Annotated in this window: 62 protein-coding genes and 2 tRNA genes; 29 read left to right on the top strand and 35 right to left on the bottom strand. The window is 55.2% G+C overall.

Annotation, left to right across the window (positions count from 1 at the left end; all coding sequences use genetic code 11):
• The first annotated feature begins 16 nt into the window (after positions 1-16).
• The 11 genes from madB (at position 17) to ACKLKD_RS08365 (ending at position 8,986) form a co-directional block, all read left to right on the top strand.
• Positions 17-1,225 (top strand): Na+-transporting malonate decarboxylase, carboxybiotin decarboxylase subunit, encoded by a 1,209-nt coding sequence (madB, locus tag ACKLKD_RS08415; protein WP_080924491.1) that lies wholly within the window; start codon positions 17-19, stop codon positions 1,223-1,225.
• Between the two features lie 11 nt (positions 1,226-1,236).
• Positions 1,237-2,904 carry a malonate decarboxylase subunit alpha gene (gene mdcA, locus ACKLKD_RS08410; RefSeq protein WP_080924492.1) on the top strand — a complete coding sequence of 556 codons (1,668 nt, stop codon included), beginning with the start codon at positions 1,237-1,239 and terminating at the stop codon, positions 2,902-2,904.
• Between the two features lie 12 nt (positions 2,905-2,916).
• Complete coding sequence (gene mdcC, locus ACKLKD_RS08405; protein ID WP_080924493.1) at positions 2,917-3,249, top strand: malonate decarboxylase acyl carrier protein; 333 nt, start codon at positions 2,917-2,919, stop codon at positions 3,247-3,249.
• Positions 3,242-4,171: a biotin-independent malonate decarboxylase subunit beta gene (locus ACKLKD_RS08400; RefSeq protein WP_080924494.1), complete on the top strand. Its 930-nt coding sequence runs from the start codon at positions 3,242-3,244 to the stop codon at positions 4,169-4,171. The genes mdcC and ACKLKD_RS08400 overlap by 8 nt, the downstream gene beginning before the upstream one ends.
• On the top strand, positions 4,171-5,052 hold the full coding sequence (gene mdcE / locus ACKLKD_RS08395) for a biotin-independent malonate decarboxylase subunit gamma (protein WP_080924495.1): 882 nt from the start codon (positions 4,171-4,173) through the stop codon (positions 5,050-5,052). Before ACKLKD_RS08400 ends, mdcE begins: the two co-directional genes overlap by 1 nt.
• Positions 5,053-5,068: 16 nt before the next feature.
• The gene (locus ACKLKD_RS08390) at positions 5,069-6,172 is read left to right on the top strand and encodes an acyl carrier protein (protein ID WP_080924496.1); all 1,104 of its coding nucleotides are present in this window, start codon (positions 5,069-5,071) and stop codon (positions 6,170-6,172) included.
• Positions 6,169-6,873 carry a malonate decarboxylase holo-[acyl-carrier-protein] synthase gene (gene mdcG, locus ACKLKD_RS08385; protein WP_080924497.1) on the top strand — a complete coding sequence of 235 codons (705 nt, stop codon included), beginning with the start codon at positions 6,169-6,171 and terminating at the stop codon, positions 6,871-6,873. Before ACKLKD_RS08390 ends, mdcG begins: the two co-directional genes overlap by 4 nt.
• Before the next feature lies 1 nt (position 6,874).
• Positions 6,875-7,093: an acetyl-CoA carboxylase biotin carboxyl carrier protein subunit gene (locus ACKLKD_RS08380; protein ID WP_080924498.1), complete on the top strand. Its 219-nt coding sequence runs from the start codon at positions 6,875-6,877 to the stop codon at positions 7,091-7,093.
• A 246-nt stretch (positions 7,094-7,339) separates the two neighbouring features.
• Positions 7,340-7,720, top strand: a complete 381-nt coding sequence (gene madL / locus ACKLKD_RS08375; RefSeq protein WP_080924499.1) for a malonate transporter subunit MadL — start codon at positions 7,340-7,342, stop codon at positions 7,718-7,720.
• Positions 7,721-7,739: 19 nt separating this feature from the next.
• Positions 7,740-8,510, top strand: coding sequence for a malonate transporter subunit MadM (gene madM / locus ACKLKD_RS08370; RefSeq protein ID WP_080924500.1), 771 nt, complete (start codon positions 7,740-7,742; stop codon positions 8,508-8,510).
• A gap of 44 nt (positions 8,511-8,554) precedes the next feature.
• Positions 8,555-8,986, top strand: coding sequence for a HutP family protein (locus ACKLKD_RS08365; RefSeq protein WP_080924501.1), 432 nt, complete (start codon positions 8,555-8,557; stop codon positions 8,984-8,986).
• Here the strand turns inward: ACKLKD_RS08365 and ACKLKD_RS08360 are convergent.
• The 13 genes from ACKLKD_RS08360 to ACKLKD_RS08300 form a co-directional block, all read right to left on the bottom strand.
• Complete coding sequence (locus tag ACKLKD_RS08360; RefSeq protein WP_080924502.1) at positions 8,949-9,890, bottom strand: LysR family transcriptional regulator; 942 nt, start codon at positions 9,888-9,890, stop codon at positions 8,949-8,951. The two genes, ACKLKD_RS08365 and ACKLKD_RS08360, sit on opposite strands and share 38 nt — an antisense overlap.
• A 103-nt stretch (positions 9,891-9,993) precedes the next feature.
• Complete coding sequence (mtr, locus tag ACKLKD_RS08355; RefSeq protein ID WP_080924503.1) at positions 9,994-11,238, bottom strand: tryptophan permease; 1,245 nt, start codon at positions 11,236-11,238, stop codon at positions 9,994-9,996.
• 144 nt (positions 11,239-11,382) lie between these two features.
• The gene (deaD, locus tag ACKLKD_RS08350) at positions 11,383-13,314 is read right to left on the bottom strand and encodes an ATP-dependent RNA helicase DeaD (protein WP_025712528.1); all 1,932 of its coding nucleotides are present in this window, start codon (positions 13,312-13,314) and stop codon (positions 11,383-11,385) included.
• The gene (gene yrbN, locus ACKLKD_RS08345; RefSeq protein ID WP_085903200.1) at positions 13,307-13,387 is read right to left on the bottom strand and encodes a protein YrbN; all 81 of its coding nucleotides are present in this window, start codon (positions 13,385-13,387) and stop codon (positions 13,307-13,309) included. Before yrbN ends, deaD begins: the two co-directional genes overlap by 8 nt.
• 104 nt (positions 13,388-13,491) lie before the next feature.
• Positions 13,492-14,376 carry a lipoprotein NlpI gene (gene nlpI, locus ACKLKD_RS08340; RefSeq protein WP_002918241.1) on the bottom strand — a complete coding sequence of 295 codons (885 nt, stop codon included), beginning with the start codon at positions 14,374-14,376 and terminating at the stop codon, positions 13,492-13,494.
• A 108-nt stretch (positions 14,377-14,484) separates the two neighbouring features.
• Positions 14,485-16,620 (bottom strand): polyribonucleotide nucleotidyltransferase, encoded by a 2,136-nt coding sequence (gene pnp, locus ACKLKD_RS08335; RefSeq protein WP_004150944.1) that lies wholly within the window; start codon positions 16,618-16,620, stop codon positions 14,485-14,487.
• A gap of 242 nt (positions 16,621-16,862) precedes the next feature.
• Entirely contained in the window at positions 16,863-17,132 is a 270-nt protein-coding gene (gene rpsO / locus ACKLKD_RS08330) for a 30S ribosomal protein S15 (RefSeq protein WP_002918244.1), read from the bottom strand.
• Positions 17,133-17,280: 148 nt separating this feature from the next.
• Positions 17,281-18,225 (bottom strand): tRNA pseudouridine(55) synthase TruB, encoded by a 945-nt coding sequence (gene truB, locus ACKLKD_RS08325; protein WP_023291116.1) that lies wholly within the window; start codon positions 18,223-18,225, stop codon positions 17,281-17,283.
• Positions 18,225-18,626, bottom strand: a complete 402-nt coding sequence (gene rbfA, locus ACKLKD_RS08320) for a 30S ribosome-binding factor RbfA (RefSeq protein WP_002918248.1) — start codon at positions 18,624-18,626, stop codon at positions 18,225-18,227. The genes truB and rbfA overlap by 1 nt, the downstream gene beginning before the upstream one ends.
• A 102-nt stretch (positions 18,627-18,728) precedes the next feature.
• Positions 18,729-21,419 (bottom strand): translation initiation factor IF-2, encoded by a 2,691-nt coding sequence (gene infB / locus ACKLKD_RS08315; protein WP_008806629.1) that lies wholly within the window; start codon positions 21,417-21,419, stop codon positions 18,729-18,731.
• A 24-nt stretch (positions 21,420-21,443) separates the two neighbouring features.
• Entirely contained in the window at positions 21,444-22,931 is a 1,488-nt protein-coding gene (gene nusA, locus ACKLKD_RS08310) for a transcription termination factor NusA (protein ID WP_002918252.1), read from the bottom strand.
• A 27-nt stretch (positions 22,932-22,958) separates the two neighbouring features.
• Positions 22,959-23,411: a ribosome maturation factor RimP gene (gene rimP / locus ACKLKD_RS08305; RefSeq protein WP_002918364.1), complete on the bottom strand. Its 453-nt coding sequence runs from the start codon at positions 23,409-23,411 to the stop codon at positions 22,959-22,961.
• 208 nt (positions 23,412-23,619) lie between these two features.
• Positions 23,620-23,696 (bottom strand) — tRNA-Met (locus tag ACKLKD_RS08300).
• A gap of 306 nt (positions 23,697-24,002) precedes the next feature.
• Here ACKLKD_RS08300 and argG point away from each other — a divergent pair.
• From argG to ACKLKD_RS08285, 3 genes are all read left to right on the top strand, one after another.
• On the top strand, positions 24,003-25,346 hold the full coding sequence (gene argG, locus ACKLKD_RS08295; protein WP_004144895.1) for an argininosuccinate synthase: 1,344 nt from the start codon (positions 24,003-24,005) through the stop codon (positions 25,344-25,346).
• A 171-nt stretch (positions 25,347-25,517) separates the two neighbouring features.
• Positions 25,518-26,147: a winged helix-turn-helix transcriptional regulator gene (locus ACKLKD_RS08290; protein ID WP_080924507.1), complete on the top strand. Its 630-nt coding sequence runs from the start codon at positions 25,518-25,520 to the stop codon at positions 26,145-26,147.
• Between the two features lie 353 nt (positions 26,148-26,500).
• The gene (locus tag ACKLKD_RS08285) at positions 26,501-27,052 is read left to right on the top strand and encodes a YfaZ family outer membrane protein (protein WP_080924504.1); all 552 of its coding nucleotides are present in this window, start codon (positions 26,501-26,503) and stop codon (positions 27,050-27,052) included.
• 40 nt (positions 27,053-27,092) lie between these two features.
• Here the strand turns inward: ACKLKD_RS08285 and ACKLKD_RS08280 are convergent, their stop codons facing one another.
• The 7 genes from ACKLKD_RS08280 to rlmE form a co-directional block, all read right to left on the bottom strand.
• Positions 27,093-27,341, bottom strand: a complete 249-nt coding sequence (locus ACKLKD_RS08280) for a hypothetical protein (protein ID WP_165931848.1) — start codon at positions 27,339-27,341, stop codon at positions 27,093-27,095.
• 297 nt (positions 27,342-27,638) lie between these two features.
• Positions 27,639-27,725: transfer RNA gene (locus ACKLKD_RS08275), tRNA-Leu, on the bottom strand.
• Positions 27,726-27,734: 9 nt separating this feature from the next.
• Positions 27,735-28,064, bottom strand: coding sequence for a preprotein translocase subunit SecG (secG, locus tag ACKLKD_RS08270; RefSeq protein ID WP_025712530.1), 330 nt, complete (start codon positions 28,062-28,064; stop codon positions 27,735-27,737).
• A gap of 229 nt (positions 28,065-28,293) precedes the next feature.
• Positions 28,294-29,631 carry a phosphoglucosamine mutase gene (gene glmM / locus ACKLKD_RS08265; protein WP_002918370.1) on the bottom strand — a complete coding sequence of 446 codons (1,338 nt, stop codon included), beginning with the start codon at positions 29,629-29,631 and terminating at the stop codon, positions 28,294-28,296.
• Positions 29,624-30,472, bottom strand: coding sequence for a dihydropteroate synthase (gene folP / locus ACKLKD_RS08260; RefSeq protein ID WP_025712531.1), 849 nt, complete (start codon positions 30,470-30,472; stop codon positions 29,624-29,626). The genes glmM and folP overlap by 8 nt, the downstream gene beginning before the upstream one ends.
• A gap of 96 nt (positions 30,473-30,568) precedes the next feature.
• The gene (gene ftsH, locus ACKLKD_RS08255) at positions 30,569-32,503 is read right to left on the bottom strand and encodes an ATP-dependent zinc metalloprotease FtsH (RefSeq protein ID WP_004206183.1); all 1,935 of its coding nucleotides are present in this window, start codon (positions 32,501-32,503) and stop codon (positions 30,569-30,571) included.
• 99 nt (positions 32,504-32,602) lie between these two features.
• On the bottom strand, positions 32,603-33,232 hold the full coding sequence (rlmE, locus tag ACKLKD_RS08250) for a 23S rRNA (uridine(2552)-2'-O)-methyltransferase RlmE (RefSeq protein WP_008806638.1): 630 nt from the start codon (positions 33,230-33,232) through the stop codon (positions 32,603-32,605).
• 123 nt (positions 33,233-33,355) lie between these two features.
• Here rlmE and yhbY point away from each other — a divergent pair, with 123 nt between their 5' ends.
• Positions 33,356-33,649 carry a ribosome assembly RNA-binding protein YhbY gene (gene yhbY, locus ACKLKD_RS08245; protein WP_025712532.1) on the top strand — a complete coding sequence of 98 codons (294 nt, stop codon included), beginning with the start codon at positions 33,356-33,358 and terminating at the stop codon, positions 33,647-33,649.
• 152 nt (positions 33,650-33,801) lie between these two features.
• On the opposite strand, the gene greA is transcribed toward yhbY, so the two are convergent.
• Positions 33,802-34,278 carry a transcription elongation factor GreA gene (greA, locus tag ACKLKD_RS08240; protein ID WP_025712533.1) on the bottom strand — a complete coding sequence of 159 codons (477 nt, stop codon included), beginning with the start codon at positions 34,276-34,278 and terminating at the stop codon, positions 33,802-33,804.
• A gap of 235 nt (positions 34,279-34,513) precedes the next feature.
• Here greA and dacB point away from each other — a divergent pair, with 235 nt between their 5' ends.
• Complete coding sequence (gene dacB, locus ACKLKD_RS08235; RefSeq protein ID WP_025712534.1) at positions 34,514-35,947, top strand: serine-type D-Ala-D-Ala carboxypeptidase; 1,434 nt, start codon at positions 34,514-34,516, stop codon at positions 35,945-35,947.
• A gap of 51 nt (positions 35,948-35,998) precedes the next feature.
• Here dacB and cgtA read toward each other — a convergent pair whose 3' ends face one another.
• The 4 genes from cgtA to rplU form a co-directional block, all read right to left on the bottom strand.
• A complete protein-coding gene (cgtA, locus tag ACKLKD_RS08230) occupies positions 35,999-37,177 on the bottom strand; it encodes an Obg family GTPase CgtA (protein ID WP_025712535.1) in 1,179 nt (392 codons plus the stop codon).
• Positions 37,178-37,192: 15 nt separating this feature from the next.
• A complete protein-coding gene (locus ACKLKD_RS08225) occupies positions 37,193-38,158 on the bottom strand; it encodes a DMT family transporter (protein WP_004206187.1) in 966 nt (321 codons plus the stop codon).
• 93 nt (positions 38,159-38,251) lie between these two features.
• Positions 38,252-38,509, bottom strand: coding sequence for a 50S ribosomal protein L27 (rpmA, locus tag ACKLKD_RS08220; RefSeq protein ID WP_002434222.1), 258 nt, complete (start codon positions 38,507-38,509; stop codon positions 38,252-38,254).
• 20 nt (positions 38,510-38,529) lie between these two features.
• Positions 38,530-38,841 (bottom strand): 50S ribosomal protein L21, encoded by a 312-nt coding sequence (rplU, locus tag ACKLKD_RS08215; protein WP_002918379.1) that lies wholly within the window; start codon positions 38,839-38,841, stop codon positions 38,530-38,532.
• A gap of 260 nt (positions 38,842-39,101) precedes the next feature.
• Here rplU and ispB point away from each other — a divergent pair, with 260 nt between their 5' ends.
• Both ispB and sfsB read left to right on the top strand, forming a co-directional pair.
• A complete protein-coding gene (ispB, locus tag ACKLKD_RS08210) occupies positions 39,102-40,073 on the top strand; it encodes an octaprenyl diphosphate synthase (protein WP_025712536.1) in 972 nt (323 codons plus the stop codon).
• 198 nt (positions 40,074-40,271) lie between these two features.
• Entirely contained in the window at positions 40,272-40,544 is a 273-nt protein-coding gene (gene sfsB / locus ACKLKD_RS08205) for a DNA-binding transcriptional regulator SfsB (RefSeq protein ID WP_025712537.1), read from the top strand.
• A gap of 57 nt (positions 40,545-40,601) precedes the next feature.
• Here sfsB and murA read toward each other — a convergent pair whose 3' ends face one another.
• The 7 genes from murA to mlaF all read right to left on the bottom strand — a co-directional run bounded on the left by murA (position 40,602) and on the right by mlaF (position 45,408).
• Positions 40,602-41,861, bottom strand: coding sequence for a UDP-N-acetylglucosamine 1-carboxyvinyltransferase (gene murA, locus ACKLKD_RS08200; RefSeq protein WP_025712538.1), 1,260 nt, complete (start codon positions 41,859-41,861; stop codon positions 40,602-40,604).
• 53 nt (positions 41,862-41,914) lie between these two features.
• Entirely contained in the window at positions 41,915-42,169 is a 255-nt protein-coding gene (gene ibaG, locus ACKLKD_RS08195; protein WP_004144910.1) for a BolA family iron metabolism protein IbaG, read from the bottom strand.
• Between the two features lie 136 nt (positions 42,170-42,305).
• The gene (gene mlaB, locus ACKLKD_RS08190) at positions 42,306-42,596 is read right to left on the bottom strand and encodes a lipid asymmetry maintenance protein MlaB (RefSeq protein WP_025712539.1); all 291 of its coding nucleotides are present in this window, start codon (positions 42,594-42,596) and stop codon (positions 42,306-42,308) included.
• Positions 42,596-43,231 carry a phospholipid-binding protein MlaC gene (gene mlaC, locus ACKLKD_RS08185; RefSeq protein WP_025712540.1) on the bottom strand — a complete coding sequence of 212 codons (636 nt, stop codon included), beginning with the start codon at positions 43,229-43,231 and terminating at the stop codon, positions 42,596-42,598. The genes mlaB and mlaC overlap by 1 nt, the downstream gene beginning before the upstream one ends.
• A gap of 18 nt (positions 43,232-43,249) precedes the next feature.
• Positions 43,250-43,801, bottom strand: a complete 552-nt coding sequence (mlaD, locus tag ACKLKD_RS08180) for an outer membrane lipid asymmetry maintenance protein MlaD (RefSeq protein ID WP_025712541.1) — start codon at positions 43,799-43,801, stop codon at positions 43,250-43,252.
• 4 nt (positions 43,802-43,805) lie between these two features.
• On the bottom strand, positions 43,806-44,588 hold the full coding sequence (mlaE, locus tag ACKLKD_RS08175; RefSeq protein WP_080897331.1) for a lipid asymmetry maintenance ABC transporter permease subunit MlaE: 783 nt from the start codon (positions 44,586-44,588) through the stop codon (positions 43,806-43,808).
• 7 nt (positions 44,589-44,595) lie between these two features.
• Complete coding sequence (gene mlaF, locus ACKLKD_RS08170) at positions 44,596-45,408, bottom strand: phospholipid ABC transporter ATP-binding protein MlaF (protein ID WP_042929381.1); 813 nt, start codon at positions 45,406-45,408, stop codon at positions 44,596-44,598.
• A 209-nt stretch (positions 45,409-45,617) separates the two neighbouring features.
• Between mlaF and ACKLKD_RS08165 the strand changes: the two genes are divergently transcribed.
• The 11 genes from ACKLKD_RS08165 (at position 45,618) to npr (ending at position 53,513) form a co-directional block, all read left to right on the top strand.
• Positions 45,618-46,595, top strand: a complete 978-nt coding sequence (locus ACKLKD_RS08165; protein WP_025712543.1) for a calcium/sodium antiporter — start codon at positions 45,618-45,620, stop codon at positions 46,593-46,595.
• The gene (gene kdsD / locus ACKLKD_RS08160) at positions 46,592-47,596 is read left to right on the top strand and encodes an arabinose-5-phosphate isomerase KdsD (protein ID WP_370511770.1); all 1,005 of its coding nucleotides are present in this window, start codon (positions 46,592-46,594) and stop codon (positions 47,594-47,596) included. The genes ACKLKD_RS08165 and kdsD overlap by 4 nt, the downstream gene beginning before the upstream one ends.
• A gap of 14 nt (positions 47,597-47,610) precedes the next feature.
• Entirely contained in the window at positions 47,611-48,177 is a 567-nt protein-coding gene (gene kdsC, locus ACKLKD_RS08155; protein WP_025712545.1) for a 3-deoxy-manno-octulosonate-8-phosphatase KdsC, read from the top strand.
• Complete coding sequence (lptC, locus tag ACKLKD_RS08150) at positions 48,174-48,749, top strand: LPS export ABC transporter periplasmic protein LptC (RefSeq protein WP_002918413.1); 576 nt, start codon at positions 48,174-48,176, stop codon at positions 48,747-48,749. The genes kdsC and lptC overlap by 4 nt, the downstream gene beginning before the upstream one ends.
• Positions 48,718-49,263: a lipopolysaccharide ABC transporter substrate-binding protein LptA gene (gene lptA / locus ACKLKD_RS08145; RefSeq protein ID WP_002918415.1), complete on the top strand. Its 546-nt coding sequence runs from the start codon at positions 48,718-48,720 to the stop codon at positions 49,261-49,263. The genes lptC and lptA overlap by 32 nt, the downstream gene beginning before the upstream one ends.
• Before the next feature lie 6 nt (positions 49,264-49,269).
• Positions 49,270-49,995, top strand: coding sequence for an LPS export ABC transporter ATP-binding protein (gene lptB, locus ACKLKD_RS08140; RefSeq protein WP_004206203.1), 726 nt, complete (start codon positions 49,270-49,272; stop codon positions 49,993-49,995).
• A 47-nt stretch (positions 49,996-50,042) separates the two neighbouring features.
• Positions 50,043-51,476, top strand: a complete 1,434-nt coding sequence (rpoN, locus tag ACKLKD_RS08135; RefSeq protein WP_025712546.1) for an RNA polymerase factor sigma-54 — start codon at positions 50,043-50,045, stop codon at positions 51,474-51,476.
• Positions 51,477-51,498: 22 nt separating this feature from the next.
• The gene (hpf, locus tag ACKLKD_RS08130) at positions 51,499-51,786 is read left to right on the top strand and encodes a ribosome hibernation promoting factor (protein WP_004206206.1); all 288 of its coding nucleotides are present in this window, start codon (positions 51,499-51,501) and stop codon (positions 51,784-51,786) included.
• Between the two features lie 69 nt (positions 51,787-51,855).
• Positions 51,856-52,344 (top strand): PTS IIA-like nitrogen regulatory protein PtsN, encoded by a 489-nt coding sequence (gene ptsN, locus ACKLKD_RS08125; protein WP_004144926.1) that lies wholly within the window; start codon positions 51,856-51,858, stop codon positions 52,342-52,344.
• Positions 52,345-52,389: 45 nt separating this feature from the next.
• Positions 52,390-53,244: an RNase adapter RapZ gene (rapZ, locus tag ACKLKD_RS08120; protein WP_002918428.1), complete on the top strand. Its 855-nt coding sequence runs from the start codon at positions 52,390-52,392 to the stop codon at positions 53,242-53,244.
• Positions 53,241-53,513 (top strand): PTS phosphocarrier protein NPr, encoded by a 273-nt coding sequence (gene npr / locus ACKLKD_RS08115; protein ID WP_002918431.1) that lies wholly within the window; start codon positions 53,241-53,243, stop codon positions 53,511-53,513. The genes rapZ and npr overlap by 4 nt, the downstream gene beginning before the upstream one ends.
• 41 nt (positions 53,514-53,554) lie before the next feature.
• Here the strand turns inward: npr and ACKLKD_RS08110 are convergent, their stop codons facing one another.
• The 3 genes from ACKLKD_RS08110 to ACKLKD_RS08100 all read right to left on the bottom strand — a co-directional run.
• Positions 53,555-54,403: a fumarylacetoacetate hydrolase family protein gene (locus tag ACKLKD_RS08110; protein ID WP_025712547.1), complete on the bottom strand. Its 849-nt coding sequence runs from the start codon at positions 54,401-54,403 to the stop codon at positions 53,555-53,557.
• On the bottom strand, positions 54,403-55,026 hold the full coding sequence (locus ACKLKD_RS08105) for a hypothetical protein (protein ID WP_025712548.1): 624 nt from the start codon (positions 55,024-55,026) through the stop codon (positions 54,403-54,405). The genes ACKLKD_RS08110 and ACKLKD_RS08105 overlap by 1 nt, the downstream gene beginning before the upstream one ends.
• 160 nt (positions 55,027-55,186) lie before the next feature.
• The coding region (locus ACKLKD_RS08100; RefSeq protein WP_420061967.1) for a sodium ion-translocating decarboxylase subunit beta at positions 55,187-55,895 on the bottom strand (709 nt) is incomplete at its 5' end.

The following is a 55,895-nucleotide window of genomic DNA, read 5'->3' as shown; positions in this document are numbered from 1 at the left end:
CATCAGGAATATAGTTATGGATATCTTTGTTAAGCTCTTTTCGGGCATTGGCACCTTTTTTATTGAAGATCCGAAAATAGCCATTGCACGTTTTCTGTTAATTGTTCTCGGCTTTATATTAGCCTGGATGGGGTTCCGTCGAAAGCTTGAACCATTAATTATGGTGCCGATGGGCCTTGGCATGATTGCGGTTAACGCCGGGGTACTGTTTCTGGCGAGCGGGCAAACCGGGACCTTAATTCTCGACCCGATGGTCAGCGAACCTAACGAGCTGGTAAACCTGATGCAGATAAACTTCCTGCAGCCGGTTTATAACTTCACTTTTAGCAATGGCCTCATCGCCTGTATCGTTTTCTTTGGCATTGGCGCAATGAGCGACATCAGCTTTATTCTACTCCGCCCCTGGGCCAGCATTGTTGTCGCCCTGTTCGCCGAGGCGGGAACCTTCGCCGCGTTGCTGCTGGGTATTGAAGTATTTGGCCTGCCCGCCAACGAAGCCGCGTCGATTGCCACTATCGGCGGCGCAGATGGGCCAATGGTGCTCTTTGCCTCCCTTATCCTGGCACCGAACCTGTTCGTCCCCATTGCCATTATCGCTTATCTCTACCTGAGCCTAACCTATGCGGGCTATCCGTACCTGGTGCGCCTGCTGGTACCGAGAAAATACCGTGGCATGGAAGTTGAAATTGACTATCCCACCGTATCGAAGAAAGCGAAATTCATCTTTACCGTCTGCGCCTGCCTGCTGTTATGCCTGCTGTTGCCGGTAGCCGCGCCGCTGATCCTCTCCTTTTTCCTGGGAATTGCTATTAAAGAAGCTGAAATCGAACCGTTTCAAAAACTGCTCGAAACTACCATGACTTATACCGCCACCCTGTTCCTCGGGCTACTACTTGGCACCCTATGTGAAGCACAAACCATTCTCGATCCGAAGGTCGGCATCATCCTGATTCTGGGGATTGGGGCACTGGCTATCTCTGCTGTCGGCGCGCTGCTCGGAGGCTGGTTTATCTGGCTCATATCCCGAGGGCGATATAACCCGGCCATTGGTATCGCAGGCGTCTCCTGCCTGCCAACCACTGCCAAAATTGCCCAGAAAGAGGTCAGCCACGAAAACCCTTACGCCGTGATTCTGCCATTGGCTATGGGGGCAGGCGTCAGTGGCCTGATTGTTTCGGCCATCGCCACTGGGATCTTTATCTCCACGCTATTCCTGCTGAAATAATGGAGCATCATATGCTTAACAAGCACAACTGGCATCAACTCAAGGATGATACGCAGCAGCGATTAAGCCTGCTGGCACCGTATATCCATAATGGAAAGATAATCGACGCCAAGGATACCGTCGCTGCATTGGAAGCGGTAATTCGAAGCTTCGATCGCGTTAACATTGAAGGGAATAATCAAAAACAGGCGGATTTCTTCGCCGAATGCCTGTGCAAGCTTGATCCTCAGAAAATCAACGGCCTGCACATGGTGCAGTCATCCGTTCCTCTGAGCACACACCTCGATTTATTCGAAAAAGGGATTGCCCAGAAGCTCGACTTCGCCTACGCCGGGCCACAGGATGGCCGTCTCGCACAGTTGATTCAGGCTGGCAAGATAAAGCTCGGGGCGATCCATACCTATCTTGAGCTGTTCAGCCGCTATTTTGTCGATCTCACCCCGCGGGTGTCGCTGATCACTGCATTCGAGGCGGATAAAGACGGTAACCTGTATACCGGCTTTAACACCGAAGATACACCGGTGATCGCCGAAGCCACCCACTTCCGCCAGGGGATTGTCATCGCCCAGGTTAACAGAATCGTCGACAAAGTACCGCGCGTCGATATTCCCGGCGACTGGGTAAATGCGGTGATTGAAGCGCCGCGCCCGTTCTACGTCGAGCCGCTGTTTACCCGCGATCCGGGGCTGATAACCGACACCCATGTGCTGATGGCGATGATGGCGCTGAAAGGTATCTATGCCGAATATGGCGTCGAGCGTATTAACCACGGCATCGGCTTCTTCACCGCCGCCATTGAGCTGCTGCTGCCCACCTACGGCGAGGAGCTGGGGCTGAAAGGCAAAGTCTGTACCCATATGGTACTCAACCCGCATCCGACGCTGATCCCGGCGATCGAAAGCGGCTGGATCCAGTCGGTGCACTGCTTCGGTGGTGAACTGGGCATGGAGAAATATGTCGCCGAACGCCCGGACGTCTTTTATATCGGCCAGGACGGCACGCTACGCTCCAACCGAGCGTTTGCTCAAGCGGCAGGCCACTACGCGCTGGACATGTTTATCGGCGGCACCTTGCAGATTGATAAATACGGTAACAGCAGTACCGCCACCGCCAGTCGTGTCTCCGGCTTTGGGGGTGCTCCAAACATGGGCTGCGACGCCAAAGGTCGCCGCCATGCCACCGCATCCTGGCTGAAGTGCGGTGAAGAGTTCAACGTCACTCAGCAGCAGCTGATTGGCGATATGCCGCGCGGTAAACGTCTGGTTGTGCAGATGCAGGAAACCTTCCGTGAGAAGCGTCAGCCAGCGTTTGTCGACAAACTGGACGCTTGGGAACTGGCGGAAAAAGCCAACCTCGCTCTGCCGCCGGTCATGGTGTACGCCGATGACGTCACCCACATATTAACCGAAGAAGGTATCGCCTATCTGCACCGTTGCAATGGTCTGGAGCAGCGCATGGCTGCCATCCGCGCCGTTGCGGGCTACACCGATATCGGCCTGGCCGCCGACCCGGCGCAAACCCAGGCGCTACGTGACGCCGGCATCGTGAAAACCCCGGAAGATTTAGGCATTGACCGCCGCCGCGCCAACCGTCAAATGCTGGCGGCGAAAAGCATTCGCGATCTGGTTGACTGGTCTGGCGGACTCTATAACCCGCCCGCTCGATTCCGTAACTGGTAGGGGGAAAAGGACATGGCTCTACATCAAATATCACATCATTTCAGCAGCACCCGCGAAAGAGCATCTCTGCCGCAAACCGTGCACTGCGGCGTTGTTGGCTCCGGCGATCTGGAGGTTCTGCTGGAGCCGAAAGCGCTGACGGGCGGTATTGAAGTCAGCATCTGCACGCCGGTGACCGGTTTCGATCATATCTGGGAAATCGTACTGAAACGGTTTCTGGAAAACGGACCGCTGGGCAACATGCAGGTCAGCATCAACGACAACAACGCCACGCCTGCGGTCGTCGCGTTACGAATTCAGCAAGCGTTACAGCAGGCTATGCCGGGAGAAACCCATCATGAATGATCTGCGTTTTCTGGAAGCCAGCGCCCGAGTTCGCGCCAGTTCGCTGGTGGATAAAGGCACTTTTACTGAACTGATCGGCCCGGCGGATAAACGAACCAGTCCGCACCTGCCCGTGCTGAATGAAGCGGTGGAGTTTGACGACGGCATCGTTACCGGCATCGGCCTTCTCGGTCAGCACCCGGCCATTGTCATCTCCCAGGAGGGGCGCTTTATCGGCGGCGCAGTGGGTGAAGTTGGCGGCGCAAAAATGGTCGGCGCGCTGATGCTGGCGGACGAACTGGCGGCGCAGACCACCGACCCGGCCCGCCGCCCGATCGTCCTCATCTCTTTTGAAACCGGCGGCGTGCGTCTGCATGAGGCCAACGCCGGGCTACTGGCCCATGCCGAGTGTATGGACATGCTGCAAACCTTGCGCGGTCGCGTCCCGGTCGTAGCGATGATCGGCAGCAAGATCGGCTGCTTTGGCGGGATGGGTTTTGTCGCCGCCGCCACCGACATCATCGTGATGAGCGAATCGGGCCGCCTGGGGCTGACCGGGCCTGAGGTCATCGAACAGGAGATGGGCCGCAGCGAATTTGACGCATCGGATCGCGCGCTGGTGTTCCGCACTACCGGCGGTAAGCACAAGTACATTGTCGGCGACTGTAACTATCTGATTGCCGACTCGCTTGTGGCTTTCCACCAGCAGGCCGCGCTAATTGCCGACCTGCCCTGGCCGCAAATTGAAGCCATGCGCCGCATCGGCAGCGAGGCAAAAGTACGTGCCCAGATGGCGCTCACGCAAAAAATCAGCGAGTTAGAGCCATCAGATGCGCGTGATGTCTGGGCAATGGCGGGCAATACCCCCCCCCAGTCGCTGGTGGATATGGATCTCAACGCGTTCCTGAGCAACGTTAAACGCCTGCCGGTGGAGGAAGCATAATGGAAAATTTACTCGGCCAGGGCCGCGCCGCTATTGATCTGATTGTTGACGAAAATAGCTTCGAAGAGAACGCGCTAGCGGATCTCAGGCTGCCTTATGAAGATTATGGCCCGGGAGCCGTCGTCGGCAGCGCCCGCATTAACGGTGAAGTCTGCACCGTTATTGCTAACGACGCCATGACCTTTAACCCACGTTTTCCGGTGGTGTACGCCGGGGTTATCGGGCTGGAAGAGGGTTATAAAATGGCGCTGGCGGTTTATCGCACGCTGGCGATGGATAAAGACAAGCCCGTCGGCGAGAAACGTCCGCTGGTACTGATTGTTGACACTCCCGGCAACGGACCGGGCAAGCTGGAAGAGATAATTGGCATGAATAAAGCCACCGGTGCCTATCAGCTGGCGCTGGCTGAGGCGCGCCATGCCGGGCATCCAATTATCGCGATGGTCATCGGCCGTGCCATTAGCGGCGCGTTCCTCTGCCACGGTTTGCAGGCCGACCATATCCTGAGCCTGACATCGGAATTTGGCACTATGATCCACGTAATGCCGCTGAGCAGTATCGCACGCATTACGCGCCAGGACGTGGAGCGTCTGAGCGAGCTTTCCCGCACCAATCCGGTCTTCGCGGCTGGGCCGGAGTTCTTCTGGCAACTGGGCGGGGTGGAAGAGCTGATCAAGGCGATCCCGGAGATGAAAGAGGCGATCGTTCGCCATATCGCAGAAGTGCGCCAGCAGAAACAGACGGCTGGCGTGGCGTCGACAGGCCCGCAGGGGCGTGGAAGCGCAGGCGAAGAGCGCGGCGGCAGAAAAATGCGCAATGTGATTCTGGCGCAAATGCGCGAGGAGTATCGGGCGGTCGCGGCGCGTTACCTGCCAGCCTGATTTAGGAGTACGCGCTATGAACGATCCCATTGCCATGCTCGAATGGCTGGTTGACGCCCAGCAGGGTATCCCTACGTTAACAGAGATGCCGCACCGCACGCTGAGCGATAAAGGCATCGCTGGCCCCACGGCGGCTCATGTTATCGAGGAGATCCACACGCCGTTGAATCTTGCGCTGGTTACCTTTACCACCGGTAGTAGCGCATTTCAGAACATCGTCGGCGTAACGCATAACGAACTGCCGTTGCGTATCGCGGCGGGTAAGCGTGTGCTGGCGGAATGCGGCGTAACCGCTGGGCAGCATATGGTGGTGACCTACGCACCGCTGGTGAATGTGTTCACGCGTCAGGCGCTGGATGAGAGCTGTCTGCACTGGTCGTTTTTATCCCGCTCATGCCGGGACGCGCTGCTCATTGCCCTGTGTCGCCAGCAGCCGGATGTGGTGATGGGAGAGTCCTCGTTTTTACGCGCCACGCTGGAACAGGCGCTAAAGATGAACCTGCAGGCGTATTTACCTAAAACGTTGATGCTGATTACCGCAGGCACCCCCCTTGATGAAGCGCTGGTTCCGCTGTGCGCTTCGCTGGGATATGGGCTGCATGATGTCTACGGTTGCCAGGAGTTCGGCTGGCTGATCCTGGACGGCCTTCCGCTGCGGGAAGATATCTCGCTGGTCGCCGCGCCGCAGGGCGGTGACTGGCGGGAAGTTATCGTCGGCGGACTGCCAACCGGCGACAGCTTTCCCGTGGCAACGAACGGCCATCTGTGTAATTTGCAGGGCAAAATCCAGACCTGGAAGCGTCAGCGCACCACACCGGAATATGACATGGTGGTGATGGCGACTACCGCCCATCACCGGGAAATTGTGGAGCGGACGGCACGGACGATTTTACGTATCAAGGGGCGAGTTTGCCGGGTCAGTACGCAGCTACAAACCCAGGCCAGCGCCACCCATATCCGCCTCTACCCCGTTACTGTTCCAGGGGATGAAGCGGCAAAAGCCGCGCCAGTCGATATTATCGGTCCGCAGGCCACCACGCAGTTTGACGCCCTGCTTGCAGCGCAGCGGGATTTACAGCAACAGGCGAAAAACGATCCAGCATGGAGCAAACAGCGATGAGCGCCCTGCAACGCCATACTTTGTGCTGGCTGGAGAGCGCTGAACTGCGGCTGATTGCGAGGCAGTTAAACGGCGCGTTTAGTGCCCTCCCCGCCTCATTGCGGGAAGAGTTGCGGGACTATCTGCTTTCCGGATATCTCCCCGGCATCGTGCGCAGGGGCATCCGTGATGAAGCGAGCGTTTCCCTGGGCTTTTGCTTTCCGCAGCGTTGGCAAGGGCAGCGTTTACGGCTGGCGACGGTTGCTTCATTACAGGCCGTCACGCGCGTGTCAACACCGGAACAAACGGCCACCCTGCCTGCCGTCAACCGTACCAGCGCGATACGCGCCTTTAGCGCCCTGCGTCGGGCATGGCGCGGGCCGGAAACAGGGCTTGGCGTGTGGGGGTCAGTGGCACTGGAGATGACGACGCCCTGGCTATGGACGGATAGTCGCTCCGATTTAGATATTCGCATAACGCCCTGGCACGAAATGGCGATAAGCGATTGTTACTCTGTTCTGTCTGATATTGCCCAGCAATATTCAGTGCGTATTGATGGGGAAATTAATTTACCCAACGGTTTTTCTATCAATATCAAAGAGTGGTTTAGCGGGAGTCTGACCCTGCTGGCTAAAGGTGAGATCGATGTCGAATTAATGACGCGACAAGATGTCGACGGGTTAATAAAACATCTTTCAATGAAATATATTAAAGGAAATTAATATGTCTGAAGTTAAATCAAAAGTACCGGGTGTGGTCGATGAAGTTAAAGCCGCAGTGGGCGATAAAATTGAAAAAGGCCAGCCGGTTGTTATTCTTGAGGCCATGAAAATGAAAATGCCTGTCGCCTCGCCGGAGGCTGGTGTATTAAAGTCATTGGCGGTGAACGCAGGCGATCGCATAAACCCAGGCATGGTCTTATTCGAAATTTCCGCTGAGTAGAGTGTCACGTTTTTAATACTAAATAAATAGTGCGGCATTCCTTTGTGATATAACCATTATGCCTCAGTCATATCAGCGATAAACATTTCGCTGATATGACAGGCAGGGTGTGTACGAATAAATTTACTGTTGACTGTCCGCATCATAAAAACATACTGTGCTAAAAGCCCTTGTCTTACTTTATTGTCATTTCCCGGTTCGGGTAGTCTCTTATGCTTTTAGTGTGGTTATAGAAAGAGAAACATCATGATTATTTACGGATTGATGTTAATGGGATTGTGCATGTTCGCCGGGTTAATTGTCGGCGATCTTTTGGGTTTGCTGCTTGGAATTTCCGCCAATATCGGCGGCGTCGGCTTTGCCATGCTGTTTTTAGTCGTTATTTCCCAGAAGCTGACGGAAAAGGGGCTGTTGTCTAAACCCGCCGAACAGGGGGTTGGATTCTGGAACGCGATGTATATCCCTATCGTTGTCGCCATGTCCGCGAACCAGAACGTTGTGGCCGCGCTCAAAGGAGGCCCGGTGGCGCTAATTGCTGGCCTTGGCGCAGTCGTGATTGGTTTTCTGCTGATTAAGCCACTGAGCAAAATCGGCAGCAAAAGCACGATGGCACGTTCAGCAGACTAACCGGTGGAGAGCATAAAGAATGGAACAACTTACAAAGATTCTTACCAGTAACTTCACCAGCAATGCCCTGATCACCGCTTTTGTGGTGGTTGGCATTGTCTGCTGGGTCGCGGCCTGGATCTCGACCCACGTCTTTCGCGGTAAAATTCACAGTTCAGCGATCGCCATTGCCGCAGGCCTGCTGCTGGCCTGGCTCGGCGGCGAACTCACCGGCGGCAAAAAAGGGCTTTCCGACATCACGATTTTTAGCGGTATTGCGCTGATGGGCGGCGGCATGTTCCGTGATTTTGCCATTATCGCCACCGCCTTTGGCGTGAAGCTTGACGAGCTGAAAAAAGCGGGCCTCGCGGGCGCGCTGGCGCTGATCGTCTCCACCGTACTCTCCTTCTACCTGGGAGCAATTGTTGCCTGGGCCTTCGGCTATACCGATGCGGTCAGCATGGCGACTATCGGCGGCGGCGCGGTGACCTTTATCGTCGGCCCGGTTACCGGTGCGGCGCTTGGTGCAAGCTCCGATGTGATCGCGCTCAGTATCGCTGCCGGGGTGATTAAATCTATCGCCATCATGATTGTCACGCCGCTGGTTGCCAAAGCCGCCGGACTGAACTCTCCCGCTGCAGCCATTGTATATGGCGGGTTGATGGGTTCTACTAGCGGCGTGGCGGCAGGGCTGGCGGCGACTGACCCGAAACTTGTCCCTTATGGCGCAATGACAGCCACCTTCTATACCGGCCTGGGCTGCCTGCTGGCGCCGTCTGCGCTCTATCTCTCTTTAGCCCCGTTCTTTTAACCGCATGCGCCTGTTGTTTTGTGCAACAGGCGCCAGGGAGACTTATGTATTCATTTCAACGTATGAAGCCCGGGCAAATTGCGATACAGGCCTCACTATGCACCCAGGAGGAAGAGGAGATTTTCCGGCAAAAGTTACTGGCCGATAAACCCGAACACCGAATCGGCTTTGCGTTTATCAGCGGCACCTCTGACGAGCTGCGAAACAAGCTGCAGCGCTGCGTCATCGGCTGTGCGTTAAAGAATCAGATCATCACCAGGCAGGAGTCGGCCATTTTCACCTTATGCTCACTCAGCCGCCAGGCGCTGACCCACGCGTTAACCAACACCATCACCGGTGATCATATCCGTCTGAAAATCGCCTTAGTCAGCACCTCCCGGTGGCTCGTCGTCGCCATGTACGGCGAAGCTCAGGTTTATCAGCGGATTACCCAGGAAATCATGGGGCTTTGTCTACATCGTTATTCTCTCGCATAAGCTGCCTGGCATACATACGGCATTCTGCGAGAAGAGATAGCAGTCCAGGATGATTTTCCTGACTACGGGGAAAAACGAGCGAAATTTCTTGTTCCATGCGATAAGCTTCCTGCAAAGGTAACAGGCGTATCCCACTCCTAAAAAGCCCGCGCATGCGACCGGGTATGAGAGTGTAACCCACTCCGGCATTTACCATGCTCATTAACGAAAAAATGTCGTGTACCCGAACCGCAATATCCGGTTCAAAGCCAGCGATACGGAAGGCCTGCTGAAAACCTCTCCAGGTAGCGAACCCTTCACTCAAGGCAATAAATTTTTTACTCTGTAAACGGGAGAGATCAACGGGGATTTGTAGCGTATCCGCATCCTGCACAGGAACCGCTAAATAAATCGAATCTGAAAATATCGTCCAGGTTTCAAATAAATTTGAATTATACTCATCAGGCGTAGAGATTAATGCCGCATCGATATTGCCTTCATTTAGCGCTTCTAATAATTTCTTATTAGAGTTCATGATAAACTCAATTGAAAGCTCAGGGCGCCGCTTCTTCAATCCCTGTACTATCTGCGGTGCCGTTTTTAATACTAGTGAATAGAGTAGGCCTAAGCGTAATGCAGGAGAATGGTATCCTGAAGCCTCACGCGTCAGATAAATACAGCGTTCCATTGCATTGATCACCTCGCGGGCCTGCTTTTGCATTACCCATGCGCCGGGGAGGGGATGTAAATTCCGGCCATTGTGTGTGAAAAGATCGCAGCGTAAATTATCCTCCAAAGAATGCAAGGCACGATGTACGCTAACCGGAGAAATATGCATGATTTCTGCCGTCTTAGAAATATTCATGGTATCCATATATCCCAGAAAAATCTCCAGTTTGCGCAAAGTTATGTCCTGCTCAGGCATATAAACATTCCCTTATTTAAAATAACCTTTATCTGATAATAAGAGAATGTATGCATATATATATTGAGCCAGATCGGTAATTCTGGCTCAGATAAAATAAAACTTACTGATAAACCGGCAGCAGATTGACGCTCGACAGGATATGTACAACCGCATTGCCGAAGCCAAACAGCAGGATCAGCACAATCATCGGCGTTCCGCCCCACACGCGGAACAGTGGGCTACCGAAGCGTTGGCGTGAGGCGCGGGCCAGCAGCGCCGGCACAATCGCCGCCCAGATGGTCGCCGCCAGGCCGGCATAGCCGATGGCGTAAAGGAAACCATCTGGTTTCACCAGCCCGCCGATCATCGGCGGGATAAAGGTCAACAGCGCGGTTTTAAAGCGCCCCATCGCGCTATCGTCAAAGCCAAACAGATCCGCCAGGTAGTCGAAAAGCCCCAGCGTCACGCCGAGAAACGAACTGGCGACGGCAAAGTTAGAGAACACCACCAGCAGCAGATCCAGGCTCCGGCTGTTCAGTACGCCGCTCAGCGCCTGCACCAGCACATCAATGTTGCCGCCCTTCTGCGCGATATCGATAAACTGCGGACGCGGGATGTTCCCCATCGTCACCAGCAGCCATACCACGTACAGACCCAGCGCCAGCAGCGTACCGTAGGTTAAGCAGCGGATGATGGTCCGCGGATCTTTACCATAGTATTTCATCAGGCTCGGCACGTTGCCGTGGTAGCCAAATGAGGCCAGACAAAACGGCAGCGTCATCAGCAGATAGGGCGCGTAGGAAGCGTTCTTTTCCGCGACGTTAAACAGCGTCGTCGGCTCGACGTGCCCCAGCAGGCTGCCGAAAGTCAGAAAAAAAGTGATCACCTTGGCGCCGAGCACAATGGCCGTCATACGACTCACCGCTTTGGTGCTCATCCAGACGATAAACGCCACCAGCAGCGCAAAGCCGAAGCCCGCCGCGCGCGCCGGCACGTCCAGCGACATCTCGCTAAAAGTGTGGTGGAGGATCGAGCCGCTGGCTGAGATATAGGCATAGGTCAGGATATACAGTACAAAGGCGATCGACACGCCGTTCACCAGGTTCCAGCCCTTGCCGAGCAGGTCTTTGGTGATGGTGTCGAAGCTGGAGCCGATGCGGTAGTTAAGGTTGGCCTCCAGGATCATCAGACCGGAGTGCAACATGCAGAACCAGGTGAAGACCAGCGCCGCCAGCGACCAGAAGAACCACGCGCCGGACATCACCACCGGCAGCGAGAACATACCCGCGCCGATAATCGTGCCGCCGATAATCACCACGCCGCCAAACAAGGACGGACGGGCTGCCGTAGTGGTTAGTGTCGCCATTTACCGAAATCTCCAGTCGAAAATACTTCGCTCACGTTGAGCATGACGCACTGTACCAGTACACGAGTACAAAAGAAATAAAAAAAGCCCCAATCATGACGATCGGGGCTGTATTATTTAGTTTACGCTAACGGGCTGCGTTAATTACGCATCGCCACCGAAGCGACGGCGACCGGCAGAGTCATCACGGCGCGGCGCGGATGCATCATCACGACGCGGCGCACGGCCTTCACGACGTTCGCCGCTGAAACGACGACCATCACCACGACCGCCTTCACGACGCTCACCACCGAAGCCACGGCCGCCTTCACGACGCTCACCGCCGAAGCCACGACCGCCTTCACGACGCTCACCGCCGCCACGACGTTCAGTGCGCGGCTGCGCATCGCCCAGCAGCTGCATGTTCATCGGTTTGTTCAGGATGCGGGTACGAGTAAAGTGCTGCAGCACTTCGCCCGGCATCCCTTTCGGCAGTTCGATAGTGGAGTGAGAAGCGAACAGCTTGATGTTACCGATGTAACGGCTGCTGATATCGCCTTCATTGGCAATCGCGCCAACGATATGACGTACTTCAACGCCGTCATCGCGACCCACTTCAATGCGATACAGTTCCATATCACCTACGTCACGACGTTCACGCTTCGGACGATCTTCGCGATCGCCGCGCGGAGCGCGATCGTTACGGTCGCCACGACGCTCGAAGCGATCGTCGCGGTCACGGAACTCACGCTTAGGACGCATCGGCGCGTCCGGCGGAACGATCAGCGAACGTTCACCCTGAGCCATCTTCAGCAGCGCAGCAGCCAGCGTTTCCACGTCCAGCTCTTCGCCTTCCGCCGTCGGCTGGATTTTCGCCAGCAGCGCACGGTACTGATCCAGATCGCTGCTTTCCAGCTGCTGCTGAACTTTCGCGGCGAATTTTTCCAGACGACGCTTGCTCAGCAGCTCTGCGTTCGGCAGTTCCACTTCAGGAATGGTCAGCTTCATTGTGCGTTCGATGTTGCGCAGCAGACGACGCTCGCGGTTCTCAACGAACAGCAGCGCGCGGCCAGCACGACCGGCACGACCGGTACGGCCGATACGGTGAACGTAGGATTCTGAATCCATCGGGATGTCGTAGTTCACCACCAGGCTGATACGCTCAACGTCCAGACCGCGGGCTGCAACGTCAGTCGCAATCAGGATATCCAGACGACCGTCTTTCAGACGCTCCAGGGTCTGCTCACGCAGCGCCTGGTTCATGTCGCCGTTCAGCGCTGCGCTGTTATAGCCATTACGCTCCAGCGCTTCAGCCACTTCCAGGGTCGCGTTTTTGGTACGAACGAAGATTATCGCCGCATCAAAATCTTCCGCTTCCAGGAAACGCACCAGCGCTTCGTTTTTACGCATGCCGTAGGCAGTCCAGTAGCTCTGGCTGATGTCTGGACGCGTAGTGACGCTGGACTGAATGCGCACTTCCTGCGGCTCTTTCATAAAGCGGCGGGTAATGCGACGAATCGCTTCCGGCATGGTGGCGGAGAACAGCGCGGTCTGATGCCCTTCCGGGATCTGCGCCATAATGGTTTCTACGTCTTCGATAAAGCCCATGCGCAGCATTTCATCTGCTTCATCCAGTACCAGGCCGCTCAGTTTAGAGAGGTCCAGGGTGCCGCGCTTCAGGTGGTCCAGCAGACGACCCGGGGTACCGACGACGATCTGCGGCCCCTGACGCAGGGCGCGCAGCTGCACGTCATAACGCTGGCCGCCGTACAGGGCAACCACGTTCACGCCGCGCATATGTTTAGAGAATTCCGTCATTGCTTCAGCAACCTGTACCGCCAGCTCGCGGGTCGGCGCCAGCACCAGAATCTGCGGTGCTCTTAGCTCAGGATCAATGTTGTTCAGCAGCGGTAAAGAGAACGCTGCGGTTTTACCGCTACCGGTCTGGGCCATACCCAGAACGTCGCGGCCGTCCAGCAGATGCGGAATGCACTCAGCCTGGATCGGAGATGGTTTTTCGTAACCCAGATCGGTGAGCGCTTCAAGGATAGGAGCCTTCAGGCCCAGATCTGCAAAAGTGGTTTCGAATTCAGCCATGTAGTACGTGTGCCTCAAAATTAATGGCGGCCAGTCTACATAACTCATCGTGAAAATTTACGGTAATTTTCATTGAAAAGTGTGAACCGGCTCAAAGTAGGTGTATTAACGAACAACAACGCCCTCACCCGCGAAGGTGATGGCAAGCAAAAAACTATGGGCTGATGTGTTCGTCAGCTATTGCTGGTCCGATTCTGCCAGGTCATCTTGCTCCTGGCCCAAGAGCGATAATTCCAACAATGCGTATCGGTGCTCAACGTAGTTGTGTACGTTGTTGGCGACCGCCAGTTTGAACAGTGCCGTAGCGCTGTCCTTGTCCCCCAGACTTAGGTAGTACTTACCTAAATAGAAGTTGGTTTCACTGAGATGCTCAGCGAGCGAGGTGTTATCCGTTGCGTCTGCCTTCAGACGAGTCATCAGCTCTTTTTCGCTAATGTCGCCAAGGTAGAACTCGACAATGTTCCATCCCCATTGTTCTTTGTCCGACTTGTTTAAGCGCTCTCTGAGTGCTTCAAGCGCCCGCTTCTCGTCGAGTTTACGCTCGGCGATATAAAGCCACAGGCTACGGAAAGGATCATTGGGATCGTCTTGATAAAACGCCAGCAGATCATCTTGCGCTAACTTAGCCCGGCCGCCGTAATACAGGGCGATGCCGCGGTTCAAGTGCGCGTAGTTGTAAGTTGGATCAAGCTCAAGTACAGAATCAAACGCTTCATAGGCAGCATCAAAATTGCCTGCCTGCGTTAAGTAAATGCCTAAGTAGTTAAATACTTCAGGCATATCGGGTCGGATTGCCAGCGCTTGTGAAAAATCATTTCGCGCTAATGCCCTCAGACCGAGACTATCATACAACACTCCGCGCTCATATAAAAGCTGTGCGCGTTCGTCATCGGATAAAGCCCGACTGGCAAGAATTTGTTCCATGCGTGCCAGAATCACTTCTTGCTGTAAAGTCGGTTGCAATGGTACTGCGAGGACGGCGTCCTTACGCCAGGCGGTGCTACTGCATCCTGCCAGCGTGAGAGCTGTCGCCACGAAACACCAGCGCAAAAAAGGCTTCATTTCCCACTCCCGAAGACAACGATTGGATGAACGTCCTGTTCCCCGGCTGCAAACGAGGCGTCCTGCCCGTAAAACGCCCTCCGCAAAAGCGGAGGGCTAACGGCAACCTTACTCGCCCTGCTCGGCGGCCGGAGCTTCCGGCGCTGCGGCAGACGGAGTCTGTTCAGTTGCTTCTTTAATGCTCAGACGGACACGGCCCTGACGGTCAACTTCCAGAACCTTAACCGGCACTTCCTGACCCATCTGCAGATAGTCAGTCACTTTCTCAACGCGCTTGTCAGCGATCTGCGAGATGTGAACCAGACCTTCTTTACCGCCGCCGATGGCAACGAATGCGCCAAAGTCAACGATACGGGTCACTTTACCATTGTAGATACGGCCAACTTCGATCTCAGCGGTGATCTCTTCAATACGACGGATAGCGTGTTGCGCTTTATCACCGTCGGTCGCTGCGATCTTCACGGTACCGTCATCTTCGATTTCGATGGTGGTGCCGGTTTCTTCGGTCAGGGCACGGATAACAGAGCCGCCTTTACCGATAACGTCTTTGATCTTGTCCGGGTTGATCTTGATGGTGTGGATACGCGGTGCGAATTCAGAGATGTCGCCGCGCGGCGCGTTAATCGCCTGTTCCATCACGCCCAGGATGTGCAGACGCGCACCTTTAGCCTGGTTCAGAGCAACCTGCATGATTTCTTTGGTGATACCTTCAATTTTGATATCCATCTGCAGCGCAGAGATACCATCGCGGGAACCCGCGACTTTGAAGTCCATATCGCCGAGGTGGTCTTCGTCACCCAGGATGTCAGACAGCACGACGAAGTTGTCGCCTTCTTTCACCAGGCCCATGGCGATACCCGCCACAGCGGCTTTTACCGGCACGCCGGCGTCCATCAGCGCCAGAGAAGCACCGCAGACAGAAGCCATGGAAGAAGAACCGTTAGATTCGGTGATTTCCGATACCACGCGAACGGTGTACGGGAATTCTTCAATAGTCGGCATCACGGCCAGTACGCCGCGCTTCGCCAGACGACCGTGACCGATTTCACGACGCTTCGGAGAACCCACCATGCCAGTTTCGCCTACGGAGTACGGAGGGAAGTTGTAGTGGAACAGGAAGGAGTCGGTACGCTCGCCCATCAGTTCGTCGATGTTCTGCGCATCGCGTGCGGTACCCAGAGTCGCGGTAACCAGCGCCTGCGTTTCGCCGCGGGTGAACAGTGCGGAACCGTGAGTACGCGGCAGTACGCCGGTACGAACGTCCAGACCACGGATCATATCTTTTTCGCGACCATCAATACGCGGCTCGCCTGCCAGTACGCGGCTACGAACCACGTTTTTCTCGATAGCGTGCAGAATCTCACCCAGCTCGTTAGCGTCCAGGGTTTCATCTTCAGCAACCAGCGTGGCGATGGTTTCAGATTTGATCACGTCAACCTGAGCGTAACGCTCTTGTTTGTCGGTGATACGGTAAGCATCGCTCAGGCGGGATTCAGCCAGCGCAGCAACGCGCGCGTTCAGCGCTTCGTTGACGGCTTCCGGCTGCCAGTCCCAACGCGGTTTTCCGGCTTCTTTCACCAGGTCGTTGATGTTCTGAATAACAATCTGCTGCTGCTCGTGGCCAAAGACCACCGCGCCCAGCATCTGGTCTTCGCTCAGCAGTTCAGCTTCGGATTCAACCATCAGCACAGCCGCTTCGGTACCGGCAACCACCAGATCCAGTTTGCTGGACTTCAGCTCTTCCTGGGTTGGGTTCAGTACGTACTGGTCGTTGATGTAACCCACGCGCGCGGCGCCGATGGGGCCATTGAACGGAATACCGGACAGAGACAGCGCCGCGGAAGCGCCGATCATCGCGACGATATCCGGGTTAACCTGCGGGTTAACGGAAACAACGGTAGCGATAACCTGAACTTCGTTAACGAAGCCTTCCGGGAACAGCGGGCGAACCGGGCGGTCAATCAGACGCGCGATCAGGGTTTCGCCTTCGCTTGGACGGCCTTCACGACGGAAGAAACCACCCGGGATTTTACCGGCAGCGTAGGTACGCTCCTGGTAGTTAACAGTCAGCGGGAAAAAGTCCTGGCCTGGCTTCGCTTTTTTCTGACCCACAACGGTCACGAATACCGCGGTGTCATCCATGCTAACCATCACAGCGGCCGTTGCCTGGCGCGCCATCATGCCGGTTTCCAGGGTCACGGTATGCTGGCCGTACTGGAATTTACGAACGATCGGATTAAGCAAAATTCTATCCTTTTTATCTATAAATCACGCCATATCTACGACATAGCGTCTATTGACCCGATCCTCTGCATCCTCGCGACTAATGACAACCTTTACCCGCCCCTGCGGATGAAGCCTCTCATTAGCCGCGCGAACCTCTGCATGAAGATCATTACTAGCAACAATACATGAGTTTTGAATGAATTGCTGCCGCCCGGTCGAAAAAAGGGGCCGTCAGGCCCCTTTTTCTGAAACTCGCAGAATTAGCGACGCAGACCCAGACGCTCGATCAGCGCAGAGTAACGTGCAACATCTTTACGTTTCAGGTAGTCGAGCAGTTTACGACGCTGAGAAACCATGCGCAGCAGACCACGACGGCTGTGGTGATCTTTTTTGTGCTCTGCAAAGTGGCCCTGCAGGTGGTTGATCTGTGCGGTCAGCAGTGCAACCTGAACTTCGGTAGAACCGCTGTCGTTTTCGCCACGACCAAACTCAGAAACGATTTTTGCTTTAGCTTCAACGCTTAGAGACATTTTAGAACTCCAAAAATTAAAAGAAAGAAAGGGTGCCGATCTCTAATTCAGCGACCCCTGATGCAACGCCCGAAAATGTTAAAACACGTTAGCGGACGTTAAGCGGCGATATTCTACTCGTAGCAGGCTTTTATCGCAAGAAAAGCGCTTACGCCGGGTATTCCACCACCAGACGACGCGGCGCCACGCGGCCTTCATCGTCAATTTCGCCCATGCCGAGAAACTTGCCGGATTCGCTTTCCATCACCCGCACCAGGCCGTTAAGCGGCGCGCCTGACTGGCGTACCGGGTTACCGTTCTTAAAGTAGACTGCGGAAGTTTCCGGAATCGTCACCAGCGGGTAATCTGAAGCCGGGCTGTCCATCGGCATCAGCAGCGGATCGAGCAACTGCGCGGCAGGAATATCCTGCGCCGCCGCCTGATCGACCAGCGCCTGCAGCTGCTCAAGGGTCACCATCCGCTCAACCGGGTATTTACTCACCGCCAGGCGACGCAGGAAAATCACGTGCGCGCCGCAGCCGAGCTTCTCACCTAAATCATCGATAATCGTCCGGATGTAGGTGCCTTTCGAGCAGTGGATCTCCAGCTCCAGCTCATCGCCTTCATGGCGAATAAACAGCAGCTCGTAGACCGTAATCGGCCGGGCTTCCCGCGGGACCTCAATCCCCTGGCGAGCATATTCGTACAACTTCTTACCCTGATATTTCAGCGCCGAATACATCGATGGCACCTGCTGCGTCTCGCCGCGGAAGCTGTCCAGCGCTGCCGCCAGCTGTTCGTCGCTAAAGGTCAGCGGACGCTCTTCCACCACCTGGCCATCGGCATCGGAGGTATCGGTGCGCTGGCCCAGTTTGGCGATCACGCGGTAGCGTTTATCGGAGTCCAGCAGATACTGGGAAAACTTGGTCGCTTCGCCAAGGCAGATCGGCAGCATACCGGTCGCCAGCGGATCCAGCGCGCCGGTATGCCCGGCGCGGTTGGCGTTATAAATACGCTTTACTTTCTGCAGCACATCGTTGCTGGAGGCACCCTGAGGCTTGTCCAGCAACAACACGCCGTGCACGTCGCGACCGCGACGACGAGGACGACTCATCAGTCCTCCTTGCTGTCGTCCGGGTTCACACGGCGCTCATCGTCGTGTTTCACCACGCTGGTAACCAGGTTGGACATGCGCATCCCTTCCACCAGTGAGTTGTCGTAGAAGAAAGTCAGTTCCGGTACGATGCGCAGACGCATCGCTTTACCCAGCAGAGAGCGGATAAAGCCAGAGGCTTCCTGCAGCGCTTTGATGCCCGCTTTCACCGCGGCTTCATCTTTGTCGTTCAGGAAGGTGACATACACTTTGGCATAGGCCAAATCACGGGACATTTCCACACCGGAAACAGTGGTCATCATGCCCAGACGCGGATCTTTAATTTCACGCTGCAGGATGATGGCAATCTCTTTTTGCATCTCCTGGGCCACGCGCTGCGGGCGACCAAATTCTTTCGCCATAATAAATTCTCCAGAATAAAGACAAAAAAGGGGCCAAAAGCCCCTTTTTAAAATGATTGCCGGGTGGCGCTTCGCTTCCCCGGCTGCTTAGCCATCCGATGATTAATCGATGCTACGCTGAATTTCGATGATTTCGAACACTTCAATCATATCGCCAACGCGAACGTCGTTGTAGTTCTTCACACCGATACCACATTCCATGCCGTTACGGACTTCGTTAACGTCATCTTTGAAGCGACGCAGGGATTCCAGCTCGCCTTCATAGATAACCACGTTGTCGCGCAGAACGCGGATTGGGTTGTGACGTTTGATCGTCCCTTCGGTAACCATACAGCCCGCGATGGCGCCGAACTTCGGCGATTTAAAGACATCACGCACTTCAGCCAGACCGATGATCTGCTGTTTCAGTTCCGGAGACAGCATGCCGCTCATCGCCGCTTTCACTTCGTCGATCAGGTTATAGATGACGGAGTAGTAACGCAGATCCAGGCTTTCCGCTTCGATAACTTTACGCGCAGAGGCATCAGCACGAACGTTGAAGCCAACCAGAATCGCGTTGGACGCAGCCGCCAGGGTGGCGTCGGTTTCGGTGATACCACCTACGCCGGAACCGATGATCTTCACTTTCACTTCGTCGGTAGACAGTTTCAGTAAGGAATCGGAAATCGCTTCGACAGAACCCTGTACGTCCGCTTTCAGCACGATATTCACTTCGTGAACTTCGCCTTCGGTCATGTTCGCGAACATGTTTTCCAGCTTAGATTTCTGCTGACGCGCGAGCTTAACTTCACGGAATTTGCCCTGACGATACAGCGCCACTTCACGTGCTTTCTTCTCGTCACGAACCACGGTCACTTCATCACCGGCAGCCGGCACACCGGACAGACCGAGGATTTCCACCGGAATGGACGGACCCGCTTCCAGCACTTCGCGGCCCAGTTCGTCACGCATCGCACGCACGCGGCCATACTCAAAGCCACACAGGACGATATCGCCCTTATGCAGGGTACCTTCGCGAACCAGAACGGTAGCCACCGGACCACGACCTTTATCGAGGAAGGATTCGATGACCGCGCCGCTCGCCATCCCGTTACGAACCGCTTTCAGTTCGAGAACTTCAGCCTGCAGCAGGATCGCGTCCAGCAGGTCGTCGATGCCGGTACCGGCTTTCGCGGAAACGTGGACGAACTGGCTCTCGCCGCCCCACTCTTCCGGCAGGATGCCGTACTGGGACAGTTCGTTCTTCACGCGGTCCGGATCGGCTTCTGGCTTATCGATTTTGTTCACCGCAACCACAACCGGTACCTGCGCCGCTTTAGCGTGCTGGATAGCTTCGATAGTCTGCGGCATCACGCCGTCGTCTGCCGCCACCACCAGAACCACGATATCCGTCGCCTGCGCACCACGAGCACGCATGGAGGTAAACGCGGCGTGGCCCGGGGTATCCAGGAAGGTGATCATGCCGTTGTCGGTTTCGACGTGGTAAGCACCGATGTGCTGGGTAATACCACCCGCTTCACCGGAGGCAACCTTGGTCGAACGGATATAGTCCAGCAGCGAGGTTTTACCGTGGTCAACGTGACCCATGATGGTCACAACCGGTGCGCGCGGTTCAGCCGCAGCGCCGGTGTCACGGTCGCTCATTACTGCTTCTTCCAGTTCGTTTTCACGACGCAGGATAACTTTGTGGCCCATCTCTTCGGCAACCAGCTGCGCGGTTTCCTGGTCGATGACCTGGTTGATGGTCGCCATCGCGCCCAGCTTCATCATCGCTTTGATGACCTGAGAACCTTTCACCGCCATCTTGTTAGCCAGTTCACCAACGGTGATGGTTTCGCCGATGATAACGTCACGGTTAACGGCCTGCGCCGGCTTCTGGAAGCCCTGCTGCAGAGCGGAACCTTTACGGTGCTTACCGCCTTTACCACCGCGAACGGCCGCACGGGCTTCTTCACGGTCAGCTTTAGATTCAGCGTGTTTGTTGCCTTTCTTCGCCGGACGCGCCGCTTTGCTGCTACGGCTACGGCCACGGCCGCCTTCGACTTCACGATCGTTATCATCTTCAGCCTGACGAGCATGCTGTGACGTGGTGACGTGATAGTCGCTGCTATCTTCCGGGCTGTCTGACGTTTCAGACCAATTTTTTTCGTTTTCTTCTGCCATACGGCGTGCTTCTTCCGCTACACGGCGCGCTTCTTCTTCAAGTTTGCGGCGTGCTTCTTCTTCCGATTTGCGCTTCAGTTCCGCGGCTTCGTTCTCACGGCGGATCTTTTCAGCCTGGGCGGTTTTGGTCATTTCGTCGGTATGTTGATTGCTCACTTTGTCTTTTTCCGCAGCTTCACGTTTCGCTTTATCAGCGACTTCACGTTTAGCTTGTTCTGCGGCCTCACGTTCAGCTTTTAATTGCGCCTCGCGTTTTGCTGCTTCTTCAGCTTCACGACGGGCCTGCTCTTCCGCTTCACGCTGCGCCTGCTCTTCCGCGGCCAGGCGTTCAGCCTCTTGCGGATCGCGTTTCACAAAGGTGCGTTTCTTGCGGACTTCGATTTGTACCGATTTACTCTTTCCACCGGTACCTGGAATATTCAACGTACTGCGCGTTTTACGCTGCAACGTCAGCTTGTCTGGCGCCGAGCCGTGTTCACGGTTCAGGTGCGTCAACAAAGTTTGTTTCTCTTGCGCGGTCACAGAATCATCAGCCGATTTGCGAATACCTGCGTCAGCAAATTGCTGTATCAGGCGATCCACAGAGGTCTGAATTTCTGAGGCCAGCGCTTTAATAGTCACATCTGTCATGCTGTTCCTTCCTGCTACAGTTTATTACGCTTCGTCGCCGAACCAACAAATGTTGCGAGCGGCCATGATGAGCTCGCCAGCTTTCTCGTCGGTCATCCCTTCGATATCAGCCAGGTCATCAACGCCCTGCTCGGCGAGATCTTCCAGCGTACAAACACCACGGGCAGCCAGTTTGAATGCCAGGGCACGATCCAAACCTTCCAGATTCAACAGATCATCGGCAGGTTTGTTATCGCCCAGGCTCTCTTCCTGAGCTAGCGCCAGCGTAGTCAGTGCGTTTTTCGCACGCTCACGAAGTGCTTCAACGGTGGCTTCATCCAGACCGTCGATTTCCAGCAGTTCTTTCATCGGCACATAGGCCAGCTCTTCCAGCGAGGAGAAGCCTTCTTCAACCAGCACTGTCGCGAAATCTTCATCAATATCGAGATATTTGGTGAAGGTATCGATAGCGGCATGCGCTTCCGCCTGGTGCTTAGCCTGCAGATCGTCAACGGTCATCACGTTGAGTTCCCAGCCGCTGAGCTGCGAAGCCAGGCGGACGTTCTGGCCGTTACGGCCAATCGCCTGCGCCAGGTTGCCCGCTTCTACCGCGATATCCATGGTGTGTTTATCTTCATCCACCACGATGGACGCGACATCTGCCGGCGCCATGGCATTAATGACGAACTGCGCCGGGTTATCATCCCACAGGACGATATCGATGCGTTCGCCGCCCAGCTCAGTCGACACAGCCTGCACGCGCGCACCGCGCATACCGACGCAAGCGCCAACCGGGTCGATGCGCTTGTCGTTGGTTTTCACCGCGATTTTGGCACGAGAACCCGGATCGCGAGCCGCCGCTTTGATCTCCAGCACTTCTTCACCGATTTCCGGCACTTCGATGCGGAACAATTCGATCAGCATCTCAGGTTTGGAACGGGTCACGAACAGCTGGGCGCCACGCGCTTCCGGACGGACAGCGTACAATACGCCGCGAATGCGGTCGCCCGGACGGAAGTTTTCACGCGGCAGCATATCTTCACGCAGGATCACGGCTTCAGCGTTGTTACCCAGATCCAGAGTGATGTTGTCGCGGTTCACTTTTTTCACCACGCCGGTGATGATCTCACCTTCGTGCTCGCGGAACTGATCGACCACCATCGCGCGCTCGGCTTCGCGGACTTTCTGCACGATAACCTGTTTAGCGGTCTGCGTGGTGATACGGTCGAAGGTAACAGATTCAATCTGATCTTCGACATAGTCGCCGACGTTCATGCTTTCATCTTCAAAACGCGCGGCTTCGAGAGTGATCTCACGCGTCGGCTGGGTGACTTCTTCAACTACCAGCCAGCGACGGAAAGTATCGAAATCGCCGCTCTTGCGGTCGATTTCTACGCGAACGTCGATCTCTTGTTCGTATTTTTTCTTGGTGGCCGTTGCCAGCGCGCTTTCCAGCGCTTCGAAAATTTTCTCACGCGGCAGCGCTTTTTCGTTGGAAACGGCTTCAACAACAGCCAAAATTTCTTTGTTCATCGGGGCCTTTCACCTCAATCCAGACTGTTAAAAGTGGGGAACCAGGTTCGCCTTCTGGATGTTACTCAGCGCGAACACTTCATCTTTGCCTTCGACGGTTACCGTGATCATCTCACCGTCTACCGCTTTGATAATGCCCTGCCATTTGCGGCGGTTCTGAACCGCCATGCGCAGCACCAGCGCAACTTCTTCGCCAGTGAAACGTTGATAGTGTTCGGCGGTGAACATCGGACGGTCAAGACCAGGCGAAGAGACTTCCAGGTTGTAAGCGACAGTGATCGGGTCTTCGACATCCATGACGGCGCTTACCTGGTGGCTCACATCAGCACAATCATCAACGTTGATGCCATCTTCACTATCAATATAGATGCGCAGTGTGGATGTGCGACCGCGAATAAATTCGATGCCGACCAGCTCAAAGCCAAGCGCTTCAACCGGCGCTGTGAGCATCTCTGTCAATTTTTGCTCTAATGTGGACAAACCCACCCCCAAGACATAAAAAAAGGGCGTATAGCCCAGTTATTCTGAAGTCAGATAACAAAAAACCCCGATAAATCGGGGCTTTAGATAACTGAACCCTGAGATCGCCATGGCGATCTGGAACACCTTCCGCAAGAATTCTTTCAAATCCGGCTACGAAGGACACTTAGTCCTCACAGTATATTTGAAAAAGTACTTAATGGGAAAGTGGTTGCGGGGGCCGGATTTGAACCGACGACCTTCGGGTTATGAGCCCGACGAGCTACCAGGCTGCTCCACCCCGCGCCTGAAACGTGGCATATTTTACTCTTTTTGAGTAAAAGACGCAAATACTGCTGGGATTTGGTACCGAAGACGGGACATAAAATCGGGATGAATTGTAACGGCAATTAGTATATTTTGTCAACATACATTTATCGCCCCCGATTGCCGTTTATGCTGGTATTTCAGTCTTTTTTAGCAAAAAGATGATGAAGCCCTTCCTGTCGCCAGTAAAAGATGGTTAAATGAATACTCACAATTAATGCATAAAAATGCAGTTAAGGTTGTTGGGTCGAACTCACCACAGTCTATCGAGCAGGGTTTTATTTTATGACGACGATTCTCAAGCATCTCCCGGTTGGTCAACGTATTGGTATCGCTTTCTCTGGTGGACTGGATACCAGCGCCGCGCTGTTATGGATGCGCAAAAAAGGCGCCGTGCCTTATGCATATACCGCTAACCTGGGTCAACCGGACGAAGACGACTACGATGCGATCCCGCGCCGCGCGAAAGAGTACGGCGCTGAAGGCGCCCGTCTGATCGACTGCCGCAAACAGCTGGTCGCAGAAGGGATCGCGGCGATTCAGTGTGGCGCTTTCCATAACACCACCGGTGGGTTGACCTACTTCAACACCACGCCGCTAGGCCGCGCGGTCACCGGCACCATGCTGGTAGCCGCAATGAAAGAAGACGGCGTCAACATCTGGGGCGATGGCAGCACCTATAAAGGCAACGATATCGAACGTTTCTATCGTTATGGCCTGCTGACCAACGCTGAACTGCAGATTTACAAACCGTGGCTGGACAGCGACTTTATCAATGAGCTCGGCGGTCGTCACGAAATGTCCGAATTTATGATCGCCTGCGGCTTTGATTACAAGATGTCGGTCGAGAAAGCCTACTCCACCGACTCCAATATGCTCGGCGCGACCCATGAAGCGAAAGATCTCGAATTCCTGAACTCCAGCGTCAAGATCGTCAACCCGATTATGGGCGTGAAGTTCTGGGACGAAAACGTGAAGATCCCTGCGGAAGAGGTGACCGTTCGCTTTGAGCAGGGCCATCCGGTGGCGCTGAACGGCAAAACTTTCGCCGATGACGTCGAGATGATGCTGGAAGCCAACCGCATCGGCGGTCGTCACGGCCTGGGCATGAGTGACCAGATCGAAAACCGGATTATCGAAGCGAAAAGTCGCGGCATCTATGAAGCCCCCGGGATGGCGCTACTGCATATCGCCTACGAGCGTCTGCTGACCGGTATCCATAACGAAGATACTATCGAGCAATATCACGCCCACGGTCGTCAGCTGGGCCGCCTGCTGTATCAGGGCCGCTGGTTCGACTCCCAGGCGCTGATGCTGCGTGATTCTCTGCAGCGCTGGGTCGCCAGCCAGATCACGGGTGAGGTTACCCTTGAGCTGCGTCGCGGTAACGACTACTCAATCCTCAATACGGTATCTGACAACCTGACCTATAAAGCAGAGCGTCTGACCATGGAAAAAGGTGATTCCATGTTTACCGCTGAAGACCGTATCGGCCAGCTGACTATGCGTAATCTGGATATCACCGATACCCGCGAGAAGCTGTTCGGCTACGCGCAGTCTGGCCTGCTGAGCGCCTCCTCAGCAACCGGTTTACCACAGGTTGAGAATCTGGAAAACAAAGGCAAATAATCGCCTGACGATGTTTGCTCTCCGCCGGCGGCCCCCCGCCGGCTTTTTATTTTTTGTTACCCGTCAGCGCCAGAAAAATCGAAAAGAGGCATTTTTTCCTTATCGCCCGGTCAGCAAAATTGTTGACTATAATAGCCTCAATTGATTAATTCATATCTGGTGATAAACATCATGAATATTAAACCGCCGATCAGGCCGCAAAAGGCCATTGACCGACTGATCGATGTGCTTGAGCCACACGCGACGCCCGTTAACGCGATCGCCAGAAAAAGACTCACCTGGGAATATAAAGGCAAAACCCAGCTCTTTATTTTTAAAAAAGGTGAGCTGTCGATTATTCGTAATTCCGATAAGCTATTGATGGTGACCGTCTATGAACCACACCTTTTCGGCGTGGCGGAAATGCTGCAGCCCAGCCGCAGCCATAGCCTGCGGGCGGAGGTCTCTTCCGAGCTGCTACGTATCGACTATGATCGGGCTTCGGCGCTATTTCGCCAGCATAATCTTTGGGAGGAGGTCACCAGCCTGCTGGCCTATCATACATCGTATATGGTGTATCGTGACGATCTGGTCCTGCAACAGCGAACCTATTCAGTGATCCGTAACCATCTGCTGGAAATGATGCTATTAACCGCAGAGACCCGACAGCGCGTGTCTATTCTTGAATATATTCAGGACCGGACCCATCTGTCGCGTAGCAGTATTCTCAATGTCTTGTCAGCATTAAAGAAAGGCGGTTATATTACCTTTGCCCGCGGTGGCTATTTACAAAATATCGTCTCACTTCCTGAAAAATTCTGATTCGCGCTGCGCCCTATCATTTATTGTTATTCGCTACAGCAGCAAAAATATTTAAATTTAAATCAATAAACGCTAACGGTAAAAAAAGAAAAATTTTATGCTGAATGCCTGAATTTACCGGAGGACAACATGTCTCTGAGCTAAACCAGCAGGCCACCACACATACGGCGCAAACCGTCTGGCCTGTACAGGCCCAGGATATGCAACCGGAAATCGGCCAGGCGTGAGCAGCGGTAGCGTGAGTTAATCCCCTCACCTGCCGCCTGCCTCGACCATAATGATGAGATCCAAGAACCCGTTAATTTTGCCCGAACGCCCGTATCGGGCTTTTTTTTATCTGAAGGAATTCAACAATGAAGTCTATTGCTGCAAAAATGGTGGCCGTGATGATCGCTTTGGGGACCAGCAGCGCCGCCTGCGCATCCGTGAACCTGCATGGTGAAGCCGGTGCCGAGTTCACCAACCTGTCCGCCAGCTTTGGCGCCGGGGAACCGGGGATGTCATTCAATACCCAGTGGGCCCACAGTGACAATGACGGAGATAGCGTAGGGCTGGGCATGGGTTACAACTTTACCCTTGGCCCCTTTCTGATGACCCTGGGCGGTAAGGGGGTCTACCTGAACCCCAAAGATGGTGATGAAGGTTACGCCATCGCCGCCGGTGGCGGCGCAGAACTCCCCCTCGGTCAGTACTTCACGCTCTTCGGCGAGGGTTATTACTCGCCGGACTCAATGTCCAGCGGCGTTGAGGATTATGTGGAGGCCAATGCCGGGGTACGCCTTAACGTGCTCCCGTCGCTGAATATCGAAGCCGGCTATCGCTATATTGATATGGCAGGGAAAGAGGGCAATCGCGACAACACCCTGGCAGATGGCGCTTACGCCGGGGTTAACTTCCGCTTTTAACTCTTCGCAGGGATTGCCGTCCGGCAGTCCCTGTCTTATCTCAGCTGGCCAACGGCACGGTCTTCAACACGCGGTTGATCTCCTGCAAACCAGCCACATTATTCTCTTTCCGATAAACCTCATTCATGGACGCCATCTGCTCCAGACGGGTCAAAGCGCCATATACCTGATACGCCTCGCTATGTCTGTCGAACACATCGCGAGGCACCACATCCTGCAAATAATGACTTTTCAACGAATGGTTAAGACGCCCGATCAGTGCCGTATTGTCCTGGAAATAGCGAGTCACCACCTGGGCATTGTTCGTCGTAATCCCAGGCTCACTGTGCGATACCGGTACGGTAAGCGCATTAATGGTCTCTACCGTTTGGGATGGCGATGTTGAACTACACCCCGCTAAACCGAGCACGCCGGCGACGATAAGCAACCCGATCTTGTTCATTGTGTCACTTCACCTCTGTTAATTTGACGAGGCGACTTTAACGACAGTAAAAGGAGGGAACCAGCGAAGAGATGTTTATAAATAAACGGCCAGCGAGGATAAAAACAAAAAAAGACGCTTTTCAGCGTCTTTTTTCTGGAATATTGGTACCGAGGATGGGACTCGAACCCACAAGCCCGTTAGGGCACTACCACCTCAAGGTAGCGTGTCTACCAATTCCACCACCTCGGTACAGAATACTTAGTGCGGGATATCGCTGCTCGGCTGAGCCGGCGCAGTTGGCTGAGTTTGCTCCGTTTTCGGTGCGCTCAGGTTATCCCACTCACTTCCTTTATTGGTCTTGTTGCTGTTGATGTTACCCAGCGCCAGACTGATGATGAAGAACAGCGCAGCCAGGATGCCGGTCATACGGGTCATGAAGTTACCAGAACCGCTGGACCCAAACAGTGTGCCGGAAGCGCCTGCACCGAAGGAGGCTCCCATATCAGCGCCTTTACCTTGCTGCAGCATAACCAGACCTACAAGGCCAATCGCTACAATAAGGAAAACAACCAAAAGAGCTTCGTACATAATCAACCTGTTCCTTGCGGATTCGCCGCATACCAAGTGCTTCGACCAATAAAGCGGGACGTTTTAACGTTTCCCACTGAAGCGGGTGTGAATACTAACCAAAGCGAATGACCTTCGCAAGGGCAATTTCGACACATTGTATCAACTGCAGAAAAAAACAGCAAAAAGCCGGTTTTCGATCATAAAAAAGGCGGCAAGCGCCGCCTTTTTAACCACTTAGCCGGCAACGCTAAACGCTTTTTACCGCTTCGGCGATACGGTGCGCGAACTCGTGCACCTGATCTTCATGCTCACCTTCGACCATGACGCGGATCAACGGCTCCGTTCCCGATTTACGCAGCAGGACACGGCCGCGTTTACCTAACGCCGCTTCCACTTCAGCGGTCACCGCTTTCACATGTTCGTTTTCCAGAGGGTTACCGCTGCCCTCGGTAAAACGCACATTCACCAGCAGCTGAGGGAACATCTTCATGCCACTGCACAGGTCATGCAGGCTCATATGATTACGTACCATCGCCGCGACCACCTGCAGGCTGGCAACAATGCCGTCACCGGTAGTGGTTTTATCCAGCAAGATCACATGACCGGAGTTTTCCGCGCCGATACGCCAGCCTTTTTCCTGGAGCATCTCCAGTACATAGCGGTCACCAACCTTGGCGCGGGCAAATGGGATGCCTAACTGCTTGAGCGCCAGCTCCAGCCCCATATTACTCATCAGGGTACCAACGGCGCCACCGCGCAGCTGACCCTGACGCAGCCCTTCCCGGGCAATGATGTAGAGGATCTGGTCGCCATCGACTTTATTGCCTTCATGGTCAACCATGATCACGCGATCGCCATCGCCGTCGTAGGCAATGCCCAGATCGGCTTTTTCCGCCAGTACCCGCGCCTGCAGCGCCCGCACGTCGGTGGCCCCGACCTCTTCGTTGATGTTAAGGCCGTCAGGCTCGCAACCCATCGCGATAACCTGGGCACCCAGTTCGCGGAAAACATTAGGAGCGATGTGGTAGGTTGCACCATGTGCACAGTCCACAACCACTTTCAGCGTACCCAGGCTCAGTTCGTTGGGAAAGGTGCCCTTACAGAATTCAATGTAGCGCCCCGCCGCATCGACGATACGGCTGGCTTTACCCAGCTCAGCCGAATCCACGCAGGTGAGTTCTTTCTCCATTTCGGCTTCAATCGCCTCTTCGACATCATCCGGCAGCTTGGTACCCTCAATGGAGAAGAATTTAATGCCGTTGTCGTAGAAAGGGTTATGAGAAGCGGAGATAACGATCCCCGCCTCAGCGCGAAACGCACGCGTCAGATAGGCGATGGCCGGTGTCGGCATAGGTCCGGTGAACGACGCAGAGAGCCCCGCCGCCGCCAGTCCGGCTTCCAGCGCAGACTCCAGCATATAACCCGAAATACGGGTATCCTTGCCGATAATAATTTTACGCGAGCCGTGGCGCGCTAACACTTTGCCTGCCGCCCAACCCAGCTTAAGTACAAATTCCGGCGTGATCGGCGCATCGCCGACGCGGCCACGAATACCATCGGTGCCAAAATACTTGCGGTTACTCATAACGTTTTTTTCCCTTAGCGGCGAGAGTGGCTTCCACCACGCGCAGCGCTTCTACCGTTTCTTTGACATCATGGACGCGAATAATCTGCGCGCCCTGCATTGCTGCAATGACGGCACACGCCAGGCTGCCGTTCAGCCGCTCTGACGGCCCGACGTTCAGCAACTGACCTACCATCGACTTCCGCGACATACCGACCAGCAGCGGCAGACCAAAGTGATGAAACTCCCCCAGTCTCGCCAACAGTTGGTAATTATGGGAGAGATTTTTACCGAAACCGAATCCCGGGTCGAGCAGCAATTTTTCTTTTGCGATCCCCGCCTGCTCGCAGCGCACAATGTGTTCGGTAAAAAAGCGCTCAACATCCGCGAAGACGTCTTCATACTTCGGCGCCTCCTGCATGGTTTTCGGCTGTCCTTGCATATGCATCAGACAGACCGGCAGCCCGGTATCCGCGGCGGCCTGCAGCGCGCCTGGTTCAGTTAGCGAACGTATATCGTTAATGATATGCGCCCCAGCCCGGGAAGATTCACGAATAACCTCCGCCTTGGAGGTGTCTACCGAGATCCACACTTCAAAACGCTGAGCGATCGCTTCAACGACCGGGATCACTCGCTCCAGCTCCTCTTCCACACTGACCTCCGCCGCCCCTGGCCGCGTCGATTCACCGCCGATATCAATGATGGTCGCGCCGGCGTTGATCATCAGATTGGCATGCTTCACCGCCTCAATTAGCGAATTGTGTGCGCCGCCATCGGAGAAAGAGTCCGGCGTCACATTAAGGATGCCCATCACGTGGGGATGAGAGAGATCGAGGGTTGAGCCCTGGGCTACAAGTTTCATCACAAAATCCCTGAGACTGAAGAGGTTAAAAAAGAAAAACCCCGGAGCGGGCGCCCCGGGGTTTTAAGGTTAAAACAAGACATCAACAGCGGTAGCTTACTTGTCGCCCAGCTGCTCTGACATGGTGTTGCCCGGGTTCGGCGTACGCGGTTCATCAACCGGACGCGGCGCACGAGGCGTGCCATTGTTGTCAGAGTTATTAGAAGAACCCGGTTCTTCCCAACCCGCTGGCGGACGAACATCGCGACGAGCCATCAGGTCGTCAATCTGCGGCGCATCGATGGTCTCATACTTCATGAGCGCATCTTTCATCGCGTGCAGAATGTCCATGTTGTCGTTCAGCAGCTGGCGAGCACGACCGTAGTTACGCTCGATCAGCGATTTCACTTCCTGGTCGATGATACGTGCGGTTTCATCGGACATATGCTTCGCTTTCGCTACGCTACGACCGAGGAAGACTTCCCCCTCTTCTTCTGCATACAGCAGCGGACCGAGTTTGTCGGAGAAGCCCCACTGGGTCACCATGTTACGCGCCAGGTTCGTCGCCACTTTAATGTCGTTGGACGCACCGGTAGAAACATGTTCCGGACCGTAGATAATCTCTTCCGCCAGACGACCGCCGTACAGGGTGGAGATCTGGCTTTCCAGTTTCTGACGGCTGGCGCTGATCGCGTCGCCTTCCGGCAGGAAGAAAGTCACGCCCAGCGCACGACCACGCGGGATAATCGTCACTTTATGGACCGGATCGTGTTCCGGCACCAGACGGCCGATAATCGCATGGCCCGCTTCATGGTAAGCGGTCGATTCTTTCTGCGCTTCCGTCATCACCATGGAGCGACGTTCCGCACCCATCATGATTTTGTCTTTCGCTTTCTCGAACTCAACCATCGATACCACGCGTTTGTTGCCGCGGGCAGCAAACAGCGCCGCTTCGTTGACCAGGTTGGCCAGGTCCGCACCGGAGAAGCCCGGGGTACCGCGCGCAATGATTGCCGCATCGATATCCGGCGCCAGCGGTACGCGACGCATGTGCACTTTCAGGATCTGCTCACGACCGCGAACATCCGGTAAGCCAACCACCACCTGGCGGTCAAAGCGGCCCGGACGCAACAGCGCAGGGTCAAGAACATCCGGACGGTTAGTCGCCGCGATAACGATGATACCTTCGTTACCTTCGAAGCCGTCCATCTCAACCAGCATCTGGTTCAGGGTCTGCTCACGTTCATCGTGACCACCGCCAAGGCCTGCGCCACGCTGGCGGCCGACGGCGTCGATTTCATCGATGAAGATGATGCAAGGCGCTGCTTTCTTAGCCTGTTCGAACATGTCACGCACACGAGATGCACCAACACCAACGAACATTTCTACGAAGTCAGAACCGGAAATGGTAAAGAACGGTACCTTCGCTTCACCAGCGATCGCTTTCGCCAGCAGCGTTTTACCGGTACCCGGAGGACCGACCATCAGGACGCCTTTCGGGATCTTACCGCCCAGCTTCTGGAAACGGCTCGGCTCACGCAGGTATTCCACCAGCTCGCCGACTTCCTCTTTCGCTTCGTCACACCCGGCAACGTCTGCAAAAGTGGTTTTGATCTGGTCTTCCGTCAACATACGGGCTTTGCTTTTGCCGAAGGACATCGCGCCCTTTCCGCCGCCGCCCTGCATTTGCCGCATAAAGAAGATCCAGACGCCGATCAACAGCAGCATTGGGAACCAGGAGATGAAGATGGAAGCCAGCAGGCTCGGCTCTTCTGGTGGTTCGCCAACAACTTTGACGTTTTTAGTCAACAGGTTATCGAGCAGCTTCGGATCGTTAACCGGAATGTAAGTCGTGTAACGGTTACTATCTTTCTTGGTAACGTTGATCTCACGTCCGTTGATACGCGCTTCGCGAACCTGGTCCTGATTGACCTCTTGCAGGAAGGTAGAATAATCCACCTTGCGGCCATTCGACTCGCTGGGCCCAAAGCTCTGAAATACTGACATTAGCACAACGGCAATGACCAGCCAGAGTATTAGGTTTTTCGCCATGTCACTCAAGGGATTAACCTCTTATTACAACTGTGTTAAAAACAGCGTCAGGATACTCTATATCCAGTTTCTTTCAAACTTTCGTTTGAAATCTGCCGGTTATGGTTTACGCCCGGTCGCTACAATATACACTTCACGCGAACGAGCGCGGGAAGAGTCCGGCTTACGAACTTTGACCTTCGTAAACAGGGAGCGAATTTCTCTAAGATACTCATCGAAGCCTTCGCCCTGGAACACCTTCACTACAAAACTACCACCTGGCGCCAATACATCACGAGACATTTCAAGCGCCAGCTCAACCAGATACATGGCCCGGGGAATATCCACCGCCGGTGTTCCGCACATATTTGGTGCCATATCGGACATGACAACTTGTACTTTACTGTCACCTACGCGCTCAAGTAACGCTTTCAGGACTAATTCATCACGAAAATCGCCCTGAAGGAAGTCCACACCAACGATTGGATCCATTGGTAAAAGATCGCAAGCGATGATGCGGCCGCTGTTGCCGATCTGCGTGACCGCATACTGCGACCAGCCACCGGGAGCAGCGCCGAGGTCGACGATAGTCATCCCCGGTTTAAAAATTTTGTCACTTTGCTGTATTTCATCAAGTTTAAACCAGGCACGGGAACGTAACCCCTTTTTCTGTGCCTGTTGAACATATTTATCGCTAAAGTGTTCCTGAAGCCAGCGGCTCGAGCTGGCAGAACGCTTTTTACCTGTCATTTAACATTCCCGTTCGGGTTCATCGTACTTAACTGCGTAAAAATCGACGCGGTAGTTTGGCGATATATGGGAGATGGCGGTAGAATGACCCGTTTTCAATCCCAACGTAAGCAAAAAAATACGATGAATCTGAGTACTAAACAAAAACAGCACCTGAAAGGTCTGGCACATCCGCTCAAGCCGGTAGTTATGCTTGGCAACAATGGTTTGACCGAAGGGGTACTGGCCGAGATTGAACAAGCGTTAGAGCACCATGAGCTCATCAAGGTGAAGATCGCCTCGGAAGATCGCGAAACTAAAGCCCTGATCGTGGAAGCTATCGTACGCGAAACCGGCGCCTGCAACGTACAGGTCATCGGTAAAACGCTGGTTCTGTATCGCCCGACTAACGAGCGTAAAATCTCGCTGCCACGCTAAGAATATCCTGGTTCAAGACACAACTTTGTGTAAAACGAGGGTTTTCTGCGGTCAGGCGAGCAAAATGCCATGCTCCGGATGTTGATAAAAGGCCGCTATGCGGCCTTTTTCCTTTCTTTACAATCTATCAACATCGTAGCGGGAAATACGCCTTAAAGGTACTCGACCTTAATAATTTCGTATTCCACTTCACCGCCTGGCGTGCGGATGGTCACGACGTCGTCCTGCTCTTTACCGATCAGGCCGCGGGCAATGGGCGAGTTCACGGAGATCAGATTCTGCTTAAAATCGGCCTCATCATCACCCACGATACGGTAGGTCTGTTCTTCATCGGTATCAAGGTTGAGCACACTGACGGTAGAACCAAAAATCACCCGGCCATTGTTCGGCATTTTGGTGATATCGATAACCTGTGCATTGGACAGCTTCGCTTCGATATCCTTAATACGCCCCTCGCAGAAGCCCTGCTGCTCACGCGCGGCGTGGTACTCAGCATTCTCTTTCAAATCGCCGTGTTCACGGGCCTCAGCAATAGCGGCAATGATTTCAGGGCGACGCACAGACTTCAGGTAATCCAGTTCTTCGCGCAGTTTCTCAGCGCCACGTAAGGTCATCGGAATCGCTTGCATTAGTTATACCTCTTTATCATTCCTTCAGGGAACGGACGGTTCCGCTCCGCCACCTGCCCTGCCCACAGGCAGGACACGAGCAAAAAGAAACCGACCCGGGAAACACTCCCCAGGTCAGCAGCAATTTTTCATTTGATAGGTATTTTACCCCGAAGTTCCTTACGGGTCATCGTTTACTTTACCGGGCGTTGCACCGTAGTATGACGGCCTGGCTTCAGGTTGTTAGCGCGAGATTATGCGATTTCCCAGATTTATCATCGGATTGACTGCCGGTATAGCGCTTAACGCGCAGGCAGCGAATATTGACGAGTACATCAACCAGCTTCCCGCCGGTGCGAACCTTGCCTTTATGGCGCAGAAGGTCGGTGCATCGACGCCGGAAATTGACTATCACAGTCAGCAAATGGCGCTTCCGGCCAGTACGCAAAAGGTCATCACCGCGCTGGCGGCGCTGCTGCAACTGGGGCCCGATTTTCGCTTCACCACCACGCTGGAAACCAAAGGCTCTCTGGACGGCGGTGTGCTGAAAGGGGATCTGATCGCCCGCTTCGGCGGCGACCCGACGCTCAAGCGGCAGGATATTCGCAACATGGTGGCGACGCTGAAAAAAGCCGGCGTACAGCGTATCGAAGGCAATGTGCTCATCGATACTTCGGTTTTCGCCAGCCACGATAAAGCGCCGGGATGGCCATGGAACGACCTGACGCAGTGCTTCAGCGCCCCACCTGCGGCGGCGATTGTCGACCGCAACTGCTTCTCCATTTCGTTGTATAGCGCGCAGAAGCCTGGCGATTTGGCCTTCATTCGCGTTGCGTCCTATTATCCAGTCACCATGTTCAGCCAGGTACGGACGCTGGCACGCGGCTCCTCAGAAGCGCAGTATTGCGAGCTGGACGTGGTACCGGGGGACCTGAACCGCTATACCCTCACCGGCTGTCTGCCACAGCGTAGCGAGCCGCTGCCGCTGGCCTTCGCCATTCAGGATGGCGCCAGCTACGCCGGGGCGATCCTCAAAGCGGAGCTGACTCAGGCGGGGATCAGCTATAGCGGCACGCTGCTGCGCCAGACGCTGGCCAATGATCCCGGAACGGTATTAGCCACCACCCAGTCGGCCCCTCTGCACGATCTGCTGCGGATCATGCTGAAGAAATCAGACAACATGATTGCCGACACCGTTTTTCGTACTATCGGCCACGCCCGCTTCGGCGTACCAGGCACCTGGCGGGCAGGATCCGATGCCGTACGCCAGATCCTGCGTCAACAGGCTGGGGTCGATCTCGGCAATACGATCATCGCCGACGGCTCTGGCCTGTCGCGCCACAACCTGATCGCTCCGGCAACCATGATGCAGGTGCTGCAGTATATCGCTCAGCACGATACCGAGCTCAACTTCATCTCCATGCTGCCGCTGGCGGGCCACGACGGATCGCTGCAATATCGCGCCGGTCTCCATCAGGCGGGCGTGGATGGTAAAGTCTCAGCGAAAACAGGGTCGCTGCAGGGGGTTTACAACCTCGCAGGCTTCATCACTACCGCCAGCGGACAAAAAGTAGCCTTTGTGCAATATCTCTCCGGCTATGCGGTGGAACCCGCCGACCAGCGCAACCGCCGCATTCCGCTGGTGCGCTTTGAAAGCCGGCTGTATAAAGATTTGTACCAGAACAACTAAAACAAAAGGGCCGCATCAGATGCGGCCCTTTTTGATCCAGAGAAGTCAGGATTAGCGTTTGTAGATGAATTCGACGCCTTCTTCGTCGTCTTCATCCCAGTCGTCATCCCAGTCTTCGTCATCTTCCGCTTCGGCTTCGGCCTCTTCAAGCTGCTGACGGTGATAGTCGTCCCACATAAACTCGACTTTCTCCGGCTTCTGCTCTTCTTCCGCCTGGACGATAGGGTTTTCGATGATAAAGGTCATTACGTCCCAGCACAGATCTTTAACACCCTGCTGGCTGGCCGCAGAGATCAGGTAGAATTTCTCTTCCCAACCCAGCGCTTCGGCAATTGCCTTCGCTTTGGCTTCAGCTTCCGCTTTGTCCATCAGGTCAATCTTGTTGAAGACTAACCAACGGGGTTTAGAAGCTAGCTTCTCACTGTACTTCTCCAGCTCGCCGATGATAATGCGCGCGTTCTCAACAGGATCGGAGCCGTCAATCGGATCGATATCGATGAGGTGCAGCAGTACGCGGCAGCGCTCAAGGTGCTTGAGGAAGCGGATACCGAGGCCTGCGCCTTCCGCTGCGCCTTCAATCAGCCCCGGGATATCGGCGACCACGAAGCTCTTCTCGTTGTCCATACGTACCACGCCCAGGCTTGGCACCAGGGTGGTAAACGGATAGTCAGCCACTTTCGGCTTGGCAGCGGAGACCGCGCGGATGAAGGTGGATTTACCGGCATTCGGCATTCCCAGCATCCCGACGTCGGCCAGCAGCATCAGCTCCAGTTGCAGGTCGCGCTTATCCCCCGGGGTACCCATGGTCTTCTGACGCGGGGTACGGTTAACGGATGATTTAAAACGGGTGTTGCCCAGCCCGTGCCAGCCACCTTTCGCCACCATCAGACGCTGACCGTGTTTGGTCATATCGCCCATGGTCTCGCCGGTGCCCTGGTCGATAACCCGGGTCCCGACCGGCACTTTTACCGTCACGTCTTTACCGCGCTTACCGGTACAATCGCGGCTTTGACCATTCTGCCCGCGTTCAGCGCGGAAAGATTTTTCAAAACGGTAGTCGATCAGGGTGTTCAGGTTCTCGTCCGCTTCCAGCCAGACGTCGCCGCCGTCACCGCCATCGCCGCCGTCCGGACCGCCTTTCGGAATATATTTTTCGCGGCGGAAGCTCACGCAACCATTACCGCCGTCACCTGCTACGACCAGGATCGTTGCTTCATCTACAAACTTCATTTTACTCTCCGTAAATCATTCGCCTGAGCGGGGCAGCGGTACTACCGCCTCTCGCTTACGCCAACGCCCCCAAAGGCGATGGCCGATGGCGGAATACATCGCGCCCGCAACCACGACAAACGCACCGAGATAACCAATCAGGTTTAACATCGGTCTGGCGAAAACATCGGGCCAGGCCATTGATAATAAATCAGAAAACAGTAGCGTAAACAGTGGCGTCAAGGTGATTAACGCGCTGACCTGCGCCGCCTGCCAGCGCGCCATGGCTTCCGCCAGCGCCCCGTAGCCGACCAGGGTATTGAGCCCGCAAAAAATCAGGCATGCCAGTTGCCAGCTGCTTAACCGGGAAATCACTCCGGGCTCAGCAAGCGGCAGTAATGCAATCGTACATAAAGTGTACAGCAAAAATAGTATCTGCTGTGATGCCAGACGGCGCAATAACACCTTTTGCGCGACGCCATAGCTTACCCACACCGTTGCGGCAGCGACGCCGAAAATTACCCCCCACGTGTAATCCGTGAGACGGGTAAAGATTTCAATCAGGCTGGTGTTGAAGAACATCACCAGCCCGCTGAGCAACATCAACGCACCCACCACCTGGGTGCCGCGCATGCGCTCTTTCAGGATTACGACGCTAGCCACCATCATGCCCACCGGCGATAGCTGGCCGATGACCTGAGATGCCGTGGGGCTGAGGTATTGCAGGGAGGAACTGAACAGAATGAAGTTACCGAACAGGCCGCCGGTGGCAATCGCTAATAACACCAGCCAGCGCGGCTTGCGGAAAATCCGCAGCGGCGGCAGCTTGCCTTTAATCGCGAGGATAGCACCAAGCCCAATGCTGGCCATCAGAAAGCGATAAAACACCACCGTAGGCGGCGCCATCACTTCAAGAACCTGCTTCATCGCAATCGGCAACGCTCCCCAACACATGGCGGTGGTGAGCGCCAGAATAATGCCAATCCCAGCCTGCTGCTTCATGCCTGTTTCCCTGCAACAATTTTCCAGTAGACGAATGTAAAAAGCCCCGCAACGTGTTGCGGGGCTTTCATCCGTTACCGGGACGCGAAAAACTTATTCAGCAACGATGCTGATGAATTTACGGTTTTTCGGGCCTTTAACTTCGAACTTGACTTTACCGTCAGTCAAAGCGAACAGAGTGTGGTCACGGCCGCAACCAACGTTGGTGCCAGCGTGGAATTTGGTACCACGTTGACGAACGATGATGCTACCTGCCAGAACTGCTTCACCGCCGAAACGTTTTACGCCCAGACGTTTAGCTTCTGAATCGCGACCGTTACGAGTCGAGCCGCCAGCCTTTTTATGTGCCATTTAAATCTACTCCTCAGGTCTTAGGCGCTGATGCCAGTGATTTTCACATCAGTGAACCACTGACGATGGCCCTGCTGCTTACGATAGTGTTTACGACGACGAAACTTAACGATTTTAACTTTCTCGCCACGACCGTGGGCAACAACTTCAGCTTTGATTACGCCGCCCTCAACGAAAGGAACGCCGATCTTGATTTCTTCACCGTTTGCGATCATCAGCACTTCAGCGAATTCAACAGCTTCGCCAGTTGCGATGTCCAGCTTTTCCAGGCGAACGGTCTGACCTTCGCTTACTCGGTGTTGTTTACCACCACTTTGGAAAACCGCGTACATATAAAACTCCGCTTCCGCGCACCTCTTTGTGTGATTCAGAGTGCGCTATAAATATTCACAATAGGGCGCGAATATTACGCAAAACGCGAGCCTTTGACAAGAGCGATCAGCGATCAATGCAGAAAAAAAACACAACTCTCACGACAACGTTTATCTACGGCAATTTTTAAGTACAATCATATCTTCTTTTAATTCTGTCTTAATCCTTCTGTGATCCCACCTGGATTCATGGTAACAGGACATTTGGCCCGGCTTTTGCGATGAATTTAGAAAAAATCAATGAGTTAACCGCGCAAGATATGGCGGGTGTCAATGCGACGATTCTTGAGCAACTCAACTCCGATGTTCAGCTTATCAATCAGTTAGGCTATTACATCGTCAGTGGCGGCGGCAAACGCATTCGCCCGATGATTGCTGTGCTCGCCGCACGCGCGGTGGGCTATCAGGGGAGCGCGCATGTCACTATTGCTGCGCTGATTGAATTTATTCATACCGCCACCTTGCTGCATGACGACGTCGTCGATGAGTCAGATATGCGTCGCGGCAAAGCCACGGCCAATGCGGCGTTTGGCAATGCCGCCAGCGTGTTAGTGGGCGATTTTATCTATACCCGCGCCTTCCAGATGATGACCCAGCTGGGCTCACTGAAGATCCTCGAAGTTATGTCGGAAGCCGTGAACGTCATTGCCGAAGGCGAAGTGCTGCAGCTGATGAACGTCAATGACCCGGATATTACGGAAGAGAACTACATGCGCGTCATCTACAGCAAGACGGCGCGCCTGTTTGAGGCAGCCTCCCAGTGTGCGGGCCTGCTGGCCGATTGCTCTGCGGAAGAAGAGCGCGCGTTGCAGGATTATGGCCGCTATCTCGGCACCGCTTTCCAGCTGATCGACGATTTACTCGACTACAGTTCCGACGGCGAGCGGCTCGGTAAAAACGTCGGCGATGACCTGAACGAGGGTAAACCGACGCTGCCGCTGCTGCACGCCATGCACCACGGAACGCCCGATCAATCGGCGATGATCCGTGGGGCGATCGAACAGGGTAATGGCCGTCATCTGCTGGATGCCGTGCTGGAAACGATGGCCACCTGCGGTTCGCTGGAGTGGACGCAGAAGCGTGCCGAAGAAGAAGCGGACAAAGCCATTGCCGCGTTGCAGATCCTCCCGGACACGCCCTGGCGTGAAGCCTTGATCGGACTGGCGCATATCGCGGTCCAGCGCGATCACTAGTACTGCTCTCCCTTCCCGCGCAAAGCGCGGGAAAGTTCCAATAAAACCCCACTTCTCACCCTAAACTTCCGAATACCTTGATACATTCTGAATATTCCGGCTCTTTAACAGAACTTGTTAGAACCTTACATAGTACGCGGGTATAGTGTCACTATCGCCCATGTGGGACGATCTGGACCTTAAACACCAGGAGAATTTATGGATAAGTTCATCGACTGGCATCCCGCAGATATTGTTGCCGGATTACGTAAACGGGGAACATCGCTGGCAGCAGAGTCGCGACGGCACGGCCTGAGTTCTTCAACGCTGGCGAACGCCCTGACCCGCCCCTGGCCGAAAGGCGAATTGATTATCGCCACGGCGCTGGAAACGCAGCCATGGGTCATCTGGCCATCGCGCTACCACGACCCCGTGACTCATGAGTTTATTGACAGAACGCAGATGATGCGTCAGAAGAAGATGAACAAGTGATGTGATTGATTGACAGTGACCCCGGACCATCGTCACGGGGTCACTGCCAGGACGCGGTTACTCGCCCTTCACGCGCTGAATATTGGCACCCAGCGCCTGCAGTTTATCTTCGATACGCTCATAGCCACGATCGATGTGGTAGATGCGATCGACGATAGTAGTCCCCTCAGCGATGCAGCCTGCCAGCACGAGGCTCGCCGATGCGCGCAAATCGGTCGCCATTACCTGGGCGCCCGAAAGCTGCTTCACGCCGTGACAGATAGCGGTATTGCTCTCGATCTCCGCGTGCGCGCCCATACGGATCAGTTCCGGAATGTGCATGAAGCGGTTTTCAAAGATCGTTTCGGTGATCACGCCGGTCCCTTCCGCTACCAGGTTAAGCAACGTGAACTGAGCCTGCATATCGGTCGGGAACCCCGGGTGTGGTGCAGTACGTACGTTAACCGCTTTTGGACGGTTGCCGTGCATATCAAGGCTGATCCAGTCTTCGCCCGTTTCGATGTCAGCCCCGGCGTCGCGCAGCTTCGCCAGTACGGCATCCAGGGTATCTGGCTGCGCGTTACGGCAAAGGATCTTACCGCCAGAAATCGCCGCCGCGACCAGGAAAGTACCGGTTTCGATACGGTCCGGCAGTACACGGTATACGCCGCCACCCAGACGCTGCACGCCTTCGATAGTGATGCGGTCGGTGCCCTGACCGGTAATTTTGGCGCCCAGCGCGTTAAGGAAATTCGCGGTATCGACGATCTCTGGCTCGCGAGCGGCGTTTTCAATAATCGTCGTCCCCTCCGCGAGGGTCGCCGCGCTCATGATGGTGACGGTGGCGCCGACGCTCACCTTATCCATCACGATATGCGCGCCTTTCAGGCGACCGTTAACCGAGGCTTTGACATAACCTTCTTCCAGTTTGATCTCGGCACCCAGCTGCTCCAGCCCACTAATGTGCAGATCGACCGGACGCGCGCCAATGGCGCAACCGCCTGGCAGAGACACTTGTCCCTGACCAAAACGCGCCACCAGCGGGCCCAGCGCCCAGATAGAAGCGCGCATGGTTTTAACCAAATCGTATGGAGCACAGAATACGTCGACCGGGCCGGCGTCAATCCATACCGAACCATTACGCTCAACCTTCGCGCCCAGCTGGCTCAGCAGCTTCATGGTGGTATCGATGTCTTTCAGCTTAGGTACGTTCTGGATCTCTACCGGCTCTTCAGCAAGCAGCGCGGAAAAGAGGATTGGCAGGGCGGCGTTTTTTGCACCGGAGATGGTGACTTCGCCCTGTAGGCGAGTCGGCCCCTGAACACGGAATTTATCCATTGATTCTGTTCTCTATTAAAAATTCACATACGCTGCAGGGGATCCCCCACAGCTTAGAAGCCATTTAGTTTGCGGTCTCGCGCCCACTCCTGCGGAGTAAAGGCCTTGATCGACAGCGCATGGATGCGGTTGTCAGCAATATATTCCATCAGCGGCGCGTAGACGCTCTGCTGCTTTTTAACCCGACTCATGCCATCGAACATCTCACCCACAGCAATAACCTGAAAGTGGCTGCCATCGCCAGAGACGTGGACTTCCTGGAGGGGGAGTGCGTTCATCAGCACGGTCTGAATTTCATGATTTTCCATGGGCTCAAATTTATCTGATAGTGAAAACAGCCCAACATCTTAGAGGAAAGTGACGCGGTCTTAAACAAGCAAAAAGCCCCGGCGAAAAGATTGCCGGGGCTTTCGGAATAGCTTCAGCGCTAACGCACTGAAAAGATTATGGGATCATATCGACAGGCAGGTTGTAAAGACCGATCAGCGTTTGCAGATTCTCGCTCTTACCGACCAGTTGCGCTTCCCGGCCCTGACGGCGTATCAGCGCCACAAAATGCACTAACAGCGCCAGACCCGCCGTGTCCACCCGAGTGATATGGCTAAGATCGATGATCACAGTCCCTTCAGTCGCCTTAGCCCGCGCCTCCCAGAGTGGGACCAGCAGATCCTGGTCCAGCTCTCCGTGCAGCGCCAGCGTCTCACCCTCGCGAGTCCAGCTTAACTGCCCGGTCATTATTTTTTCTGTTCCAGGGTGATCGGCTGCGCGGAGATCGCTTTCAGTTGCGCAGTCAGGCCGTCAACGCCCTTGGTACGCAGCAGGTCGCTCCACTCATTCTGTTTGGTGGTGATCATGCTGACGCCTTCGGCGATCATATCGTAGGCCTGCCAGTTGCCGGTCTGGGTGTTTTTACGCCACTGGAAGTCCAGGCGCACCGGCGGACGGCCGTTCGGATCAACGATGGTCACGCGGATAGGCACGATAGTGGCGTCGCCCAGCGGCTGCTCCGGGGCAATCTGGTAAGTCTGACCATGATACATCGCCAGCGCCTGGCCGTAGGCTTGCTTCAGGTATTCACGGAAAGCGGCAAAGTAAGCTTCACGCTGTGCCGGGGTCGCTTCTTTGTAGTAGCGGCCAAGTACCAGCGCGCCTGCATATTTCACCTGCACATACGGCAGCAGCTCCTGGTCGACGATGTCGCGCAGATAGTTAGGGTTGGCTTTGATCTTCGGCTGTTCATTCTTCAGGCGATCGAAGGTTTTCTGCGCTGCTTCATTCATCAGCTTATACGGGTTGGACTGGTCTGCCGCCTGGGCGGCGGTCAGTGGGGCAATCACCAGCATGGCGACCATGAGTAAGCGTTTAAACATATCGTGTTTCTCCTGAAATTAATGCGTCGTGCCGGCTGCCGGCGTCACGTCAGTATGACCTTCTGCCTCGGCCTTATCATTGCCAGAATTCTGATTGTCGCCACCCTTGCTGTTATAAAGGAACTGACCGATCAGATCTTCCAGCACCATGGCGGATTTGGTGTCCTGGATCGTACCGCCGTCTTTAAGGATAGCCGTCCCGAGGTCCGGATCTTCAAAACCGACGTTCAGCGCCAGGTACTGCTCCCCCAGCAGACCAGAGGTGCGAATCGCCAACGAACTGGTATCCGGGATATGGTTGTAGCGCTGATCGATATCGAGCTCTACGCGCGGCAGATAAGTTTTTGGATCAAGGGTGATATCCGCCACACGGCCGACAACCACCCCCCCGATGCGCACCGGCGAACGCGCCTTGAGGCCGCCAATGTTATCGAAGGTTGCATAAAGGCGGTAAGTTGGCTCGGTACGTAGCGAAGTGACGTTCGCCGCTTTCAGGCAGACAAACAGCGCCGCCAGCAGCGCCACCAGTAAGAATACCCCTACCCAGATTTCATTTTTTTTCGTTTGCATGAACTCAATTCCCAAACATCAGCGCAGTCAGCACAAAATCCAGCCCCAGAACCGCCAGCGACGCATGCACCACGGTGCGCGTTGTCGCCCGGCTAATCCCGGCGGAAGTGGGGATAGCGTCATAACCATTGAATAACGCAATCCAGGTTACCGTAATGGCAAATACCAGACTCTTAACCAGGCAGTTAACCAGATCCATTCGCCAGTCGACGGCGTTTTGCATCGCGGTCCAGAAAAAACCACCGTCAATACCCTTCCAGCTCACGCCCACCAGCGCACCGCCCCAGATCCCCACCGCGACGAAGATAATCGTCAGCAGCGGCAGCGAAATGACACCGGCCCAGAAACGTGGGGAAATGACGCGACGCAGCGGATCCACCGCCATCATCTCCATACTGGAGAGCTGCTCCGTGGCCCGCATCAGGCCAATCTCGGCGGTCAGCGCCGACCCGGCTCGCCCGGCAAACAGCAGCGCGGCGACTACCGGTCCCAGCTCGCGCAGCAGCGACAGTGCCACCAGCATGCCAAGACTGGTCTCTGCACTGTAGGTGGTTAAGACCAGATATCCCTGCAGCCCAAGCACCATACCGATAAACAGGCCCGAGACAATGATAATCAGCATCGACAAAACGCCAACGTTGTAGAGCTGACGAACCAGCAGCGGCGCGTGCTTGCGAAACTCTGGTTTGCCGACAACGGCGTTGAAAAGCATTAATCCGGCGCGTCCAAACGTCGCGGTAGTTTTAATACCGCGATGCCCTAGCGCGGCCAGCGCATTAAACAGCATGAGTCGCTCAACTCCCTATGCCTAATAAATCATGGTGATAGTCGCCAGCCGGATAACGGAACGGCACCGGACCGTCGGCAATACCATCAATGAACTGACGAACCCGAGGATCGGCATTCTCCCGCAGCGACTGAGCGCTACCGTGGGCGACAATCTTTTTATCCGCCACGATATACGCGTAGTCCGCAATGCTAAGCACCTCAGGCACATCGTGCGAAACCACGATGCAAGTGACACCCAACGTACTGTTGAGTTCAGAAATTAGCTTCACCAGCACGCCCATGGTGATGGGATCCTGTCCGACGAACGGTTCGTCGAACATAATCAGATCCGGCTCCAGGGCAATGGCCCTTGCCAGCGCGGCGCGGCGCGCCATCCCACCGGAAAGCTCGGACGGCATTAACTTCGCCGCACCGCGTAGCCCCACCGCTTCCAGCTTCATCATCACCGTCGTATGCAGCAGCGCAGGCGGCAGATGCGTATGTTCCCGCAGCGGATAGGCAACATTATCAAAGACATTGAGATCGGTGAACAACGCGCCGGACTGGAACAGCATGCTCATCCGCTTACGCACCGTGTAAAGCCGTGAACGCGTCATCTGCGGCACGTTCTCGCCATCGAACAGGATCTCTCCCCTGTCCGGCGGGATCTGCCCGCCGATCAGGCGTAACAGGGTAGTCTTGCCGATCCCCGAAGGTCCCATAATCGCAGTAATTTTACCGCGCGGCACCGACAGCGAGATGTCGTCAAAGATCACACGATCGCCGCGAGAAAAGCGGATATCGCGCACTTCAACTAAATTCGCCTGAGTTTGGCTCATAAAATCATCCTTACTAAACACCTGACGGGCAAGCATGGCCCTTTCTTGCGCCACAATCACAACATTTTTACAGAATCTTACCTGCACAGGTTAGCGAAAGCTGGCATTTGTTTTACTTTTGGCACACATAAAGTCAAAATTAAGAATTCGTTACGCTGCGTAGGGATAACCCAGCGAGGCGACGATTATACCTGAAGAAAGGACTTTAGATGCTCTTAGCGACGGCTCTGTTAATTATTGGTTTACTGCTGGTTGTCTACAGCGCCGATCGTCTGGTCTATGCCGCTTCTATTCTGTGTCGCATGTTGGGGATCCCGCCGCTGGTTATTGGTATGACAGTGGTCAGTATCGGCACCAGCTTGCCTGAGATCATGGTCTCTACCGCGGCCTCGCTGCATGGGCAGACCGATCTGGCGGTCGGCACTGCGCTCGGCTCCAACATCACCAATATTTTACTGATCCTCGGTCTCGCCGCCTTACTCAGGCCATTTACCGTGCATTCTGATATTCTGCGCCGCGAATTACCGCTAATGTTGCTAGTGAGCGTCCTGGCGGGACTGGTGCTCTACGATGGACAACTGTCCCGTCTCGACGGGCTATTTTTGCTGGCGCTGGCGCTTTTGTGGCTGCTGTTCACTATCAAAATCGCGCGTCTGGCAGAGCGTCAGGGAAGCGATAGCCTGACCCGGGAACAGCTGGCGGAATTGCCGCGCGAAGGGTCACTGCCGGTCGCCTTGCTCTGGTTAGGGGTGGCGATGATCGTCATGCCGATGGCCACCCGTATGGTGGTGGATAACGCGACGGTACTGGCGAACTTTTTTGCTATCAGTGAACTGACCGTTGGCTTAACGGTTATCGCTATCGGCACCAGCTTACCGGAGCTGGCCACCGCCATCGCTGGTGCGCGGAAAGGGGAAGATGACATTGCCATCGGCAATATCATCGGCGCAAACATCCTCAATATAGCGCTGGTGCTGGGGTTACCCGCGCTGATTGCGCCGGGGACCTTTGCCGCAGAAGCCTTTACCCGCGATTATGGCGTGATGCTGCTGGTCAGCCTGATCTTCGCGGTGCTGTGCTGGCGCCGCCAGCAACAGCCGGGCCGACTGATTGGCGCGCTGCTGGTCGGCGGTTTTGTGGTTTGGTTGGCGATGCTGTTCTGGACAGCACCGCTCTTCGTTGAATGACTCGGGATTACATCATGTCGCAAATAGATTTGCCCACGGATTTTGACTTTCAACAGGCAGGCCGTCAGGTGCTGGAAATTGAACGTGAAGGTCTGGCCCAGCTCGATCAATATATAAATGAAGATTTTACCCATGCCTGCGAAACCATTTTCCGCTGCGGCGGGAAAGTCGTGGTGATGGGGATGGGCAAATCCGGCCACATCGGACGCAAAATGGCCGCCACTTTCGCCAGTACCGGCACTTCGGCATTTTTTGTCCATCCCGGCGAAGCCGCGCACGGTGATTTAGGTATGGTGACGCCGCAGGATGTCGTGATTGCGCTGTCGAACTCTGGCGAATCGAATGAGATCCTGGCGCTGATCCCGGTTCTGAAACGCCAGCAGGTGAAACTTATCTGTATGACCAGCCGACCGGAGAGCAGCATGGCGCGCGCGGCGGACATTCATCTGTGCGTGAAAGTACCCAAAGAGGCCTGTCCGTTAGGGCTGGCCCCCACCTCCAGCACCACTGCCGCACTGGTGATGGGCGATGCCCTCGCCGTTGCCCTGCTGGAAGCCCGCGGCTTTACCGCGGAGGATTTCGCCCTCTCGCATCCGGGCGGCGCACTTGGTCGTAAGCTGTTGCTGCGCGTCAATGATATTATGCATACCGGTGATGAGATCCCGCACGTCGGCTTACAGGCCACCCTGCGCGATGCGTTACTGGAAATCACGCGTAAAAATTTAGGTATGACGGCCATCTGCGATGACAAGATGAATATCATCGGCATTTTCACCGATGGCGACCTGCGCCGGGTTTTTGATACTGGCGTCGATATGCGCGATGCCAGCATTGCCGACGTCATGACCCGGGGGGGGATCCGTATCCGTCCCGGCACTCTGGCGGTGGATGCGCTCAACCTGATGCAATCCCGTCATATTACCTGCGTGCTGGTTGCCGATGGCGACCATCTGCTGGGTGTGGTACATATGCACGATCTGCTGCGCGCGGGCGTAGTGTAAGTAAGGAAAAAATAATGAATAATGCTGATGCTCAGTTAGCGACCTGCTACGGGCCGGTAAGCCAGGCGTTTCTCGATCGCGCGGCGAAGATCCGTTTGCTGATCCTCGATGTCGACGGTGTATTATCCGACGGGCTTATCTATATGGGTAACCAGGGCGAGGAACTGAAGGCGTTCAACGTCCGTGATGGCTATGGTATTCGCTGTGCGCTGACCTCGGGCATTGAAGTGGCGATTATTACCGGACGAAAAGCTAAACTGGTAGAAGATCGCTGTCAGACGCTGGGCATCACGCATTTGTATCAGGGGCAGTCGGATAAACTGCTGGCGTTCCGCGATCTTACCGACAAACTGGGCGTAGGCGCGGACGAAGTCGCCTACATCGGTGACGATCTCATTGACTGGCCGGTGATGGCCGAAGTGGGCCTCAGTGTCGCCGTCGCAGATGCACATCCGCTACTGTTGCCGCGCGCCGATTACATCACCCGGATTAATGGCGGCCGTGGCGCGGTACGTGAAGTCTGCGATTTGTTACTATTGGCGCAGGGCAAGTTGGATGAGGCCAAAGGGCAATCAATATGAGTAAAACCAGACGTTGGGTTATCATTTTACTGTCGCTGCTCGCGCTGATCCTCATCGGCCTGAATCTGGCGAATACGGACGACACGGCCCAGCCGGAGGTCAATCCAAACGACCCGACGTATAAAAGCGAACATACCGACACCGTGGTGTACAGTCCGGAAGGTGCCCTGAGCTATCGGCTGATTGCCGAACACGTGGAATACTTTTCCGATCAGGAGGTCTCCTGGTTTACCAAACCAGTCATGACCACCTTCGATACCAATAAGGTGCCGACCTGGTCGGTCAGGGCAGACAAAGCGAAGCTGACGAATGACCGGATGCTCTATCTTTACGGGCACGTTGAGGTGAATGCGCTCGCGCCGGATTCTCAACTGCGCAAAATTACGACGGATAACGCCCAGATAAATCTGGTAACGCAGGATGTTACCTCCGATGACATGGTGACGTTATACGGCACCACATTTAATTCCAGCGGCCTGAAAATGCGTGGAAACCTTCGCAGTAAAAATGCCGAGCTGATTGAAAAGGTGAGAACCTCTTATGAAATTCAGAACAAACAAACTCAGCCTTAAGATTGCGCTCGCCGGCGCGTTACTGGCCGCCAGCCTGCCAGCTCTGGCCAAGACGGGTGATACCGATCAGCCGATCCACATCGAGTCCGATCAGCAGTCGCTGGACATGCAGGGCAACGTCGTCACCTTCACCGGTAACGTGGTCGTGACCCAGGGGACGATCAAAATTAACGCGGATAAAGTGGTGGTCACCCGTCCGGGCAATGAGAAAGGCAAAGAGGTGATCGAAGGTTTTGGTAACCCGGCCACTTTCTATCAGATGCAGGATAATGGCAAACCGGTAAAAGGCCGGGCGTCGAAAATGCGCTACGAGCTGCAGAACGATTACGTCGTGCTGACCGGTAACGCTTATCTGGAACAGCTCGACAGCAACATCAAGGGCGACAAGATCACCTATCTGGTGAAAGAGCAAAAAATGCAGGCCTTCAGCGACAAAGGTCGACGCGTCACCACCGTTCTGGTGCCGTCTGAGCTGCAGGACAAAAGCGGCAACCAGCAAAAGAAGAGTAACTAATTCGTTATGGCAACCTTAACTGCGAAGAATCTCGCTAAAGCTTACAAAGGCCGCCGCGTGGTGGAAGATGTCAGTCTCACCGTTAATTCCGGGGAGATTGTCGGCTTGCTCGGCCCGAACGGCGCCGGTAAAACCACCACCTTCTACATGGTGGTCGGTATTGTGCCGCGCGATGCGGGCAATATTATTATCGATGACGAAGACATCAGTTTGCTGCCGCTGCACGCGCGCGCGCGCCGGGGCATCGGCTATCTGCCGCAGGAAGCCTCCATTTTCCGTCGCCTGAGCGTCTATGACAACCTGATGGCGGTCCTGCAGATCCGTGACGATTTGAGCAGCGAGCAGCGGGAAGATCGCGCCAAAGAGCTGATGGAAGAGTTTCATATTGAGCACCTGCGCGACAGCCTCGGTCAGGCGCTCTCCGGTGGTGAACGCCGCCGCGTCGAGATCGCCCGCGCGCTGGCGGCGAACCCGAAATTTATCCTTCTGGATGAACCCTTTGCCGGCGTTGACCCGATCTCCGTTATCGATATTAAACGCATCATTGAGCACCTGCGCGACAGTGGCCTCGGCGTGCTGATTACCGACCATAACGTCCGTGAGACCCTCGCGGTCTGCGAACGGGCGTATATTGTCAGTCAGGGACACCTTATCGCTCATGGTACACCGCAGCAGATCCTCGAAGATGAGCAGGTTAAGCGCGTGTATCTTGGGGAAGACTTCAGACTCTGATAGGGTAGAGGTTACAGACGTTTTAGCCGGAGATATTTACCCTGAACATGAAGCAAGGTTTGCAATTAAGGCTTAGCCAACAGCTTGCCATGACGCCGCAGCTGCAGCAGGCGATTCGTTTGCTGCAGTTGTCCACGTTAGAACTCCAGCAAGAGCTCCAGCAAGCGCTGGAAAGTAACCCGTTGCTTGAGCAAACCGATCTTCACGACGAGGTAGAGGCAAAAGAGGTGGAGGACCGCGAGTCCCTCGATACCGTCGACGCGCTTGAGCAAAAAGAGATGCCCGACGAGCTGCCCCTCGATGCCAGCTGGGATGAAATTTATACCGCCGGCACGCCGTCGGGTAACGGCGTCGACTATCAGGACGACGAGCTGCCCGTCTATCAAGGTGAAACCACCCAGACGCTTCAGGATTACCTGATGTGGCAGGTTGAGCTAACGCCTTTCACCGACACCGACCGCGCCATTGCCACCTCCATCGTCGACGCCGTCGACGATACGGGCTACCTCACCGTTCAGATTGAAGATATCGTCGACAGCATCGGCGATGACGAGATCGGTCTGGAAGAGGTGGAAGCCGTTCTGAAGCGTATTCAGCGTTTTGATCCGGTTGGCGTCGCGGCGAAAGATCTGCGCGACTGCCTGCTGATCCAGCTGTCGCAATTCGCCAAAGAGACGCCGTGGCTGGACGAGGCCCGGCTGATTATCAGCGAGCATCTCGATCTGCTGGCCAACCATGATTTCCGCACCCTGATGCGGGTGACGCGCCTGAAAGAAGAGGTGCTGAAAGAGGCGGTGAACCTGATCCAGTCGCTGGATCCTCGCCCTGGTCAGTCCATTCAGACCAGCGAACCAGAATATGTCATTCCCGACGTACTGGTCCGCAAGGTTAGCGGCCGCTGGGCCGTGGAGCTCAATGCCGACAGCATACCCCGGCTGAAAATCAATCAACAGTATGCAGCAATGGGCAACAGCGCCCGCAATGACGCCGACAGTCAGTTTATTCGCAGCAATCTGCAGGAAGCCCGCTGGCTGATCAAAAGTCTGGAAAGCCGTAACGATACGCTGCTGCGCGTTAGCCGCTGCATCGTTGAACAACAGCAGGCTTTTTTCGAGCAGGGTGAAGAGTATATGAAGCCGATGGTGCTGGCCGATATCGCCCAGGCCGTCGAGATGCATGAATCGACGATTTCCCGTGTGACCACGCAAAAATATCTGCACAGTCCGCGCGGTATTTTTGAACTGAAGTATTTCTTCTCCAGCCATGTGAATACCGAAGGCGGCGGCGAAGCCTCGTCGACGGCCATTCGCGCGCTGGTGAAGAAGCTCATCGCCGCGGAAAACCCCGCGAAGCCGTTGAGCGACAGTAAGCTCACCTCCATGCTGTCCGAGCAGGGTATCATGGTGGCGCGCCGCACTGTCGCGAAGTACAGAGAGTCTTTATCCATCCCGCCGTCAAACCAGCGTAAACAACTGGTCTGACACAACCGATAAGGAAGACACTATGCAGCTCAACATTACAGGACACAACGTCGAGATCACTCCCGCCATGCGCGACTTCGTCACCGCGAAGTTCAGCAAGCTGGAGCAATTTTTCGACCGGATCAATCAGGTCTATATTGTGTTAAAAGTAGAGAAAGTGACGCAAATTGCGGACGCGAATCTGCATGTCAACGGTGGCGAAATCCATGCCAGTGCGGAAGGGCAGGATATGTATGCAGCTGTCGATGGTCTTATCGATAAGCTGGCAAGACAGTTAACGAAGCACAAAGATAAACTAAAACAACACTAATTGTCCGGGCCCCCTGCGACCGCCGTCAGTGAATATCGACGACGGCCGCGGGGGCGCTCAGGTGAAATTATGATGAACAACGATTCGGCTCTACAACTGAGCAACGTCCTGAACCAGGAATGTACCCGTAGCCAGGTTCACTGCCAGAGCAAGAAGCGCGCTCTGGAAATCATTAGCGAACTGGCCGCCAAACAGTTAAGTTTGCCGCCGCAGGTGGTATTCGAAGCGATCCTCACCCGCGAAAAAATGGGCAGTACCGGAATTGGCAATGGTATTGCCATTCCCCACGGAAAACTGGAAGAGGATACGCTGCGTGCTGTCGGCGTTTTTGTCCAGCTGGAAACCCCCATCGCCTTCGACGCGATCGACAATCAGCCTGTCGACCTGCTGTTCGCGCTGCTGGTGCCGGCCGATCAGACAAAAACCCACCTGCATACGCTCTCCCTGGTGGCCAAACGGCTGGCGGACAAAGCCATTTGTCGTCGCCTGCGCGCGGCGCAGAGCGATGAAGAGTTGTATGAGATCATCACCGAAGCAGGAAGCAGCGATGACGCATAACGGCAGTCGCACCTTATCCTTTATCGTACTGAGGAGAAACGGTACATGGTACTGATGATCGTCAGCGGCCGCTCGGGCTCGGGGAAATCCGTCGCTCTGCGAGCGCTGGAAGATATGGGCTTTTACTGCGTGGATAACCTGCCGGTCGTGCTGCTGCCCGACCTGGCGCGGTCGCTGGCTGACCGTAATATCTCCGCGGCCGTCAGCATCGACGTGCGTAACATGCCGGAATCCCCGGAGATCTTTGAGCAGGCGATGCAGAATCTGCCGGAATGCTTTTCTCCGCAGCTGCTGTTTCTCGATGCCGACCGCAACACGCTGATCCGCCGTTACAGCGATACCCGTCGCTTACATCCGCTCTCCAGTAAAAATCTGTCGCTGGAAAGCGCCATCGACGAAGAGAGCGATCTGCTGGAACCACTGCGTTCCCGCGCGGATCTGATCGTCGATACGTCCGAAATGTCGGTGCATGAGCTGGCCGAGATGCTGCGTACTCGCCTGTTAGGCAAACGCGAGCGTGAACTGACGATGGTCTTCGAATCCTTCGGCTTTAAGCACGGCATCCCGATCGATGCTGATTACGTCTTTGACGTACGTTTCCTGCCCAACCCGCACTGGGATCCGAAACTACGCCCGATGACCGGTCTGGATAAGCCGGTGGCCGCCTTCCTCGACCGGCACACCGAAGTGCACAACTTTATTTATCAGACCCGGAGCTATCTTGAGCTATGGCTACCGATGCTGGAGACCAACAATCGCAGCTATCTGACGGTGGCCATTGGTTGTACCGGCGGGAAACATCGTTCAGTTTATATTGCTGAACAACTGGCTGACTACTTCCGCTCCCGCGGCAAGAACGTACAGTCTCGTCATCGGACGCTGGAAAAACGTAAATCATGACCGTAAAGCAAACCGTTGAGATCACCAATAAGCTGGGCATGCATGCCCGCCCGGCGATGAAGCTGTTTGAGCTGATGCAGAATTTCGATGCCGAAGTACTGCTGCGCAACGACGAAGGTACCGAGGCGGAGGCAAACAGCGTGATTGCCCTGCTGATGCTGGACTCGGCGAAAGGGCGTCAGATAGAGGTAGAGGCCAGCGGTCCGCAGGAAGTTGAGGCGCTGGCCGCGGTTATTGCGTTGTTCAACGCCGGGTTTGACGAGGATTAGTCTTTACTACACAAGGGTGTAGCAATCACCCCTTGTGTATATCAAAACCTACCCTGCACCTCTTCAAGCACTCTATTACGCAGGCAGCCGATCTTTTCAATTTCCACTTCAATCGTATCGCCATCTCGCAGGAACAGCGGCGGGGTGCGCTTTTTCCCCACGCCGCCCGGTGAGCCGGTCAGGATAACATCGCCCGGCGTCAGCAGGCAGAAGGTGCTGATATAGGCAATCAGCTCCGGGACGCTATGGATCATGCTGGCGGTATTGTCGTTCTGCACTTCCATACCGTTGAGCCGGGTTTTGATGGCCAGCGCGTTAGGGTCGGCGATTTCATCCCGCGTCACCAGCCAGGGGCCAAAGCCGCCGGTCGATGGCCAGTTTTTGCCGGCGGTAAACCAGGCGTGCTGCCAGTCGCGGGCCGAGCCGTCCATATAGCAGCTGTAACCGGCAACGTGCTCCAGCGCCCGCTCGACGGGAATATTGCGCCCGCGTTTGCCGATCACCAGCGCCAGCTCGCCTTCATAATCAAACTCATGGCTGGCAGCCGGTTTAATGATCTCGCCCAGATGCCCGCACTGGGAATCCGGGAAACGGATAAACAGCGTTGGATCGGGATCCTGCTCGTCAAACTCCAGCCTTTTGGCCTGGTAGTTCATCCCGACGCAGAGGATCTTCTGTGGGTCGGGGATCAGCGGCAAAAATTCGATCTCATCAAGGGCATAGTCGATCGCCATATGCGACAGCATTTCTGCCGGGATATTGTCCATTGCCGCCAGAAAGGATTTCAGCGACGGATATTGCAGAAAATGCCGGGTTAAATCGACAACGCCATCCCCCCGCAACAAACCATAGCGGGGAATATTGCTTACACAAAAACTGATTAACTTCATTAATAACTCTCTGGATATTCTTCAGAAAACAGAGGTCCTGCCGGAAAGTGGACTAAAAAACCGGTGGTGGTCAGTAGTTCACTCAGCCCGCAGAACCCAATGCACCGGGGGGCGGCTTCATCGTCGAGGGATGTTAACACGGCGTACCCTTTCTCCCCCAGTACGCCGCCCTGCCAGAGTATTCTCTGGGCCTGATCCTGCAGCCATGGCGACTCGCTTCGCCAGGCCAGAATATGCAGCAGCGTCTGCCTGACAGCCGTATCATCGCCGTGTCCATCGCGACGCAGGCGTGACCAGACCGGCAGCGCCACGCTGCGCACGGTCTCAACCAGGGCGGGCAGATCTGCCGTCAGACCGGGGGCATGACGAAAGCGCCGCAGCACATCGTCACAAAGCGGGTTCTGCGCCAGGGGCTGCTGGCGGGCAAGGCGCAACCCGGCAGCGGCGTAGACCGGCTCCGTAAGTACTACAGCGGTTCGATCGGTGTCATTGACCGGTAGCTGGAGCATTTTCAGGCCAGAGGCCAGCTTGCAGACCTGTTCCAGCGACTGATGAAGGTAGCCTGCCAGCGAGGTCCTGGTGACCCGGGAGGCGGTATATTCAGGTATTGCTGTTTCAGACATCTCTTTCTCCTTGTAGGGTATTCCCGGCTTGCAGACGGCTGTGAACCCGTAGCCTGGCTCAGCGCAGCGCAAGCCGGGAGAACGTATTTCCCGGAGGCGATGCTGCGCATCTGTCCGGGCTACAGATCCATGCAATCCGGTAGCCCGGACAGGTACCGGTTTACATCGCCAGCACGTACTTGAGCATCACCCCGGCGGCGATCGCCGAGCCGATCACCCCGGCCACGTTCGGGCCCATCGCATGCATCAGCAGGAAGTTCTGCCCGTCCGCGTCCAGACCCACCTTGTTCGACACCCTGGCCGCCATCGGCACCGCCGACACCCCGGCAGACCCAATCAGCGGGTTGATTTTGTGTTTACTGAACACGTTCATCAGCTTCGCCATCAGCACCCCGGCCGCGGTCCCCACGCAGAAGGCAATCACCCCCAGCACCAGGATCCCCAGCGTCTGCGGCTGCAGGAACTTGTCCGCCACCAGCTTGGCCCCCACCGACAGCCCGAGGAAGATGGTCACGATGTTGATCAGCGCGTTCTGCACCGTGTCGCTCAGCCGCTCCACCACCCCGCTCTCGCGCATCAGGTTGCCGAAGCAGAACATCCCCAGCAGCGGCGCGGCGTCCGGCAGCAGGAGCGCCACCAGCAGCAACAGCACCGCCGGGAACAGGATCTTCTCCCGCCGGCTCACCGTGCGCAGCTGCACCATGCGGATCTTCCGCTCTTTGTCGCTGGTCAGCGCCTTCATGATCGGCGGCTGGATCAGCGGCACCAGCGCCATGTAGGAGTAGGCCGCCACCGCGATGGCCCCGAGTAATTCCGGCGCCAGCTTGCCCGACAGGTAAATCGCCGTCGGGCCGTCGGCGCCGCCGATA

Source organism: Klebsiella sp. 10982 (assembly GCF_048589245.1).
GTDB lineage: Bacteria > Pseudomonadota > Gammaproteobacteria > Enterobacterales > Enterobacteriaceae > Klebsiella > Klebsiella quasivariicola.
The sequence above is the reverse complement of the archived record's forward strand: the minus strand, read 5'-3'. Positions and strand labels throughout refer to the sequence as shown.

Coding starts and splice junctions, on each gene's coding strand:
- npr (WP_002918431.1), top strand. CDS start 53,241: ATGACCGTAAAGCAAACCGTTGAGATCACCAATAAGCTGGGCATGCAT.
- ispB (WP_025712536.1), top strand. CDS start 39,102: ATGAATTTAGAAAAAATCAATGAGTTAACCGCGCAAGATATGGCGGGT.
- rbfA (WP_002918248.1), bottom strand. CDS start 18,626: ATGGCGAAAGAATTTGGTCGCCCGCAGCGCGTGGCCCAGGAGATGCAA.
- yhbY (WP_025712532.1), top strand. CDS start 33,356: ATGAATCTGAGTACTAAACAAAAACAGCACCTGAAAGGTCTGGCACAT.
- ACKLKD_RS08225 (WP_004206187.1), bottom strand. CDS start 38,158: ATGAAGCAGCAGGCTGGGATTGGCATTATTCTGGCGCTCACCACCGCC.
- cgtA (WP_025712535.1), bottom strand. CDS start 37,177: ATGAAGTTTGTAGATGAAGCAACGATCCTGGTCGTAGCAGGTGACGGC.
- rpsO (WP_002918244.1), bottom strand. CDS start 17,132: ATGTCTCTAAGCGTTGAAGCTAAAGCAAAAATCGTTTCTGAGTTTGGT.
- mlaE (WP_080897331.1), bottom strand. CDS start 44,588: ATGCTGTTTAATGCGCTGGCCGCGCTAGGGCATCGCGGTATTAAAACT.
- ACKLKD_RS08105 (WP_025712548.1), bottom strand. CDS start 55,026: ATGTCTGAAACAGCAATACCTGAATATACCGCCTCCCGGGTCACCAGG.
- infB (WP_008806629.1), bottom strand. CDS start 21,419: ATGACAGATGTGACTATTAAAGCGCTGGCCTCAGAAATTCAGACCTCT.
- nlpI (WP_002918241.1), bottom strand. CDS start 14,376: ATGAAGCCTTTTTTGCGCTGGTGTTTCGTGGCGACAGCTCTCACGCTG.
- greA (WP_025712533.1), bottom strand. CDS start 34,278: ATGCAAGCGATTCCGATGACCTTACGTGGCGCTGAGAAACTGCGCGAA.
- rpoN (WP_025712546.1), top strand. CDS start 50,043: ATGAAGCAAGGTTTGCAATTAAGGCTTAGCCAACAGCTTGCCATGACG.
- ftsH (WP_004206183.1), bottom strand. CDS start 32,503: ATGGCGAAAAACCTAATACTCTGGCTGGTCATTGCCGTTGTGCTAATG.
- mlaF (WP_042929381.1), bottom strand. CDS start 45,408: ATGAGCCAAACTCAGGCGAATTTAGTTGAAGTGCGCGATATCCGCTTT.
- hpf (WP_004206206.1), top strand. CDS start 51,499: ATGCAGCTCAACATTACAGGACACAACGTCGAGATCACTCCCGCCATG.
- ACKLKD_RS08285 (WP_080924504.1), top strand. CDS start 26,501: ATGAAGTCTATTGCTGCAAAAATGGTGGCCGTGATGATCGCTTTGGGG.
- ACKLKD_RS08290 (WP_080924507.1), top strand. CDS start 25,518: ATGAATATTAAACCGCCGATCAGGCCGCAAAAGGCCATTGACCGACTG.
- glmM (WP_002918370.1), bottom strand. CDS start 29,631: ATGAGTAACCGCAAGTATTTTGGCACCGATGGTATTCGTGGCCGCGTC.
- ACKLKD_RS08360 (WP_080924502.1), bottom strand. CDS start 9,890: ATGCCTGAGCAGGACATAACTTTGCGCAAACTGGAGATTTTTCTGGGA.
- mlaB (WP_025712539.1), bottom strand. CDS start 42,596: ATGACCGGGCAGTTAAGCTGGACTCGCGAGGGTGAGACGCTGGCGCTG.
- ACKLKD_RS08400 (WP_080924494.1), top strand. CDS start 3,242: ATGAATGATCTGCGTTTTCTGGAAGCCAGCGCCCGAGTTCGCGCCAGT.
- deaD (WP_025712528.1), bottom strand. CDS start 13,314: ATGGCTGAATTCGAAACCACTTTTGCAGATCTGGGCCTGAAGGCTCCT.
- ACKLKD_RS08165 (WP_025712543.1), top strand. CDS start 45,618: ATGCTCTTAGCGACGGCTCTGTTAATTATTGGTTTACTGCTGGTTGTC.
- argG (WP_004144895.1), top strand. CDS start 24,003: ATGACGACGATTCTCAAGCATCTCCCGGTTGGTCAACGTATTGGTATC.
- mdcC (WP_080924493.1), top strand. CDS start 2,917: ATGGCTCTACATCAAATATCACATCATTTCAGCAGCACCCGCGAAAGA.
- mdcA (WP_080924492.1), top strand. CDS start 1,237: ATGCTTAACAAGCACAACTGGCATCAACTCAAGGATGATACGCAGCAG.
- madM (WP_080924500.1), top strand. CDS start 7,740: ATGGAACAACTTACAAAGATTCTTACCAGTAACTTCACCAGCAATGCC.
- kdsC (WP_025712545.1), top strand. CDS start 47,611: ATGAATAATGCTGATGCTCAGTTAGCGACCTGCTACGGGCCGGTAAGC.
- mlaD (WP_025712541.1), bottom strand. CDS start 43,801: ATGCAAACGAAAAAAAATGAAATCTGGGTAGGGGTATTCTTACTGGTG.
- dacB (WP_025712534.1), top strand. CDS start 34,514: ATGCGATTTCCCAGATTTATCATCGGATTGACTGCCGGTATAGCGCTT.
- mlaC (WP_025712540.1), bottom strand. CDS start 43,231: ATGTTTAAACGCTTACTCATGGTCGCCATGCTGGTGATTGCCCCACTG.
- madB (WP_080924491.1), top strand. CDS start 17: ATGGATATCTTTGTTAAGCTCTTTTCGGGCATTGGCACCTTTTTTATT.
- mtr (WP_080924503.1), bottom strand. CDS start 11,238: ATGGCGACACTAACCACTACGGCAGCCCGTCCGTCCTTGTTTGGCGGC.
- truB (WP_023291116.1), bottom strand. CDS start 18,225: ATGAGTCGTCCTCGTCGTCGCGGTCGCGACGTGCACGGCGTGTTGTTG.
- kdsD (WP_370511770.1), top strand. CDS start 46,592: ATGACTCGGGATTACATCATGTCGCAAATAGATTTGCCCACGGATTTT.
- yrbN (WP_085903200.1), bottom strand. CDS start 13,387: ATGAAAATTACCGTAAATTTTCACGATGAGTTATGTAGACTGGCCGCC.
- ACKLKD_RS08380 (WP_080924498.1), top strand. CDS start 6,875: ATGTCTGAAGTTAAATCAAAAGTACCGGGTGTGGTCGATGAAGTTAAA.
- ACKLKD_RS08110 (WP_025712547.1), bottom strand. CDS start 54,403: ATGAAGTTAATCAGTTTTTGTGTAAGCAATATTCCCCGCTATGGTTTG.
- rapZ (WP_002918428.1), top strand. CDS start 52,390: ATGGTACTGATGATCGTCAGCGGCCGCTCGGGCTCGGGGAAATCCGTC.
- murA (WP_025712538.1), bottom strand. CDS start 41,861: ATGGATAAATTCCGTGTTCAGGGGCCGACTCGCCTACAGGGCGAAGTC.
- ptsN (WP_004144926.1), top strand. CDS start 51,856: ATGATGAACAACGATTCGGCTCTACAACTGAGCAACGTCCTGAACCAG.
- sfsB (WP_025712537.1), top strand. CDS start 40,272: ATGGATAAGTTCATCGACTGGCATCCCGCAGATATTGTTGCCGGATTA.
- lptB (WP_004206203.1), top strand. CDS start 49,270: ATGGCAACCTTAACTGCGAAGAATCTCGCTAAAGCTTACAAAGGCCGC.
- ACKLKD_RS08365 (WP_080924501.1), top strand. CDS start 8,555: ATGTATTCATTTCAACGTATGAAGCCCGGGCAAATTGCGATACAGGCC.
- lptC (WP_002918413.1), top strand. CDS start 48,174: ATGAGTAAAACCAGACGTTGGGTTATCATTTTACTGTCGCTGCTCGCG.
- nusA (WP_002918252.1), bottom strand. CDS start 22,931: ATGAACAAAGAAATTTTGGCTGTTGTTGAAGCCGTTTCCAACGAAAAA.
- ACKLKD_RS08390 (WP_080924496.1), top strand. CDS start 5,069: ATGAACGATCCCATTGCCATGCTCGAATGGCTGGTTGACGCCCAGCAG.
- rplU (WP_002918379.1), bottom strand. CDS start 38,841: ATGTACGCGGTTTTCCAAAGTGGTGGTAAACAACACCGAGTAAGCGAA.
- rlmE (WP_008806638.1), bottom strand. CDS start 33,232: ATGACAGGTAAAAAGCGTTCTGCCAGCTCGAGCCGCTGGCTTCAGGAA.
- rpmA (WP_002434222.1), bottom strand. CDS start 38,509: ATGGCACATAAAAAGGCTGGCGGCTCGACTCGTAACGGTCGCGATTCA.
- mdcE (WP_080924495.1), top strand. CDS start 4,171: ATGGAAAATTTACTCGGCCAGGGCCGCGCCGCTATTGATCTGATTGTT.
- lptA (WP_002918415.1), top strand. CDS start 48,718: ATGAAATTCAGAACAAACAAACTCAGCCTTAAGATTGCGCTCGCCGGC.
- secG (WP_025712530.1), bottom strand. CDS start 28,064: ATGTACGAAGCTCTTTTGGTTGTTTTCCTTATTGTAGCGATTGGCCTT.
- ibaG (WP_004144910.1), bottom strand. CDS start 42,169: ATGGAAAATCATGAAATTCAGACCGTGCTGATGAACGCACTCCCCCTC.
- mdcG (WP_080924497.1), top strand. CDS start 6,169: ATGAGCGCCCTGCAACGCCATACTTTGTGCTGGCTGGAGAGCGCTGAA.
- madL (WP_080924499.1), top strand. CDS start 7,340: ATGATTATTTACGGATTGATGTTAATGGGATTGTGCATGTTCGCCGGG.
- folP (WP_025712531.1), bottom strand. CDS start 30,472: ATGAAACTTGTAGCCCAGGGCTCAACCCTCGATCTCTCTCATCCCCAC.